The sequence below is a fragment of the Rhodococcus sp. B50 genome (assembly GCF_013602415.1).
In the GTDB taxonomy this organism is placed as follows: Bacteria; Actinomycetota; Actinomycetes; order Mycobacteriales; family Mycobacteriaceae; genus Rhodococcus.
On sequence record NZ_WPAG02000002.1, the window covers coordinates 5223735 to 5278615 of the forward strand.

At 69.1% G+C, this 54881-nt stretch carries 8 protein-coding genes (1 of these 8 only partly in view); all 8 read left to right on the forward strand.

Features of this window, described 5'->3' with window-relative positions; translation table 11 throughout:
* On the forward strand, window positions 1–124 hold the final stretch of the coding sequence (locus tag GON09_RS24410; RefSeq protein WP_213934183.1) for an AMP-binding protein. Its footprint begins 1544 nt before the window's first position; the window shows 124 of its 1668 coding nt (coding positions 1545–1668); its start codon lies beyond the left edge, outside the window; the stop codon is at window positions 122–124.
* A gap of 146 nt (window positions 125–270) precedes the next feature.
* Entirely contained in the window at window positions 271–540 is a 270-nt protein-coding gene (locus GON09_RS24415) for a GlsB/YeaQ/YmgE family stress response membrane protein (RefSeq protein ID WP_213934184.1), read from the forward strand.
* A gap of 148 nt (window positions 541–688) precedes the next feature.
* On the forward strand, window positions 689–2635 hold the full coding sequence (locus tag GON09_RS24420) for an acetoacetate--CoA ligase (RefSeq protein ID WP_213934186.1): 1947 nt from the start codon (window positions 689–691) through the stop codon (window positions 2633–2635).
* Between the two features lie 65 nt (window positions 2636–2700).
* The gene (locus GON09_RS24425) at window positions 2701–3054 is read left to right on the forward strand and encodes a hypothetical protein (protein ID WP_213934187.1); all 354 of its coding nucleotides are present in this window, start codon (window positions 2701–2703) and stop codon (window positions 3052–3054) included.
* A gap of 282 nt (window positions 3055–3336) precedes the next feature.
* The gene (locus GON09_RS24430) at window positions 3337–24264 is read left to right on the forward strand and encodes a non-ribosomal peptide synthase/polyketide synthase (protein WP_213934188.1); all 20928 of its coding nucleotides are present in this window, start codon (window positions 3337–3339) and stop codon (window positions 24262–24264) included.
* A gap of 141 nt (window positions 24265–24405) precedes the next feature.
* Window positions 24406–46170, forward strand: coding sequence for a non-ribosomal peptide synthase/polyketide synthase (locus GON09_RS24435; RefSeq protein ID WP_213934189.1), 21765 nt, complete (start codon window positions 24406–24408; stop codon window positions 46168–46170).
* A 206-nt stretch (window positions 46171–46376) separates the two neighbouring features.
* Window positions 46377–53852 (forward strand): non-ribosomal peptide synthetase, encoded by a 7476-nt coding sequence (locus GON09_RS24440; RefSeq protein ID WP_213934190.1) that lies wholly within the window; start codon window positions 46377–46379, stop codon window positions 53850–53852.
* A 215-nt stretch (window positions 53853–54067) separates the two neighbouring features.
* On the forward strand, window positions 54068–54881 hold an 814-nt coding region (locus GON09_RS24445; RefSeq protein ID WP_307854491.1), incomplete at its 3' end, for an AMP-binding protein.

The window sequence follows — 54881 nt, forward strand, 5'->3', positions numbered from 1 at the left end:
CCCGCGCTACGTGCACGTGGTCGACGAGTTCCCGATGACGGTGACCGGAAAGGTCCGCAAGGTGGAGATGCGTGAACAGGCGATCGCACTGCTCGAAGCGACACGAGCGGACGGGGACCGGTGAGATCCCGGCTCTGCCGGAGAAGGAAATTCACGCGAAAGGCACGTCGAATCCGCCTCGTGTGAGCCGTTCATGATCGACACTGATGGGGTACATGGTCGTCGAGGTTGCGCCGCCCCCGGGTGCGGCGCCGAACAGAGAGGCTCACCATGGGACAAATCATCGGCACGATCATCTTCGGCGCAGTCATCGGCATCCTCGCCCGGTTGGTGATCCCGGGCAAGCAGGCGATGGGAATGATCATCACCATCGTCATCGGCATCATCGGTGCGCTGATCGGCTACTGGATCTGGGGTCTGATCTCGTCCGAAGGTAACGAGAACACCTCCGGCATCGACTGGATCCGCTGGATCATCTCCATCGCCGTCGCCGTGGTGCTCACTCTCATCTACACGTCTGCGACGCGCGAGAGGCGATAGCCGGGAGCGTGTCGCGCGGGGCTCCGCTCGGACACCGCGGACGTCGTGCACGGGCAGTCGTCCGTGCACGACGGTCCCCGGCCGGTCCGCGCGGGGCCTCCGACCGTGCGCAGAGCAGAGGTGGTCCCGGACGGGGAGGTGAACTGTGGTGGAACCGCAATGGATCCCGACCGCCGTCGATGTCGAGGAGGCGAATGTCACCGGATTCACCCGCTTCGTCGAGGACAGACACGAGCTCGATCTGCCCGACTACCGGGCGTTGTGGCAGTGGTCCGTCGACGAACCCGGCGACTTCTGGCAGGCCGTGTGGGACGCCTTCGACGTCGTCTCCCACACCGACCCCGGCCCGGCCCTCGCGGACGCCTCGATGCCCGGCGCCGCGTGGTTCCCGGGAGCGCGACTGAACTTCGCCGAGTATGTCTTTCGCGAGCGTCCGACCGGCCGGGCCGCCGTCGTCCACCTCGACGAGGAGGGACACCGCCGCGAGATCGACTGGGCCGAACTCGAACGTCGGACGGCCGCGCTCGCCGCGACGCTCCGCGCGCACGGCGTGGGGGAGGGCGACCGTGTCGTCGGTTACCTCCCGAACATCCCCGAAGCGATCGTCGCCCTGCTCGCCACGGTGAGCATCGGTGCCGTCTGGGCGGGCTGCGGACAGGACTACGCCGCGCCCGCGGCGATCGACCGCCTGGGCCGCCTCGAGCCGCGAGCACTCGTCACTGCGACCGGTTACCGGTACGCGGGTCGCCGGCACGACCGCGTCGACGAGGTGAACAGGCTCCGCGCCGCGATGCCGGATCTCGCCCTGACGGTCGTCGTGTCGAGCGACGCGGCACCCTACGACACGGGCGGGAACCCTGGGACCGTCCTGGATTGGCAGGACGCCGTCTCCGGCGACGCCGCACTCGAACCCCTGCCCGTTCCCTTCGACCATCCGCTGTGGGTGGTCTTCTCCTCGGGCACCACGGGCCCGCCGAAGGGCCTCGTCCACGGCCACGGTGGGGTGCTGCTCGAGCACCTCAAGGCGTTGTCGCTGCACCTCGATCTCCGTCCCGGCGACCGCTTCTTCTGGTACACCAGCCCGAGCTGGATGATGTGGAACTTCCTGGTGTCGGGGCTGCTCGTGGGGTGCACCGTCGTCACCTACGACGGCGCCCCGTCCCGTCCCGAGGTCGACCGCCTGTGGCGGATCACCGCCGACGAGCACGTCACGGTGCTCGGGACGAGCCCCGGTTATGTACTGGCCTGCATCAAGGCCGGTGTCGTCCCGCAGGCCGACCACGACCTGTCGCCCCTCCGCGGTGTCGGGGTCACCGGGTCGACGCTGCCCGCCTCGTCGTCGGTGTGGTTGTCCGACAACGCAGGGGAGCACGTACAGGTGATGTCGATCTCGGGCGGGACGGACGTCGTCACCGCCTTCGTCGGTGCCGTCCCCACGGTGCCGGTGTGGCCCGGGGAGATCTCGGTGCCCTGCCTCGGCGTGGCCGTCGACGCCTTCGACGAAGCGGGCCGGCCGGTGCGCGGAGAGGTCGGAGAGCTCGTCGTGACCGCACCCATGCCGTCCATGCCCGTGCGGTTCTGGAACGACCCGGACGGCAGTCGCTACCGCGACGCGTACTTCTCCGTCTATCCGGGCGTGTGGCGGCACGGCGACTGGATCACGATCACCGAGCGTGGGACCTTCGAGATGCACGGCCGGTCCGACTCCACACTCAACCGCCACGGTGTGCGCATGGGCAGCGCCGACATCTACCAGGCCGTGGAGAACCTGCCCGAGATCGTCGAGTCGCTCGTCCTCGGTATCGAACAACCCGACGGCACATACCGGATGCCGCTGTTCGTCGTCCTCGCCGACGGCGTCGCACTCACCGAGGATCTGAAGGAACGGATCCGCACGGCCGTGCGTGAGCACGCCTCGCCCCGGCACGTTCCGGACGAGATCGTCGCCGCACCCGGCGTGCCGCACACCCGCACCGGTAAGAAGCTCGAGGTTCCCCTCAAACGGATCCTGCAGGGAGCCGATCCCGCCAGGGCGGTGGACCGCACCGCCATCGACGACCCGGACCTGTTGGACTGGTACCGCGGGCAGGCGTGATCCAGGGCACTCCATGAGTGTCGCCTTACTGGACAGCCCCCGTCCGGAATGGTCGGATTGCGCTCATGGACATCGCCATCAAGATCTTCCTGATCCTGCACTTCATCGGTCTCGCCGGAATCATCGGATCGTGGCTCGCGGTCATCAAGGACCCGCGTGTCGTCGCAGGCATGCTGCACGGCGCGATCCTGCAGGTCGTCTCGGGTCTGGCTCTGGTCGGTCTCCGGGAGGCGCAGGACGTCGTCGAGGTGAACCACATGAAGATCGGTATCAAGCTGGTGATCGCCCTCGCCGTCCTCGCCGTCGCAATCATCGGGATGAAGAAGGAGAAGCAGAACCCCGGCTCGACCGCAACCCTCGCCCACGTCGCCGGTGGTCTGGGCATTCTCAATGTGATCATCGCCGTGGCGTGGACGTGATCGCCCACACTCGGTGACAGCCGGTCGGCGTCCGGGTGGGCACCCTGTAGATTGGGCCCGGTGCGTATGTCATGGGCTCCGGTGATGACCGGCGGGTAACCTGCTTCGGGCGCCTCGGCCGACAGGCTGAGGATTCGTTGCTGCGTCCGGTCCTGCGGAGAGTCGTACCGCCCGGCCACGCCGTAACGATCCTCACCTGGTCAGCAGATAAACCGAGAGGGTTGTGCGCTGCGCAAACTGCCACCGATGGGGGTTGCGCGACGGTGAGAGAGAGGTTGGGGATTGGACTCGCTGGGTAGCGGCGGATCGGAAGCGGGAAACGCGCAGGGCATCGTACCGCCCGGGGCCTTTCCGCTCTCGCCGGCACAGCTGGGCATGTGGTTCGCTCAGCACGTCGATCCGACGGTGCCCGCCAACATCGCTCAGTACGTCGAACTCGAGGGCGACCTCGACCTCGGTCTGCTGCATGCCGCGAGTGTCCGCGCCGCCCACGAGATGGGATCGGGTTTCCTCCGATTCATCGAGGTCGACGCCCAGCCCTACCAGCTCGTCGACCCCACTCTCGACGATTCCGTCGGATACGAGGATCTGCGGGGTGAGCCCGATCCCCGCCAGGCCGCCCTCGACTGGATGCGCAACGATCGCAGCCGTCCTGTCGACGTCCTCCGCGAGCGGCTGATCTCCGCGACGGTTCTGCGCATCGGTGATCGTCGTTACTTCTGGTACAACCGCGTCCATCATCTCGCGCTCGACGGTTTCGCCGCCGCGACGTTCATGACCCGAATCGCCGAGCTCTACACGGCCGCGGTCGACGGTGTCGAGCCCTCCCCGAGTCTCGCGTCCGATCTGCGCAAGGTCTACGACGTCGAGATGGAGTACCGCGGGTCGAAACGGTTCGCCGACGACCGCGAGTACTGGGCACGACAGATCGAGGGCATCGAGGAGGCCACGAGTCTCGCCGGCCGCACTGCGGCGCCCGCCCCGGTCAGCCGCATCGACAGCGCCGCGCTGTCCGACGACACCGAACGGCGCGTCGACGAACTGGCGGAGCGGGAGAACACGAGCCTGGCCACCGCGGTCATCGCGGCGTTCGCGGCCTACGTCGCCCAGATGACCGGACAGACCGACGTCGTCCTGAGCCTGCCCGTCGCGGCCCGCACCACCGCTCTGCTACGCCGCTCCGGCAGCATGGTCTCGAACGTCGTCCCGCTCCGGCTGAGCGTGACCGACGAGACCACCGTGCACGATCTGATCGCGGCGTCGGGCGCCGCGGTCTCGGGTGCGCTGCGGCACCAGCGCTACCGGCACGAGGACATCGTCCGCGACCGCGACGCGACCTCCGCGGGTGGAGCGCAATCCACCTTCTTCGGTCCGTGGGTCAACATCATGTTGTTCGACAACGAGGTCCGCCTCGGCGACATGGTCGGACGGATCAACATCCTGTCGACCGGTCTGATCGAGGACCTCGGCGTCAACGTCTACACCAGCGGCGACAGCACCCACATCGACTTCGAGTCGAACCCGAACCTCTACGGACCCGACCGGGCCGCCGCCGACCACGGACGGTTCGTCGAGTTCTTCGACCGGTTCGTCGGCTCGGCCTCCGACCGGCCCGTCTGGGACATCCCGCTCGCCGGCCGCACCGAACTCGAACACGTCGTCCGTGACTGGAACCGCACCGACCACCCCGTGCAGCGCCGCGACCTGCTCGCGGAGTTCCACGACAGGGTCGCCGTCGCTCCCGGTGCGACCGCACTGGTCTTCGAGGGCGAGTCGCTCACCTACGCCGAGTTCGCGGCCCGGGTGAACAGCCTCGCCCGCGCTCTGGTCGACCTCGGTGTCGGACCCGAATCGCTGGTCGGACTGTGTGTCCGTCGCTCGTTCGACCTCGTCGTCGGCATGTACGCGATCGTCGAGGCGGGTGGTGCCTGGGTGCCGATCGACCCCGACCACCCGGCAGATCGCACCGCCTACATCCTCGAGACCGCCCACCCCGCGGCGGTGCTCACCACGGCACGCGACGACGTGACGCTGCCCGAGGGCATCCCCACGATCGAGGTCGACACCTTCGACCACTCGCGGTTCGACGCGACGCCGCTCACCGACGCCGAACGACGCGGCCCGATCCTGCCGGACACGACCGCCTACGTCATCTTCACCTCGGGCTCGACGGGACGGCCGAAGGGCGTGGCGGTGAGCCACGTCGCGATCGACAACCAGATCCAGTGGATGAACGACCAGTACGGTCTGACGTCCTCCGACGTGTACCTGCAGAAGACCGCGACGACCTTCGACGTGTCGCTGTGGGGTTTCTTCATGCCCCTGCGGGTCGGCGCGACCCTTGTGATCGCGACACCCGACGGGCACCGCGACCCGGTCTACGTGGCGAACAGAATCGCCGAGCACGGGGTCACGATCACCGACTTCGTGCCCTCGATGCTCACCGTCTTCGTCGCCAATGCGCCTGCCGGAACGTGTGATTCGCTGCGACACGTCTTCGTCATCGGTGAAGCGCTGCCGTCCGAGACCGCCGCGGACTTCGCGCGGATGTGCCCGGCCGGGCTCCACAACCTGTACGGCCCCACCGAAGCCGCGGTGTCCATCACCTACCACCGGGCCGCCCCCGGCGACGTGCACAGCGTCCCGATCGGCGTCCCGCAGTGGAACAGCCGCGCGTATGTCCTCGACCGGCGGTTGCGTCCGGTGCCGGTGGGGCGTCCCGGTGAGCTGTACCTCGCCGGTATCCAGCTTGCGCGTGGTTATCTCGACCGTCCCGACCTGACCTCGGATCGTTTTCTCGCCGACCCGTTCGGCGGGCCGGGCGAGCGCATGTACCGCACCGGTGACCTGGTGCGGTGGGAAACCACGGACGACGGTGCGGGTCTGCTCGAGTACATCGGCCGCACCGACTTCCAGGTCAAGTTCCGCGGGCAGCGCATCGAACTCGGCGAGATCGAAGCGGTGCTCCTCGCGCATCCCGCCGTCTCGCAGGCCGTCGTGCTCGTGGTGGCGACTCCTACCGGCGATCAGCTCGTCGGGTACGTCGTGGCCGCTCCCGGACGCACGATCGACACCTCCGATCTCGCCGACCACGCCGGCCGTTCCCTGCCGTCGTACATGGTCCCGGCGTCGCTCATGGTGCTCGACGCACTGCCGCTCAACACGAGCGGCAAGCTCGACCGGAAGGCACTGCCCGAGCCGGTCTTCAGCAGTACCCGCATCTTCCGCGAACCGCGCACGCCCGCCGAGCGTGCCGTCGCCCGAGCGTTCGGGGAGGTCCTCGGCGTCGAACGTGTGGGTCTCGACGACGACTTCTTCGAACTCGGCGGCAACTCCCTCGTCGCCACCCAGGTGGTCTCCCGTATCGGGGCCGCGCTCGACACCCAGGTGCCTGTGCGCGTGCTGTTCGAGGCGTCCACCGTCGTGGGTCTCGCGACGCGGCTCGCCAAGCAGATCGGTACCGGTGCGCGATCGCCGCTCGTCGCCCGCCCCCGACCCGATGTGCTCCCGTTGTCGACTGCGCAGCAAAGGATCTGGTTCCTCAACCGCTTCGACGTCAGCACCGCCGCCTACAACCTTCCGTTCACGGTGCAGCTCACCGGTGCCGTCGATCCCGGCGCGGTGTCCGACGCATTCGCCGACGTGGTGGCGCGGCACGAGTCGTTGCGGACCGTCTACCCCGAGGTGGACGGCGAACCGCAGCAGGTGATCCTTCCGGTCGAGCAGGTCGTCGTCCCGCTCGAGCCGATCGACGTCGACGAGCAGGATCTGCGCGACGCCGTCGTCGATCTCGCGAGTCGCGGTTTCGACGTGGTCCGCGACGTCCCCTTCCGGGTCGCGCTGTACCGGCTCGCCCCCGACCGCTACGTCCTGGCGATGGTGCTGCACCACATTGCCGCCGACGGCTCCTCGTTCGGCCCGTTCGCCCGCGATGTCGTCACGGCCTACAGTGCCCGCGTCGAGGGGAACAAGCCGAACTGGACGCCGCTTCCGGTCCAGTACGCCGACTACGCCGTCTGGCAGCGCGAGGCCCTCGGCGACGAAGTCGACCCGAATTCCGTTGCCGCGCAACAGCTCGACTACTGGGTGAACGAGCTCGACGGTCTGCCCGATCAGCTCGATCTGCCCACCGATCGGAGCCGGCCCGCCGTCTCCTCCTACAGTGGCGACAAGCACCGCTTCGAGATCGACGCCGAGACCCATCGCGGTCTCGTCGAACTCGCCCGCAAGCAGCAGGCATCGCTGTTCATGGTCGTCCACGCGGCCTACGCGGCGTTGTTGTCCCGGCTCAGCGGGTCCGACGACATCGCCATCGGTACCGCAGTGGCGGGTCGCGGAGAGAAGGACCTCGACGACCTGATCGGCATGTTCGTCAACACCCTCGTCCTGCGCACCCGGATCGATCCCGGCGTGTCGTTCGAGGAGTATCTCGGCAGCGTCCGGGAAACCGACCTGACCGCCTTCTCGAACGCCGACGTCCCCTTCGAGCGACTCGTCGAGGTACTCAATCCGCCTCGGTCCACTGCGCGTCACCCGCTGTTCCAGGCCGCACTGTCCCTCGAGCCCGGAACCGCACGCGACATCTCGTTCGCGGGTGTGCACGCCGTCGGTGCCGAGCTCGACGTGCCGATCTCGAAGTTCGACATCCAGCTCTGGGTGACCGAGAAGACCGGCGACGACGGCGAACCCGCCGGTCTCGACGCCTTGTTCGAATACGCCACCGACCTGTTCGATGCCGCGACGGTCGCCGTCTTCGCCGAGCGCTTCGCCCGGATCCTCGCCGGGATCGTCGCCGACCCCTCGACCTGCGTGGGCGACCTCGCGATCCTCTCGCCCGGAGAGGCCGAGCGCCTGCTCACCGCGACGGGCCCCGAGCCGGCCGAGGCCCGCACCCTCGTGGAGTTGCTGACCACCGGTGCCGTCGACCATCCCGATCGTGTCGCCGTCCGCGACCGGGACACCGTCCTGACCTACCGCGAACTCGACACCTGGTCGAACCGCATCGCCCGGCACCTCGTCGCGCGCGGCGCTCGTCCCGACGGCATCGTCGTCCTCGCCTTCCCTCGGTCGTGGGAGATGGTCCTCGCCGTGTGGTCGGTCGCCAAGACCGGCGCCGCCTACACGCCCGTCGACCCGGAATACCCGGCCGAACGCGTCACCCACATGCTCGACGACTCGTCGGCCGTCTTCGGCCTGACGAACGGGGAATATGCCACCGGTCTGCCTTCGGGCGCCGAGTGGATCCGGCTCGACGACCCCGAATTCGTCGACGCCTGCGCGTCCTACCCGGACGGCCCACTCACCGACGCCGATCGCGCGGCGCCGCTGCGGCTCGACCACACCGCCTACGTCATCTACACCTCCGGCTCCACGGGCAAGCCCAAGGGTGTCGCGGTCACCCACCGCGGCCTCGCCGGCCTCGTCCGTGAGAGCGTCGAACTGTACGGCGTGACAGAAGAATCGAAGCTCCTGCACGTCTGCTCTCCGAGCTTCGACCCGTCGGTCCTCGACTGGACGCTGGCCGGGTCCACCGGTGCCGAACTCGTCGTGACACCGCCGATGATCTACGGCGGTGCCGAACTGCGCGCGCTCATCGAACGCACCGGGGTCACCCACACGGTCATCACCCCGGCAGTACTCGGTTCCGTCGACCCGAGCGGGCTCGACACCCTGCGCCTCGTGAACGTCGGTGGTGACGTGTCCACCGCCGACCTCGTGTCCCGCTGGGCGCCCGGTCGCCGGTTCTACAACGCCTACGGTCCGACCGAGACCACGATCGTCTCGACGCGAGGACTCCTCGAACCGTCCGGACCGATCACCATCGGCCGGCCCGTGGCCGGGGTGCACGCCCTGGTCCTCGACAGCCGCCTCCGTCCCGTCCCCGCCGGTGTCGCGGGAGAGCTGTATCTCGCCGGCGACGTGCTCGCCCGGGGTTATCACCGCCGTCCGGCGCTCACCGCCGACCGGTTCGTGGCGAACCCGTTCGGCGCGACCGGAACCCGTATGTACCGGACCGGCGACGTCGTGCGCTGGGACGAGCAGGGGCGCATCGAGTTCGCCGGCCGCTCCGACTTCCAGGTCAAGGTCCGCGGTTACCGCATCGAGCTCGGTGAGATCGACGCCGCGCTGCTGACCCACCCGCTCGTCGCCTTTGCGACCACCGTCGGACACGAGATGCCGTCGGGCCAGACCGCGCTCGTCGCGTACGTGCACGGAGACCCGCAGATCGATCCGGTCGTGCTGGCCGATCACGTCGGCCGGTCGCTGCCCTCGTACATGGTGCCCTCGCAGATCGTCGTGCTCGACGAGGTGCCGCTCAACCCCGTCGGCAAGCTCGATCGCCGCGCCCTGCCCGAACCCGAGCTCGGCATCAGCTACCGCGAGTTCCGCGCCCCGACCACCCCCATCGAGGAGACGGTCGCGAACGTCTTCGCCGAGGTGCTCGGCGTGCAGGGAGTGGGGCTCGACGACGACTTCTTCGAACTCGGCGGCAACTCGCTGCTCGCGACCCAGGTCGTCTCCCGGCTCGGTGTCGCGCTCGATGCGCAGGTGCCGGTGCGGGCGCTGTTCGAATCCAGCTCGGTGGCGGCACTGGCAGTGCGCGTCGAGCAGGAGGCAGGTCGTGGAGCGCGCGTCGCGCTGACGAAACTGCCGCGGCCCGCACGGGTTCCGCTGTCGCTCGCGCAGCAGCGGATGTGGTTCCTCAACCGCTTCGATCCGCGTTCGGCCACCTACAACCTCCCGATGGCGCTGCGTCTGACCGGCGAACTGGACGTCGCCGCTCTGCAGGTGTCGATCATGGACGTCATCGACCGGCACGAGTCGCTGCGCACCGTCTTCCCCGATTCGCCGGACGGACCGCACCAGGTCGTCCGTGCCGCAGCGGAGGTCGTGCCCGACCTGACGCCCACCCGGATCACCCCCGGCGAGCTGCCCGCGGCGGTGCGTCGCCTGGTCTTCACCGGCCTGGATGTGACGTCGGACGTGCCCATCCGCGCCGAGCTGTTCGAACTCGGCGACGAGGAACACGTGCTCGCGCTCGTCGTGCACCACATCTCGGCGGACGGCTGGTCCACCGGCCCGATGGCGCGCGACATCATGGTCGCCTACACGGCGCGCACCGAATGGGAGGAGCCCTCGTGGGCCCCCCTGCCGGTGCAGTACGCCGACTACACGCTGTGGCAGCGGCAGGTCCTCGGCTCCGAGGACGATCCGCAGTCGCTGATCTCCCGTCAGCTCGATTACTGGCGTCGCACCCTCGCCGGGGTGCCCGATCAGCTCGATCTGCCCGCCGACCGTCCGCGGCCGGCCGTGCAGTCGTACTCCGGTGCGACCGTGGACTTCTCGATCGATCCGGAACTGCACCGCGAGCTCGTGGCGCTGGCACGCACCCGAAATGCGTCGCTGTTCATGGTGGTGCACGCGGCCTTGAGCGTGTTGCTCGCGCGGATGTCCGGTCAGGACGACATCGCGATCGGCACCCCGGTCGCGGGGCGCGGCGAGCAGGCGCTCGACGACCTGATCGGCATGTTCGTCAACACCCTCGTGCTGCGCACGGATGTCGATTCGGGTACGCCGTTCACCGCGCATCTCGCACGAGCTCGCGACGCGGCGCTCGGCGCCTTCGGCCACGCCGACGTGCCGTTCGAGCGGCTCGTCGAGGTGCTCAACCCGGCCCGCTCCACAGCCCGGCACCCGCTGTTCCAGGTGATGCTCTCGTTCGAGAACCTGCGCGCCGCGCACGTCGAACTGCGTGGCCTGACCCTCGACGTGCTCGACATCGACACGGCGGTCGCCAGATTCGACCTGCAGCTCACCCTCACCGAGGACTTCGCGGAGGACGGCACGCCGAACGGTCTCGGAGCGGCGTTCACCTATGCGACCGACCTGTTCGATCACGCGACGGTGCGCGGATTCGCCGATCGCTTCGTCCGCATCCTCGAGGCCGTGGTGCGCGAGCCGGAGGTCGTCGTCGGCGACATCGACCTGCTCGACGCCGACGAGCGTCTCGCGGTCCTCGAATCGTGGAACGGCGCTGCGCACGAGCTGGAGCCGGCCACTCTCGTCGACCTGTTCGACGCCCGGGTGGCGACGGATCCGGACGCCGTGGCGCTGACCTTCGAGGGCGCGCAGCTCACCTACGCGGAGTTCGACAGCCGCGTGAACAGGCTTGCCCGCCACTTGATCTCGCAGAGCGTGGGGCCGGAGTCGACGGTCGGGCTCGCCGTGCGCCGATCCCTCGACCTCCTCGTCGGCATGTACGCGATCGTCAAGGCCGGTGGCGCCTACGTGCCGCTCGACCCCGATCAGCCCGCCGAGCGGAACACGTACATCCTCGAGACGGCGGCGCCGGTGGCGGTGCTGACCACCACCCGCGACGCCTTCGAGAACACCGCTGCGGCGCCCACGATCGCGATCGACACGCTCGACCTGTCGGACCTGCCGTCCGGCCCCGTCTCCGACACCGAGCGCACCGCCGCGCTCATCCCCGCGAACACCGCGTACGTCATCTTCACGTCCGGCTCGACGGGACGGCCCAAGGGCGTGGCGGTCCCGCACGGTGCGATCGCCAACCGCCTGCTGTGGATGCAGGACGAGTACACACTCACCCACGACGACGTGGTGCTGCAGAAGACGCCGTTCACCTTCGACGTCTCGGTGTGGGAGTTCTTCTGGCCTCTGCAGATCGGTGCACGGCTCGAGATCGCGCTGCCCGACGGCCATCGGGATCCGGCCTATCTCGCGCGGATCATGGCGGAGCGCGGCGTCACGGTCGCGCACTTCGTGCCGTCCATGCTCGCGGTCTTCGTCGCCGAGAACGCCGCCGCGTCGGCGTCGTCGCTGCGGATGGTCTTCGCGTCTGGCGAGGCGCTGCCCGCATCGGTCGCCGCACGCCTGCGGACGATCCTGCCGGGCGCTCGCCTGCACAACCTGTACGGCCCCACCGAGGCTGCCGTCGACGTGACCTACCACGAGGTCACCGCGGCCGACACCGTGTCGGTGCCCATCGGTGTCCCGGTCTGGAACACCGGTGTCCACGTCCTCGACGGACGGTTGCATCCGGTGCCGGTCGGTGTCGCGGGTGAGCTCTACCTGTCGGGCGTCCAGCTGGCACGGGGCTACGTGGCACGACCGGACCTGACCGCGGAACGATTCGTCGCCTCGCCGTTCGGGGCGGGGGACAGGCTCTACCGCACGGGCGATCTCGTGCGGTGGGTCGCGCGCGAGACCTCGGACGGGCGCACCGCGCGCGGCGAACTCGAGTACATCGGCCGGACCGACTTCCAGGTCAAGCTGCGTGGTCTGCGCATCGAACTCGGCGAGATCGAGACGGCACTGCTCGGTCTCGACGACGTCGACCAGGCCGTCGTGCTGGTGCGGTCGGATGGGCACTCCGGTGAGCATCTCGTGGCCTATCTCGTCCCGGCCGGAGGTGGGTCGCTCGACACCACGTCCGTCTCGCGGCGCCTCGCCGGCTCACTGCCGGCCTACATGGTGCCGTCGGCCTACGTCGTGCTCGACGAGTTCCCGCTCGGATCCTCGGGCAAGCTCGACCGGAAGGCGCTGCCTGCGCCGCTCTTCGAGGTCAAGGAGTTCCGCGCCCCGACGACCCCGATCGAACAGATCGTGGCGTCGGTCTTCGCCGACGTCCTCGGGCTCGACCGGGTCGGTCTCGACGACGACTTCTTCGCACTCGGCGGTAACTCGCTCATCGCGACGCAGGCCGTCTCCCGGATCGGCGAATCCCTCGGTGGCCGCGTGACATTGCGCGCGATTTTCGAGGCATCCACCGTCGAGGGGCTCGCCGCCGCCGTCGAGGCCGATTCCTCCGGCGCGGCCCGCACACCGCTCGTCGCCGGACCGCGACCCGAGCGGGTGCCGCTGTCGCTCGCCCAGCAGCGGATGTGGTTCCTCAACCGCTTCGACCCGGAGTCCGCGGTCAACAACATCCCGGTGGCCGTGCACCTGTCCGGTGTCCTCGACGTCGCCGCGCTCGAGACCGCGCTGCGCGACGTGGTCGCACGGCACGAATCGCTGCGCACCGTCTATCCGGACGTCGACGGTTACGGCTACCAGAAGGTGCTCCCGGTGTCGGAGGTGCCGGTCGAACTGACCGTCGCCCGGATCGACGCCGACCGTCTGCCCGCCGAACTGCGGGCACTCGCGGCCACCACCTTCGACGTCGTGCGCGACGTACCGATGGTGGTGCGGCTGTTCCAGACCGGTCCCGATGCGTATGTGCTCGTCGCGGTCCTGCACCACATCGCCGCCGATGGGTTCTCGATGGTGCCGCTGACCCGCGACATCATGATCGCCTACGCGGCCCGGTCGCAGGGTGAGGCCCCGGCCTGGACCCCGCTCGAGATCCAGTACGCCGACTTCACGCTCTGGCAGCGTGAAGTGCTCGGTACGGAGGACGATCCGGACTCGGTGCTGGCCCGCCAGATCGATTACTGGACCGAGACCCTCGCCGACCTCCCCGAGAGCCTCGGTCTGCCCACGGATCGGCCGCGTCCGGCCGTCGCGTCGTACCGCGGTGCCGTCACCCGGCTGACGATCGATCCCGAACTGCGCGCTGCCGTGGAACGTCTCGCGCAGCAGCGGCGCACGACCGAGTTCATGGTCGTGCACGCGGTCCTCGCGACGCTGCTGGCGCGAATGAGCGCTTCCGACGACGTGGCGATCGGTACCCCGATCGCCGGTCGTGGCGAACGCACCCTCGACGACCTGATCGGCATGTTCGTCAACACCCTCGTCCTGCGGACCCGGGTGGATGTCACCGCCACCTTCGACGAGTTGCTCGCCCACGTCCGCGAGGTCGATCTCGGCGCGTTCGCGCACGCCGAGACCCCGTTCGAGCGGCTCGTGGACGCGCTCGCCCCGGTCCGCACCCAGGCACACAACCCCCTGTTCCAGGTGATGCTCGCCTTCCAGAATCTCGGACAGGTGTCGCTGCAGCTGCCGGAACTGTCGGTGTCGAACGTGCCGCTGGACAACGGATTGTCCAAGTTCGATCTCGTCGTGACCGTTCTCGACACCGAGACCGACGGCGCATCGGCGTCCGACGGCTGGGTCGTCGAACTGTCCTACGCGACCGATCTGTTCGACGCGGAGACGATCGACGTCCTCGGCGAGCGCTTCGTCCGACTGCTCGCCGCCGCGACCGGGACTCCCGGTGCCGGGCTCGACGAACTGCCGCTGCTCACTACCGGTGAACTCGACGCCGTGGACTCCGCGGCCCACGGCGCCCGCACCGAACTCGGCACGGCTGCCACCCTGCCGGCGCTGCTCGACGCGCAGGTCGAGCGCACCCCCGGCGCGCTCGCCGTCCAACCGGGCACCGATGCGGTCGGAACGCCGCTGACCTACCGCGAGTTCGGGGAACGGGTCAACGCGATCGCGCGTCACCTGATCGCCATGGGGGTCGGACCCGAGACCCGGGTCGGCGTCGCGATCGGCCGGTCCGTCGACATGCTCGTCGCCGTCCATGCGGTGATCGCCGCCGGCGGTGCCTACGTGCCGCTCGATCTCGAACAGCCCGCCGACCGGATCTCGTACGTCCTCGAATCCTCCACTCCCGCACTGGTGCTGGTCGCCTCGTGGGACGAGCTCCATCGGCAGGTCGCGTTCGGGGACATCCCGACCGTCGAGATCGACACCCTCGACCTCGCCGGCCGCGCCGGGTCGCCCGTCGGCGACGACGAGCGGATCCGTCCGCTGCGCGCCGAGCACCTCGCCTACGTCCTGTACACCTCCGGCTCCACCGGCCGCCCCAAGGGCGTGGCCGTGCCGCACGCCGCGGTGGTCAACCAGTTGTCGTGGATGCAGGACGAATTCGCCCTGTCGACCGACGACCGGGTGCTGCTCAAGACGCCCGTCACCTTCGACGCGTCGGTCTGGGAGGTCTTCCTTCCGCTGCACGCCGGCGCACGCACCGTCGTGGCGTCGCCGGGTCTGCACCGCGAGCCGGCCGGGATGGCCGCCGAGATCGCCCGGGTCGGGATCACCGTCGTCCAGTTCGTCCCCACCGTCTTCGACGCGGTGCTCGAACACCTCGGTGAGGAAGCCGCGGCCTCGCTCACGCACGTCTTCTGCGGCGGCGAGAGCCTTTCCAGCGAGAGCGCCGCGCGCTTCCGCAAGCTCGGTGCGGCGCCGGTGCACAACCTCTACGGTCCCACCGAGACCACCATCCAGACACTCCATCGCACCGCCGAACCCGACGATCACCCCGCGGTGCCGATCGGCACGCCGGTGTGGAACACCGCCGCCCGTGTCCTCGACGCGCGTCTGCGGCCCGTCCCGGTGGGAGTCGCCGGAGAGCTGTACCTGTCCGGTGCCCAGCTCGCCCGCGCGTACCACGGGCGCGCGGATCTGACCGCGGAACGGTTCGTCGCCGATCCGTTCTCCACCACCGGTGGCCGCCTGTACCGCACCGGCGACCTCGTGCGGTGGGTGCGCACCACCGGCGGCGACCGGCTCGAACTCGACTACCTCGGCCGCACCGACCAGCAGGTCAAGCTGCGCGGTCTGCGGATCGAACTCGGCGAGATCGACACCGCGCTCGCCGCACAGCCCGCGATCGGACGGGCCGTGACGGTGGTTCGCGACGATCCCCGTTCCGGACCGCAGCTCGTTTCGTACGTCGTGCCGATCGCCGGCGCCGACATCGACCCGGCGGAGGTGAAGACCGCTCTGTTCTCGCGGCTCCCGTCGTACATGGTGCCCGCGTCGGTCGTCGTGCTCGACTCGCTGCCGCTCAACACCAGCGGCAAGGTCGACCGTCGCGCGCTGCCCGCACCGACCTTCGAGGTGCAGGAGTTCATGCCGCCGCGGACGCCGGTCGAGGAGATCGTCGCAGGTGTCTTCGCGCAGGTGCTCGGGGTCACGCGCGTCGGCCGCACCGACGACTTCTTCGCGCTCGGCGGCAACTCGCTCGTCGCGACGCAGGTGGTCGCCCGTCTCGGCGACGCCCTCGACACGACCGTCCCCGTACGGACGCTGTTCGACGCTCCCACCGTCGAGGCCCTCGCGGTCCGGGTCGAGCAGTTCGAGGGAGCCGGGTCGCGGCCCGCGCTCGAACGGCGTGAGCGTCCGGAGCGCATCCCGCTGTCGCCCGCCCAGCAGCGCATGTGGTTCCTCAACCGCTTCGATCCGGCTTCCGCGGCGAACAACATCCCCATCGGTGTCCGCCTGACCGGGGTGCTCGACGTCGAGGCGCTGCGCACCGCGCTCGCCGACGTCGTCGAGCGGCACGAGTCGTTGCGGACCGTCTACCCGGACATCGACGGAGTCGGCTACCAGTCGGTGCAGCCGCCCTACGAGGTGGACCTGCCCGTCGAGCGGGTCGACGAGAGCGCCCTGTTCGAGCGGGCGGAACAGCTCACCTCGGCCGGCTTCGACGTCACGAACGAGGTACCGCTGCGGGTCGTGCTGTTCTCGCTCGGCGCACGCGACCACGTGCTGTTCCTCGTGGTCCACCACATCGCATCCGACGGCTTCTCCCTGCGGCCGCTCGCCCGCGACATCATGGTCGCCTACGGCGGCCGTGCGCACGGTGATGCCCCGAACTGGGCACCCCTCGAGGTGCAGTACGCCGACTACGCGCTGTGGCAGCGGCAGGTCCTCGGCTCGGAGGACGATCCACGTTCGGTGCTCGCCCGTCAGGTGGAGTACTGGACCGAGCGGTTGGCGGATCTTCCCGACCAGCTCGACCTGCCGTCGGATCGCGCTCGTCCCGAGGTCGCGTCCAACACCGGGCGCACCAGCCGGTTCCGGATCGAACCCGAGCTGCACGCCGCGCTGGAAAGCCTTGCCCGGGAACGGAACACGTCCCTGTTCATGGTCGTGCACGCCGCCCTGTCCGTGTTGCTCGCGCGGTTGTCCGACAGCGAGGACATCGCGATCGGCACTCCGATCGCGGGTCGCGGCGCGGCCGCCCTCGACGACCTCGTCGGCATGTTCGTCAACACCCTCGTGCTCCGGGTCGACGTACGGAACGACATCCGGTTCCAGGATCTCCTCGCCGAGGTGCGCGAGACCGACCTCGACGCCTTCGCGAACGCCGACGTGCCGTTCGAGCGGCTCGTGGAGATCCTCGACCCGCAGCGCTCGCAGGCGCGCCACCCGCTGTTCCAGGTCGCTCTGACCTTCCAGAACACCGGACACGTCGAGTTCGCCCTCGACGGCGTCACCGCCGCCGCGGTCGACTACGAGGCCCCCACCGCCAAGTTCGACCTGCAGTTCACCTTCGCCGAGACCGTCGGAAAGGACGGCTCGGCGGCCGGTATGGACTTCGCCGTCACCTACGCGACCGACCTGTTCGACGACCTGCGGGTCGCGGCGTTCGCGGAACAGTTGCTGCGCATCCTGCGCGGGGTGGCCGAGGACCCGGCCGTCGTTGTCGGTGACATCGAGATCGTCGACGACTTCGAGCGCGAACTGGTCGTCTCGCGGTGGAACTCGCTGGGCGACGACGTCGCGCCGGCCGGAACGACGCTCGTCGACATGTTCGAGGCGCGCGTCGCCGAGCGCGGAGACGCGGTCGCGGTGCGGTTCGGCGACGAGCAGTTGTCCTACCGCGAACTCGGTGCGCGGGTGCACCGCCTGGCACGTCACCTCATCGATGTCGGGGCCGGTCCGGAGGATCTGGTCGCGGTCGCGATGCCACGCTCTCTCGATCTGATCGTCGCGCTGCTCGCGGTGCTCGAGGCCGGTGCCGGATATCTGCCGATCGACCCGAACTCGCCGGCCGACCGGATCGAGTTCCTGGTCTCCGACGCGACGCCGGTGGCGGTCGTGACCACCTCGGATGTCGAGGTGACGTTCCCCGTCTCGGTGCCGGTCGTCGAGCTCGATCGTCTCGATCTGTCGGAGGTCGACGACGCGCCGATACTCGACGCGGAGCGTCGTGCCCCGCTGACGTCGACGAATCTGGCGTACGTGATCTACACGTCGGGGTCGACCGGACGCCCCAAGGGCGTGCTGATCCCGCACCGCAACGTGGTGCGGCTGATGGTCAACACCGAATCGGTGTACGGCTTCGACTCGTCGGACGTGTGGACGATGTTCCACAGCTACGCCTTCGACTTCTCGGTGTGGGAGTTGTGGGGTCCGCTGCTCTACGGCGGAACCCTCGTGCTGGTCGACTACTTCACGTCGCGTTCGCCGGAAGCGTTCCGCGAGTTGCTGATCCGCGAACGGGTCACCGTGCTGAACCAGACCCCGTCGGCTTTCTACCAGCTGATCGAGGCCGATCGTGTCGCGGTCGACGCGGCACCGTTGTCGCTGCGCTACGTGATCTTCGGTGGTGAGGCACTCGAACCGCGCCGGCTCGCGGGGTGGTTCGAGCGTCACGGTGACGCGGGGCGAGCGCAGCGACGGGGGCTCGGCGCAGCGCCACGGTTGGTGAACATGTACGGCATCACCGAGACGACCGTGCACGTGTCGTACCGGGAGATCGGTGCCGATCTGGCGCAGGGTGCGTCCGCGAGCGTGGTCGGCGTCCCGATCGCGGGTCTACGGGTGTACGTACTCGACCGGCGGCTCAAACCGGTGCCGGTGGGTGTGGCCGGTGAGATGTACGTCGGCGGTGGCCAGTTGGCGCGCGGTTACCTGCGTCGTCCGGAGCTGTCGGCGGCACGTTTCGTCGCCGATCCGTTCTCGTCCGACGGTGCGCTGCTGTACCGGACGGGCGATGTCGCACGCTGGGTCGTCTCGGGTGATCTCGAATATCTCGGTCGCGCCGACGACCAGGTGAAGATCCGCGGTTTCCGCATCGAACTCGGTGAGGTCGAGGCTGCGGTGCTCGCGCAGGGCGAGGTCGCGCACGCCGCGGTGATCGTGCGCGAAGACACCCCGGGTTCGCACCGGATCGTGGCGTATGTGGTTGCGCACGAAGGGATGTCGATCGACGCCGAAGCGTTGCGCAGCGGTGTCGCGGTGGTCCTTCCGGAGTACATGGTGCCTTCGGCGTTCGTGGTGATCGACGCGATCCCGCTGACCGTCAACGGCAAGCTCGACCGCCGGGCGTTGCCCGAGCCGGTGTTCGAGACACGTGGTTTCCGCGCGCCGAGCACCCCGATCGAAGAGATCGTGGCGGGCGTGTTCGCCGATGTGCTCGGTGTCGACCGCATCGGCGCCGACGACGACTTCTTCGCGCTCGGCGGTAACTCGCTGATCGCGACGCAGGTCGTTTCCCGGCTCGGTGCGGCGCTCGACGCGCAGGTGCCGGTGCGGGCCTTGTTCGAGGCGTCCACCGTCGCGGAACTCGCGACGCGGGTCGAACACGAATCCGGTCGCGGTGGGCGGATGCCGCTGGCGGCCCGGACCCGGCCGGAGTCGATCCCGCTGTCTCCCGCGCAGCAGCGGATGTGGTTCCTCAACCGGTTCGATCCCGACTCGACGGCCTACAACATCCCGTTCGCGTTGCGGATGAGGGGTGCACTGGACGTCGACGCGTTGCGTGCCGCCGTCGCCGACCTCGTCGCACGGCACGAGTCGCTGCGCACCGTCTACCCCGAGACGGAATCCGGTCCGATCCAGCGCATCCTGCCGGCCTCGCAGGTCCGGCCCGAACTCGAACCGGTCGACGTCGCCGTCGCCGATCTCGAGGCGCGCATGCGGGAGATCGCCGCGGCCGGCTTCGACGTCACCGTCGACGTGCCGGTGCGGATGCATCTGCTCCGCGTGGCCGACGACGATCACGTCCTCGTCACCGTGGTCCACCACATCAGCGCCGACGGCTCGTCGATGGTGCCGCTCGTCCGCGACGTCATGACGGCCTACGCCGCCCGCTCCGCCGACACCGAACCGGCGTGGGCGCCGCTCGAGGTGCAGTATGCCGACTTCGCGCTGTGGCAGCGCGACGTTCTCGGCTCCGAGGACGATCCGGAGTCCACCGCCGCCGAACAGCTCGGCTACTGGCGCACCGCGCTCGCCGACCTGCCCGACCAGCTCGACCTGCCGCTCGACCGCCCGCGACCCGCGCAGCAGAGTTTCCGCGGCGACCGGGTGGAGTTCACCATCGGGGCGGATCTGCATCGCGAGCTGCGAGATCTGGCGCGTAACCGGAACGCGACCGTCTTCATGGCCGTGCACGCCGCTTTCGCGGCGTTGCTCGCGCGCCTGTCCGGTTCGACGGACATCGCGGTGGGCACCCCCATCGCGGGCCGCACCGAGCAGGCCACCGAGGACATCATCGGCATGTTCGTCAACACCCTGGTGCTCCGACTGCAGGTGGACGGCGATGCGTCCTTCGACGAACTGCTCTCCGCGGCACGGGAAACCGATCTGCAGGCCTTCGCGCACGCGGACGTGCCGTTCGAACGGCTCGTCGAGGTGCTCAACCCGGCTCGGTCGACGGCCCGGCATCCGCTGTTCCAGGTCGGCTTCTCGTTCCAGAACCAGAGCCGATCCGAACTCGCCCTGCCCGGTCTCGACATCGAACCGGTCGATCTCGAAGGTGGCACCGCACAGTTCGACATGCACCTGATCGTCGCCGACAGCTACGGCGACGACGGCGCGCCGCAGGGCATCGACGCGATCCTCACCTACGCGACGGATCTGTTCGACCGCGAGACCGCGGAGACCGTCGCGGCACGTTTCGAGCAGCTGCTCGAAGCGTTCGTCGAGGCTCCGGCGCTGCCCCTGGGAGACCACGCAGTGCTGCTGCCGGAGGAACGCGGCACGGTGCTGGGGGAGTGGAACGACACCGCGCACGGGACCGACACCGGATCGACCCTCGTCGACCTGTTCGACGGGCAGGTCGACGCGCACCGCGACGACGTCGCCCTCGTGTACGAGGGCCGGCGGTGGACCTACGGAGAGTTCGACTCGTCGGTCAACCGTCTCGCCCGGTATCTGCTGGGTCTGGGTGTGGGACCCGAGGATCGGGTCGCGCTGGCGATCCGCCGATCGCCCGAGTTGCTGGTGGGCATGTACGCGATCGCGAAGACCGGTGCGGCCTACGTGCCGGTCGACCCGGACCAGCCCGCCGAGCGCAACACCTACGTCCTCGACACGGCCGCGCCCGTCGCGATCGTCACGACGAGCGGCGACCGGGTCGAGCACGGCACCGTGCCGGTCGTCGACCTCGACCGTCTCGACCTCACCGGGCTCGTGGACGACCCGATCACCGACGACGATCGATCCGCTCCGCTGCGGCCGGGCAACACGGCGTACGTGATCTTCACGTCGGGTTCGACCGGGCGCCCCAAGGGTGTCGCGGTCTCCCATGCTGCGATCGTCAACCAGTTGCTGTGGAAGCGTGAGTATTTCGGCATCGGATCCGACGACGCGGTGCTGCTCAAGACCGTCGCGACGTTCGACCTGTCGGTCTGGGAGTTCTGGTCGGCGCTCACCTCCGGTGCCCGCCTGGTGATCGCCATCGCCGACGGACACCGCGATCCCGACTACCTGCTCGCGTTGCTGCGCGACGAGCAGGTGACCACGCTGCACACCGTTCCGTCCATGCTGTCGATGTTGATGACGGTCGCGGCCGGTCCGGTGGCGTCGTCGCTGCGCCGGATCCTTGCGATCGGTGAGGCGCTGCCCGCGGCGGTGGCCCAGCAGTTCCGTGCCGACAACACCGCGACGTTGCACAACCTCTACGGACCGACCGAAGCTGCGGTCTCGGTCACCGTCCACGAGGTCGACGGCGCCGACCGGACCGTCGTCCCGATCGGTGTGCCCGAGTGGAACACCGCCGTCTACGTCCTCGACGACCGGCTGCGGCCGGTGCCGCCGGGCGTCGCGGGTGAGCTCTACCTCGCGGGTGCTCAGCTCGCGCGGGGCTACCACGCCCGTCCCGACCTCACCGCCGACCGGTTCGTCGCCGACCCGTACGGGCGCGGACGCATGTACCGCACGGGCGACATCGTCCGGTGGAACCGTGCCGGTCGCCTCGAATACCTCGACCGGGCCGACTTCCAGGTCAAGGTGCGCGGTTACCGCATCGAACTCGGTGAGGTCGAAACCGTCCTGCGCGAGCTGCCGGACGTGAAGGACGTCGCCGTCCTGGTGCGCAACACCGCCCATCTCGGCGACCGTCTCGTCGCGTACGTCGTGCCGGACACCGACGCGTTCGACGCCGGTGCGACGCGGACGGCGCTCGCGGAGCGACTGCCGTCGTACATGGTGCCGTCGGCCTTCGTCGAACTCGACGCGCTGCCGCTGAACACCAACGGCAAGCTCGACCGCCGGGCCCTGCCCGACCCCGAACTCGACGCGGGGCAGTTCCGTGCCCCAACCGATCCCGTCGAGGAGATCGTGGCCGCGACCGTCGCCGAACTGCTCGGTGTCGAACGGGCCGGCCTCGACGACGACTTCTTCGAACTCGGTGGCAACTCGCTGCTCGCGACGCAGCTCGCCGCCCGGCTCGGTGCCGCACTCGACACCCGCGTCCCGGTCCGGACCGTCTTCGAGTCGTCCACGGTGGTCGCGCTCGCCGCCCGTATCCGGCCGTCGGTGGGCGAGGGTGCCCGTCCGGCGCTCACGACCGTCCCGCGCCCCGAGCAGGTGCCGCTGTCGCTCGCGCAGCAGCGCATGTGGACCCTGAACCGGGTCGATCCCGAATCGGGTGTCTACAACATCCCCGTCGCCGTGCGCCTGACCGGTGCACTCGACGTGGACGCCCTGCGCGCAGCGGTCGCCGACCTGTTCGCACGGCACGAGGTGCTGCGCACCGTCTACCCGGACAGCGGTGACGGTCCGGTGCAGGTCGTGCTGCCGGTCGCACAGGCCGTGCCCGAGCTCGCCCCGGTGGACGTGACCACCGACGAGCTCGTCGACCGTCTCACCGAGATCCTCGGCAGCGGATTCGACGTGACGGCATCGGTCCCGCCGGTGCGCGTCGCGCTGCTGCGTCTCTCCGCGGACGAACACGTCCTCGCGGTCGTCGCGCACCACATCAGCGCCGACGGGTACTCGATGCGTCCGCTCGTGCGCGACGTGATGACCGCCTATCTCGCGCACGCGGCGGGGGAGACCCCCGGCTGGGAACCGCTCGAGGTCCAGTACGCCGACTACACGCTGTGGCAGCAGAGCGTTCTCGGCTCCGAGGCCGATCCCGAGAGCGAGCTGTCGCGTCAGCTCGACTACTGGGCCGGCGAACTCTCCGGTGTCCCGGAGGTACTCGCACTTCCGACGGACCGTCCGCGGCCCGCCCGCCAGTCCACTCTCGGTGCGTCGTTCACCTTCACGATCGGTGAGGAACTCGCGCAGCGGATCGAGAAGACCGCCCGCGAGCGCAACGCGACCGTCTTCATGACGATGCACGCCGCCTTCGCGGTGCTGCTCGCGCGTCTGTCGGGCAGCGAGGACATCGCGGTGGGCACCCCGACCGCCGGTCGAGGCGAGGAGGCGCTCGACGACCTCGTCGGCATGTTCGTCAACACCCTCGTGCTCCGCACCCGGGTGGCCGGCTCCGCGACCTTCGGCGAGCTGCTCGCGCAGGCCAAGGAGAAGGATCTCGCGGCGTTCGGCAACGCCGACGTGCCGTTCGAGCGGGTCGTCGAACGTCTCGGTGTGCGGCGAAGCAGCGCACACACCCCGCTGTTCCAGGCGATGCTCACCTTCCAGAACATCGACACCGGAACCTTCGCGCTGCCGGGCCTCGAGGTGACCGCCCTCGAGACGGGTGCCGACCAGGCGAAGTTCGACCTGCAGTGCACGGTGGTCGAACGGTTCTCCGAGTCGGGCGCGCTGATCGCACTCGATGTGACGTTCACCTATGCCACGGCGCTGTTCGACGCATCGACGGTCGAGACCTTCGGCGATCGCTTCGTCCGGATCCTCGAGGCCGTGAGCGCCGACCCACAGGTCGTCCTCCGTGCGATCGACCTCCGCACGGATGCCGAGCGGGAGCGGGCCGTCCGACCGAAGAAGGCGCGCACCGTCGCCGATCTGCCCGCTCTCGTGGCCGCATCGGCCGCGGTCGCCCCGGGCACCGTCGCCTTCAGGTACGGCGAGCGCGAGGTCACACTCGGTGAGTTCGCCCAGCGTCTCGACATCATGGCCACCACGACCGGCGGTGCGCTCACCGCGGAAGCACTCGTCTCGGTGGTTTTGAACGGCCTCGTACCGGGGATGCTGCCCGAACTCGGCGCCGACGGTCTCGCACGGCTCGTGCGCGATGTGATCGCCGTCGCCGAAGGCGTGGGCGCCGACCCGGTGGAACGCACCGACGGCGAGTCGGCGGGAGACGCGGATTAGTCCGGTGTCGGGCGCTTCGGGATAATGGAGGATCGGCTGTCGTTCGACTGCCCGGCCAGTACGGTGCCGGGCGGCAGCGGGGGGCGGTTCTGCGTGCACAACGTGGTGCCGGGTGCAGGTGATTTCAGGAGGCTGACGTAGATGACGGGTGACATGGCGGGCAAGCCGGCGCTGGCGATCGAGGACCTTCCCCGGTTGCTCGCCGCCGTCGCGGAGATCGAACCCGACCGTGTCGCCCTCACCGACGGTGATACCCACATCGGCTACGCGCACCTGCGCGACGAGATCGCCACGCTGGACACCGCCATGGGTGGCGCTCTCGGCTTCGACGCCCTGTTCCCCGTCGTCCTGTCGAACATCGCACCCGCGCTGCTCGGGGCTCCGGGTCTCGCGGCGGTGGTCGACGCCCTCCTCGCCGACGCCACCGACGTGCTCGGCGACGATGCCGCAGCACCGGCCGCGGTCGATCCCGACACGCTCGTGGCGCGTTTCGATGCCCAGGTGGGCCGGACACCCGACGCCGTCGCTCTCGAGTTCGACGGACAGACCCTGACCTACCGGGAGTTCGACGCCCGGGCGAACCGTCTCGCCCGTCACCTCATCGGCCTCGGTGTGGGCCCCGACGCACGTGTCGGTCTCGCGGTCCGTCGATCGTTCGACCTGCTGGTGGGCATGTACGCGATCGTCAAGGCCGGCGGTGCCTACGTGCCGGTCGATCCCGACCATCCGGCCGACCGCCTCGCATACGTCCTCGAGATCGCCGAGCCGATCGCGGTCGTCACCACCGAACGGGACGCCGTCGATCTTCCCGGTTCCGTCCCGGCTCTCACGATCGACACCCTCGACCTGTCCGAGGTCTCCGGCGATCCGATCGCCCCGGAGGAGCGCCGCGGCGCGCTCACGGCCGATCACCTCGCCTACGTCATCTTCACGTCGGGTTCGACGGGACGGCCGAAGGGCGTCGCCGTCGAGCACCGGGCGATCGTCGCGAACATCGACTGGCGCCAGTCGGAGTACGGGATGCGCGCCGACGACGTGGTGCTGCAGAAGACTCCGTTCACCTTCGACGTGTCGGTCTGGGAGTTCTTCTGGCCGCTGCAGGTGGGGGCCCGCCTCACGATCGCCGTGCCCGACGGGCACCGGGACCCGGCCTACCTCGCGGGGACGATGATCGAGCGCGGCGTGACGATCGCGCACTTCGTGCCGTCGATGCTCGCCGTCTACCTCGCCGAGCCCACCGCCGCGTCGGTGAGCACCCTGCGCTACGTCTTCGCGTCCGGTGAAGCGCTGCCCCCACAGACTGTCGGCCGCTTCTACGAGATCTCCTCGGCCCGCCTGCACAACCTGTACGGGCCCACCGAGGCCGCGGTCGACGTCACCTACTTCGCGACCTCCGCCGACGACACCGTGGTGCCGATCGGTGCCGCCGTGGCCGACACCGGTCTCTACGTCCTCGACGAGGGCCTGCGCCCCGTTCCGGACGGTGTCGAGGGCGAGCTGTATCTCGCGGGCATGCAGCTCGCGCGCGGCTACCTCCGCCGCCCCGATCTGACCTCCGATCGTTTCGTCGCCGATCCGTTCGGCGAACCGGGCGACCGCATGTACCGCACCGGCGACCTCGTGAAGACGAATGAGGACGGGCAGATCGAGTACATCGGCCGCACCGACTTCCAGGTCAAGCTCCGCGGTCTGCGCATCGAACTGGGCGAGATCGAATCGGCGTTGCTCGACCATCCGGGCGTGCGGCAGTCGGTCGTCGTCGTGCATTCCGACCACACACTCGGCGACCATCTGGTCGCCTATCTCGTCACCGACGGCCGCGACATCGAGCGGTCCGAACTCGCCGACGCCGTGCGCCGGCGCCTGCCCGACTACATGGTGCCGTCGCTGTTCGTCGAACTCGACGAGTTCCCGCTCGGCGGCAGCGGCAAGCTCGACCGGAAGGCGTTGCCCGCACCGGACTTCAGCTCCCTGCAGCGCGAGTACCGCGCACCGTCGACGGCCACCGAGCACGCCGTCGTCGCGGCCTTCGAGCAGGTCCTCGGCGTCGAGCGGCTCGGCGTCGACGACGACTTCTTCGATCTCGGTGGCAACTCGCTGAGCGCGACGCGGGTCGTCGCGCGCCTCAGCGCCGACCACAAGGTCCGCATCGACGTCCGCGAGTTCTTCGACGCCCCGACCGCGGCCGAACTGGCCTCGCTCGTCGACGCCGCCATGGCCTCGGGCGGCGACGGACGCGCACCGCTCGTCCCGCAGGTGCGTCCGGAACGGGTGCCGTTGTCGCTCGCGCAGCAGCGGATGTGGTTCCTCAACCGGTTCGAGCCGGACTCCGCTGTCAACAACATCCCGGTGGCAATCCGTCTGTCGGATGCGCTCGACGCGGCGGCCCTGCAGGCAGCGGTGGCCGACGTGCTCGGCCGGCACGAGTCGCTGCGGACGATCTACCCGGACATCGACGGTGTGGGCTACCAGCAGGTGCTGCCGGTGGACGCGGTGGTGCCCGACCTGGCGCCGGTCCCGGTGACCGAGGCCGATCTGATCGCCCGGGCCACCGAGATCGTCGGTACCGGCTTCGACGTGACGACGCAGGTCCCGTTCCGGGCCCGGCTGTTCGCCGTCACCGAGGCCGAGACCGCCACCGAGACCGCGGTCGAGCACGTGCTGGTGCTGGTCGTGCACCACATCGCGTCCGACGGCTTCTCGATGGGTCCGCTGACCCGTGACGTCGTGACGGCCTATGCCGCGCGTGTCTCGGGCGACGCCCCGCAGTGGGAACCGCTCGCGGTGCAGTACGCCGACTTCGCGATCTGGCAGCGGGAGGTGCTCGGTTCGGAGGACGATCCGGACTCGGTGATCTCGTCGCAGGTCGCGTTCTGGCGGCAGACGCTGACGGGTCTGCCCGAGCAGCTCGATCTGCCGGCCGACCGTCCGCGACCGGCGGTCGCGAGCTACCGCGGTGCCTCGCACCGGTTCGTCCTGGACGCCGAACTCCGTTCCGCAGTCCGCGATCTCGCTCGTCGCACCTCCACCACCGAATTCATGGTCGTGCACGCGGCGCTTGCCGTGCTGCTGGCGCGTCTGTCGGGCACCGACGACATCGCGATCGGCACCCCGGTGGCCGGTCGTGGCGATGCGGCCCTCGACGACCTGGTGGGCATGTTCGTCAACACCCTGGTGCTGCGCACCCGGGTCGAGGGCGGCGAGTCGTTCGAGCAGGTGCTCGGGCAGGTGCGCGGCGCCGACCTCGAAGCGTTCGGGCAGGCCGACCTGCCGTTCGAACGGCTCGTCGAGATCATCGACCCCGAACGGTCGACGGCACGTCACCCCCTGTTCCAGGTGCTCCTCGCGTTCCAGAACCTCGACGCCGACTCGCTCGAACTGCCCGGCCTGACCGTCTCGGCGCTCGACGTCGACGCGGCACTCGCGAAGTTCGACCTGCAGGTCACCGTCTCGGACGACGCCACCGCCGAGGGTTATCTCGTCGACCTCACCTATGCCACCGATCTGTTCGACGCCCGGACGATGGAGTCCTTCGCCGAGCGCCTGACCCGGATCCTCACCGCGGTTGTGACCGAACCCGCACTTCCGGTCGGTGATGTCGCGCTGCTCGAGGACGACGAGCGCACCGATGTGCTCGCCACGTGGAACGCAACCGAGCACGAGCTCGGCGACGCCCGGACCCTGGCGGATCTGTTCGCCGAGCAGGTCCGGCGGTCGCCGGATGCGGTCGCGGTGGAGTTCGAGGGCGAGTCGCTGACCTACGGTGAGTTCTCCGAGCGCGTGAACCGTCTTGCGCGGCACCTGATCTCGCTCGGCGTCGGACCGGAGGCGTCGGTGGGTCTGGCGATGCGCCGCTCGCTGGATCTGCTGATCGGCATGTACGCGGTCGTCACGGCCGGTGGTGCCTACGTGCCGATCGATCCGGATCAGCCGGACGATCGCAACGGTTACATCCTCGACACCGCCGCCCCCGTGGTGGTGCTGACCACCGAGCGCGACGGATTCCGCGTACCGGCCACCGCATCGGTGTCCTCGCTCGCGATCGACGACCTCGACCTGTCCGCGACACCGGCCGAGCCGGTCACCGACGCCGACCGCATCGCGTCGTTGCGGCCGTCGAACACCGCGTACACGATCTTCACCTCCGGTTCGACGGGACGCCCGAAGGGTGTGGCCGTCGCCCACGCCTCGGTCGTCAACCAGATCCGGTGGATCACCACCGAATACGGGATCGGCCCCGACGACGTGGTGCTGCAGAAGACGCCGTTCACCTTCGACGTGTCGGTCTGGGAACTGTTCGGCACCCTCGCCGTCGGCGCGCGCATGGTGATCGCGGTCCCGGACGGTCACCGCGACACCGCCTATCTCGGCACGGTCATCCGCGAGCGCGCGGTGACGGCCACCTCGTTCGTCCCGTCGATGCTCGCGGTCTTCGCGGCATCGGTGTCGCCGGACGACTGCGCGTCGCTGCGCACCGTGCTCGTCGCGGGCGAAGCCTTCCCGCTGTCCGTGGCCGAGCAGTTCTCCCGGATCAGCGCCGCCGAACTCCACAACCTCTACGGCCCCACCGAGGCCACGGTGCACGCCACGGCCCGCCCGGTCGCAGGAACGACGGGTGGTTCCGTCGCGATGGGCGCTCCGGTGTGGAACACCCGCGCCTACGTGCTCGACTCGCGACTGTCTCCGGTTCCAGCCGGGGTCGTGGGCGAGCTGTACCTCGCGGGTACGCAGGTGGCGCGCGGCTACGTCGGCCGCCCCGATCTCACCGCCGAACGTTTCGTCGCCTCGCCCTTCGGCGACGGCGAGCGTCTGTATCGCACCGGCGATCTCGTGCGTTGGAAGAACGACCGCAGCGGCGACCTCGAGTACCTCGGCCGCACCGACTTCCAGGTCAAGCTCCGTGGTCTGCGCATCGAACTCGGCGAGATCGAGACCGCGCTGCTCGACCACACCGGCGTGTCGCAGGCCGCCGCCCAGGTACGGCACGAACAGCTCGTCGCGTACGTGGTCCCGGCCCCGAACGCGACCTTCGACCGCGACGCCGCGCAGGCCGCGCTGAGCGCGGTGCTCCCGGCCTACATGGTGCCGTCCCGATTCGTGGTCCTCGACGAGATGCCGCTCGGAAGCTCGGGCAAGGTCGACAGGAAGGCTCTGCCCGATCCGGTCTTCGAGGCCCGTGGCTTCCGCGCAGCCACGACCCCGGTCGAAGAGGTCGTCGCCGGTGTCTTCGCCGACGTCCTCGGGGTCGACCGCGTCGGACTCGACGACGACTTCTTCGCACTCGGCGGCAACTCGCTCATCGCCACGCAGGTAGTCGCGCGTCTCGGTGCAGAACTGGGAACCGTGGTGCCCGTTCGTGTGCTGTTCGAGGCGCCCGGCGTTGCCGCACTCGCCGCCCGCGTCGAACGGAGCGAGGCCCAGGGCCGCACGCCGCTCGTGGCGCAGGAGCGCCCGGAGCGGGTGCCGCTGTCGCTGGCGCAGCAGCGGATGTGGTTCCTCAACCGCTTCGAACCGGAGTCCGCGGTCAACAACATCCCCGGCGCCATCCGGTTGACCGGCGCCCTGGACGTCGACGCGCTGCGCTCCGCCGTGGTCGACGTGCTGGGCCGCCACGAGTCGCTGCGGACGGTCTACCCGGACGTCGACGGTGTGGGCTACCAGCAGGTGCTGCCGGTGTCCGAAGTCGAACCCGACCTGACACCGCTCGACGTCACCGAGACGCAGCTGGTGCAGAGCATCACGGATCTCGTCTCGTCCGGCTTCGACGTCTCCACCCAGGCCCCCTTCCGGGCGCGGCTCTTCGCGGTGTCGGCGACCGAACACGTGCTGGCGCTGGTCGTGCACCATATCGCCGCCGACGGCTTCTCCATGGGCCCGCTCACCCGCGACATCGTCTCCGCCTACGCGGCCCGGGCCGCCGGGGGAGAGCCGGGCTGGGAACCGCTTCCGGTGCAGTACGCCGACTTCGCCATCTGGCAGCGGGAGGTGCTCGGCTCGGAGGACGATCCGGAATCGGTGATCTCGTCGCAGGTCGGCTTCTGGCGGCAGACGCTCGCGGGCCTGCCCGAACAGCTCGACCTGCCGGCCGACCACCCGCGTCCCGCGGTCGCCACCAACCGCGGTGCCCTGCACGAGTTCACCCTCGACGAGACGCTGCACGACCGCATCGTCACGCTCGCCCGCGAACGCAACGCGACCCCCTTCATGGTCGTGCACGCCGCGCTGGCGGTGCTGCTGGCGCGGCTGTCCGGCACCGAGGACATCGCAATCGGTACCCCGGTGGCCGGGCGTGGCGACGCGGCGCTCGACGATCTGGTGGGCATGTTCGTCAACACCCTGGTGCTGCGCACCCGCGTGGACGGCGGCGAGTCGTTCGAGCAGGTACTCGGGCAGGTGCGCGGCGCCGACCTCGACGCGTTCGGCCACGCCGATCTGCCGTTCGAGCGACTCGTGGAGGTGCTCAACCCCGAGCGCTCCACGGCACGTCATCCGCTGTTCCAGGTGATGCTGTCGTTCCAGAACCTCGAGACCGGCACGCTCGAGCTGCCCCGCCTGACCGTCGGGGCCGTCGACCTCGACATCGCGACCGCCAAGTTCGACCTCCAGTTCGTCGTCACCGAGACGCCCTCTGCCAGCGGCGCGACCGAGTATTCGGTGGGCCTGACCTACGCCACCGATCTGTTCGAGCCCCGCACCGTCGAGCGCATCGCCGACCGCTTCGTCCGTCTCCTCGAGGCCGTCACCGGCGACCTCTCCATCGCGGTGGGCGATGTCGATCTGCTCGACGACGCCGAACGCGCGCAGCTGCTCGAGCGGTGGAACGACACCGACCGCGCGCTCGACGGCACCTCGACCCTCGTGGATCTGTTCGCCGAGCAGGTACGGCGGTCGCCTGATGCGGTCGCGGTGGAGTTCGACGGCGAGTCGCTGACCTACAGCGAGTTCTCCGAGCGCGTGAACCGCCTTGCGCGGCACCTGATCTCACTCGGCGTCAGGCCGGACGCGCGGGTCGGTCTGGCCATGCGTCGCTCGCTGGACCTGCTGGTCGGCATGTACGCCGTCGTCGTGGCCGGTGGTGCCTACGTGCCGGTCGATCCGGATCAGCCGGACGATCGCAACGGTTACATCCTCGACACCGCAGCACCGGTGGTGGTGCTGACCACCGCACGCGACGGATTCCGGGTCCCGGGGGAGAGGTCTGTCCCGAGCCTGCTCGTCGACGCCGTCGATCTGTCCGCGACGTCGGCCGAACCGGTCGCCGACGCGGAGCGGACGTCCCCGTTGCGGGCGCCGAACACGGCGTACGTCATCTTCACGTCGGGTTCGACGGGCCGGCCCAAGGGTGTGGCGGTGCCGCACGGCGCGATCGTCAACCGCCTGCGCTGGATGCAGCACGAATACCCCTTGACCGGGGCCGACACGGTGCTGCAGAAGACCCCGTTCACATTCGACGTGTCGGTGTGGGAATTCTTCTGGCCCTTGCAGATCGGTGCCCGGTTGCTGGTCGCCGTGCCCGACGGTCATCGCGATCCGCGGTACCTGGCGTCGGTGATCGCCCGGCGTGGCGTGACGGTCGTGCACTTCGTGCCGTCCATGCTGGCGGTGTTCGTCGCCGAGGCGTCGGCCGACGAACTCACCTCGCTCCGTCACGTCTTCGCCTCCGGCGAGGCACTGCCGCCCGCACTGGCCGCCCGCACACGCGCACTGCTGTCCGACGCCGGTCTGCACAATCTCTACGGCCCCACCGAGGCGGCCGTGGACGTGACCTACCACGAGGCCACCGACGCCGACACGGTGTCCGTGCCGATCGGTGCGCCCGTGTGGAACACCCGTGTCTACGTCCTCGACGAGCGTCTCGCGCCCGTCCCCGTGGGGGTCGCAGGCGAGCTCTATCTCGCGGGAGCCCAGCTCGCGCGGGGCTACGTGCAGCGCCCCGACCTCACCGCCGAACGCTTCGTCGCATCGCCCTTCGGTGACGGCGAGCGTCTGTACCGCACCGGCGATCTCGTGCGCCGGCCGGACGAGACCGGCGAACTGGATTACATCGGCCGCACCGATTTCCAGGTCAAGCTCCGCGGTCTCCGCATCGAACTCGGCGAGATCGAGACCGCGCTGCTCGCCCTCGACGAGGTCGACCAGGCCGTCGTGCTGGTCCGTCAGGACCAGCTCGTCGCCTACGTCGTCCCGCAGGCCGGCGCGGCCTTCGACCAGGTGGCGGCCGGGGAGGCACTGTCCGCGCAGTTGCCGGCCTACATGGTGCCCGCCAACTACGTGCTCCTCGACGTCATGCCGCTGGGTGCGGCCGGCAAGCTCGACCGCAAGGCGCTGCCCGATCCGGTCTTCGAGGTCAAGGAGTTCCGCGCCCCCACCACCTCGACCGAGCAGGTCGTGGCGTCGATCTACTCCGAGGTTCTCGGCGTCGAACGTGTCGGACTCGACGACGACTTCTTCGCGCTGGGTGGCAACTCGCTCATCGCCACCCAGGTGGTCTCCCGCATCGGTGCCGCACTGAACGCCACCGTTCCGCTGCGCTTGCTGTTCGAGGCGTCGACCGTCGAAGAGCTCGCGGCGCGCCTCGAACGCGGGGTATCCGGCGGTCCGCGCCGGCCCCTCGTCGCCACCGAACGACCCGACCGGGTTCCGCTGTCGCTCGCGCAGCAGCGCTACTGGTTCCTCAACCAGTTCGACACGGCATCCTCGGCGGTCGACAACATCCCGATCGCTGTGCGACTCGTCGGCGACCTCGACGTCGAGGCGCTCTGCGCGGCAGCTCGCGACGTCATCGCCCGGCACGAATCGCTCCGCACCATCTACCCGGACTCGCCGGAGGGGCCGCACCAGGTGGTGCTCCCGCTCGACGGTGCGCTGCCCGAACTCGTCGTGCGCGACGTCGCGGAGGACGAACTCGAACCCGAGATCGTGGCGTTCATGTCGACCACCTTCGACGTGACCTCCGAGGTGCCCGTCGCAGTGCGCATCTTCCGCGTCAGCGACGACGAGCACATCCTTGCGCTCGTCGTGCACCACGTGTCGGCCGATGGCGCGTCGGTCGGCCCGCTGACCCGCGACCTGATGACGGCCTATGCGGCGCGCTCGCACGGCGATGCCCCGGCGTGGGAGCCGCTGCCCGTGCAGTACGCCGACTACGCGTTGTGGCAGCGCGAGGTGCTCGGCAGCGAGGACGATCCCGAATCGCTGGCCTCGAAGCAGGTCGAGTACTGGAAGCAGGCCCTCGCCGGTCTGCCCGACCAGCTCGATCTCCCGTCCGACCGCCCGCGTCCGCCGAGCCAGAGCTTCCGCGGCGAATCGGTGCAGTTCACGATCTCGCCCCAACTGCACCGCGGTCTGCAGGAACTCGCGCGGTCGAAGAACGCGACGCTGTTCATGGTCGTCAACGCGGCGTTCGCGACTCTGCTGGCCCGTCTCTCGGGTACCCGCGACATCGCCATCGGCACCCCGATCGCCGGTCGCGGTGAACGCGAGCTCGACGATCTGATCGGCATGTTCGTCAACACGCTGGTCTTCCGCAGCGACGTCGACCCGGCCCAGTCCTTCGAGCGACTCCTCGAGCGCACCCGCGAGACCGACCTGGGTGCCTTCGCGAACGCCGATGTGCCGTTCGAACGACTGGTGGAAGTGCTGAACCCGGTGCGCTCCACCGCCCGCAATCCGCTCTTCCAAGTGGGTCTGTCGTTCCAGAACCTGGCTCGCACCCAGCTCGCACTGCCCGGCCTGACAGTGAGCTCCACCGATTTCGAGCTGCAGCTCGCCAAGACCGATCTGCAGCTCACGGTGTTCGACCACTACGACGACGACGGTGCGCCTGACGTCATCGACGCCACCTTCACGTACGCGACCGATCTGTTCGACGAGTCGACCGTGGACGGCTTCGCGCAGCGCTTCGTGCGTGTCCTCGAGGCGATCGTCACCGACCCGGCCACGGCTGTCGGCGACATCGACATGCTCGACGGATCCGAGCGGGTCGAGATCCTCGAGTCGTGGAACGCCACCGACCGTGCGGTCGAGCACGCGACGACGTTGGCGGATCTGTTCGACGAGCAGGTGGCGCGGGTGCCGGATGCGACGGCGTTGGTGTTCGAGGGTGAGTCGCTGACCTATGCCGAGTTCGATGCTCGCGTGAATCGTCTTGCGCGCAGGTTGATTTCGGAGGGTGTGGGTCCGGAGTCGACGGTGGCGCTGGCGATGCGCCGGTCGGTCGAGTTGCTGGTCGGTATGTTTGCGGTGGTCAAGGCCGGTGGCGTCTACGTGCCGGTCGATCCGGATCAGCCGGACGAGCGCAATGCCTACATTCTCGACACGGCTGCGCCCGTGGTGATCCTGTCCACCGAACGCGACGGGTTCACGGCACCGGGGAAGAAGTCTGTCCCGAGCCTGGCGATCGACACGCTCGATCTCTCGAGCGTCTCGGCCACCTCCATCGCCGACGGTGAGCGGATCGCGCCGTTGCGGTCGTCGAACACGGCGTATGTGATCTTCACGTCGGGGTCGACGGGCCGGCCGAAGGGTGTGGCGGTGCCGCATGCGGCGATCGTCAACCAGTTGCTGTGGAAGCGTGAGCATTTCGGTCTCGGTGTCGATGATGCGGTGTTGCTGAAGACGGTGGCGACGTTCGACCTGTCGGTGTGGGAGTTCTGGTCGGCGTTGGTCTCCGGTGGGCGTGTGGTGATCGCGTCGGCCGACGGGCATCGGGATCCGGCCTATCTGAACCGGTTGTTGGCGGAGCAGGCGGTGACGACGCTGCATGTGGTGCCGTCGATGCTCGAGGCTCTGATGGTCGACGCGGGCGGGGTGCTGGCCCCCTCGCTGCGCCGGATCCTCGCCATCGGTGAGGCGTTGCCGCCGGCGACGGCGAAGCGGTTCGTCGAGCACAACGCTGCCCGGTTGGTGAATCTCTACGGTCCGACCGAGGCCGCGGTGTCGGTCACCGCCGGTGATGTCACCGATGTCTCGGGTGTGTCGGTGCCGATCGGTGTGCCGGAGTGGAACACCCGGGTGTTCGTGCTCGACGAGCGGTTGCATCCGGTTCCGGCCGGTGTCGCCGGTGAGTTGTATCTGGCGGGCGCGCAGTTGGCGCGTGGGTATTTCGGGCGTGCGGATCTGAGTGCGGAGCGGTTCGTGGCGTCGCCGTTCGGTGACGGTGAACGTCTGTACCGCACAGGTGACCTGGTGCGGTGGACCCGTGACGGTGAGTTGGATTACCTGTCGCGCACGGACTTCCAGGTGAAGGTGCGTGGTTTCCGTATCGAGCTCGGGGAGATCGAATCTGCGTTGCGGGCGATGGATGTGGTCCGGGATGTTGCGGTGATCGCCCGTGAGGACGAGCGGGTCGGCACCCAGCTCGTCGCGTACGTCGTGCCCGCCGAGGCCGACACCCTCGACGTGGCGGCGGTCAGGACTGATCTGGCGACACAGGTCCCGTCATACATGGTGCCGTCGGCGTTCGTGCTGCTCGATGCGTTGCCGCTGAACGTCAACGGCAAGTTGGATCGGAAGGCGCTGCCCGAACCTGTCTTCGAGACCCGTGAGTTCCGGACCCCGGTCAGCCCGGCCGAACAGGCTGTCGCCGCGGTCTTCGCCGAGGTACTCGGCGTCGAACGGGTCGGTCTCGACGACGACTTCTTCGAACTCGGCGGTAACTCGCTGCTCGCCACCCAGGTGGCCTCCAGGCTCGGAGCCGCACTCGGTGCGAAGGTTCCGGTACGCGCACTGTTCGAGAACACCACCGTCGAATCGCTCGCGGATGCGGTCGAATCGCAGCGTGGCGACGACCGCCGTCCTCTCGAAGCCGTCGAGCGGCCCGAGCGCATTCCGCTGTCGCTCGCGCAGCAGCGCATGTGGTTCCTCAACCGCTTCGACACCGAGTCGTCCGCCTACAACGTGCCGATCGCGATCCGGCTCAGCGGCAACCTCGACGTCGACGCGCTGCAGTCCGCAGTCGGCGACGTCGTCGCCCGCCACGAATCGTTGCGCACCTACTACCCGGAGACCGACGACGGACCCGTCCAGGTCATCGTTCCGGCCGCGCAGGCGGTTCCCGACCTCACCCCGGTCGACGTCACGGAGACGGACGTCCTCGCCGCGGTGCAGGAACTCGCGGCGACCGTCTTCGACGTCACCACGTCCGTGCCGCTGAGCGCACGACTGTTCCGGGTCCGCGAATCCGATTACGTCCTCGCGTTCGTGGTCCACCACATCTCCGCCGACGGCTCGTCGATGGGTCCGCTCACGCGCGACCTCATGACGGCCTACGTAGCACGGTCGCAGGGCGACGCGCCGGCGTGGGAGCCGCTACCCGTGCAGTACGCCGACTTCGCGATCTGGCAGCGCGAGGTGCTCGGCTCCGAGGACGATCCCGAATCGCTGGCCTCGAAGCAGGTCGAGTACTGGAAGCGGGCCCTCGCCGGCCTGCCCGACCAGCTCGATCTGCCGAGCGACCGGCCGCGCCCCGCGGTCCAGTCGTTCCGGGGTGGTCGCGTCGACTTCACGGTCGAGGCAGACCTCCACCGGCACCTCGCCGACCTCGGCCGGCGCACCAACACCACGATGTTCATGGTGCTGCACACCGCGCTTGCGGTGTTCCTCGCACGCATGTCCTCGAGCGACGACATCGCCATCGGTACGCCGATGGCGGGTCGCGGTGAACGCGAGCTCGACGATCTGATCGGCATGTTCGTCAACACACTGGTGTTCCGTACCCATGTCGATTCGGACGCGACGTTCACCGAGCTCCTGGGAGGGACCCGTGAGGCCGATCTCGGGGCCTTCGCGAATGCCGATGTGCCGTTCGAACGACTCGTCGAGGTGCTCAATCCCGCGCGCTCCACGGCACGCCACCCGCTGTTCCAGGTGGGTCTGTCGTTCCAGAACCTCGCGCAGGCCACGCTCGAACTGCCCGGTCTCACGATTGCCGGTCTCGACACCGACATGGAGATCTCGCAGTTCGACCTGCACCTGATCGTCACCGACCGCTACAGCGACGACGGCACGCCCACGGGCATCACCGGCTACTTCACGTACGCGACCGATCTGTTCGACGAATCGACGGTCGCGGAGTTCGCCGCACGGTTCATCCGCGTGCTCGATGCCGTGGCCGACGATCCGGCCCTGCCCGTCGGCGACCTGCCGCTCCTCGACACCGCGGAGACCACGCGGGTGCTCGAAGCGTGGAACGACACCGCGCACCCCACCGAGGTGACGACGCTCGTGGATCTGTTCGACGAGCAGGTGGCGCGGGTGCCGGATGCGACGGCGTTGGTGTTCGAGGGTGAGTCGCTGACCTATGCCGAGTTCGATGCTCGCGTGAATCGTCTTGCGCGCAGGTTGATTTCGGAGGGTGTGGGTCCGGAGTCGACGGTGGCGCTGGCGATGCGCCGGTCGGTCGAGTTGCTGGTCGGTATGTTTGCGGTGGTCAAGGCCGGTGGCGTCTACGTGCCGGTCGATCCGGATCAGCCGGACGAGCGCAATGCCTACATTCTCGACACGGCTGCGCCCGTGGTGATCCTGTCCACCGAACGCGACGGGTTCACGGCACCGGGGAAGAAGTCTGTCCCGAGCCTGGCGATCGACACGCTCGATCTCTCGAGCGTCTCGGCCACCTCCATCGCCGACGGTGAGCGGATCGCGCCGTTGCGGTCGTCGAACACGGCGTATGTGATCTTCACGTCGGGGTCGACGGGCCGGCCGAAGGGTGTGGCGGTGCCGCATGCGGCGATCGTCAACCAGTTGCTGTGGAAGCGTGAGCATTTCGGTCTCGGTGTCGATGATGCGGTGTTGCTGAAGACGGTGGCGACGTTCGACCTGTCGGTGTGGGAGTTCTGGTCGGCGTTGGTCTCCGGTGGGCGTGTGGTGATCGCGTCGGCCGACGGGCATCGGGATCCGGCCTATCTGAACCGGTTGTTGGCGGAGCAGGCGGTGACGACGCTGCATGTGGTGCCGTCGATGCTCGAGGCTCTGATGGTCGACGCGGGCGGGGTGCTGGCCCCCTCGCTGCGCCGGATCCTCGCCATCGGTGAGGCGTTGCCGCCGGCGACGGCGAAGCGGTTCGTCGAGCACAACGCTGCCCGGTTGGTGAATCTCTACGGTCCGACCGAGGCCGCGGTGTCGGTCACCGCCGGTGATGTCACCGATGTCTCGGGTGTGTCGGTGCCGATCGGTGTGCCGGAGTGGAACACCCGGGTGTTCGTGCTCGACGAGCGGTTGCATCCGGTTCCGGCCGGTGTCGCCGGTGAGTTGTATCTGGCGGGCGCGCAGTTGGCGCGTGGGTATTTCGGGCGTGCGGATCTGAGTGCGGAGCGGTTCGTGGCGTCGCCGTTCGGTGACGGTGAACGTCTGTACCGCACAGGTGACCTGGTGCGGTGGACCCGTGACGGTGAGTTGGATTACCTGTCGCGCACGGACTTCCAGGTGAAGGTGCGTGGTTTCCGTATCGAGCTCGGGGAGATCGAATCTGCGTTGCGGGCGATGGATGTGGTCCGGGATGTTGCGGTGATCGCCCGTGAGGACGAGCGGGTCGGCACCCAGCTCGTCGCGTACGTGGTTCCTGCAGACGGTGCGCAGACGGACATCGAGTCGATCAGGTCCGCTCTCGGCGCCCAGGTGCCGTCGTACATGGTGCCGTCGGCGTTCGTGCTGCTCGAGGCGTTGCCGCTGAATATCAACGGCAAGCTCGACCGCAAGGCTCTGCCCGAACCTGTCTTCGAGACCCGAGAATTCCGTGCCCCGAGCACGCCGGTCGAGGAGATCGTGGCCGGCGTGTTCGCCGAGGTGCTCGGCCTCATCCGCGTGGGCGTCGACGACGACTTCTTCGAACTCGGCGGCAACTCGCTGCTCGCCACGCAGGTCGTCTCGCGGATCGGCGCGGCACTCGACACCCGCGTCCCCGTGCGTGTGCTGTTCGAGGCCCCCAGCGTCGCGGCACTCGCCGTTGCGGCCGAACAGCACACGGGTGCGGCAGCGCGTCCGCCGCTGGTGCCGCAGTCGAGACCCGACCGTGTGCCGCTGTCGCTCGCGCAGCAGCGCATGTGGTTCCTCAACCGCTTCGACACCGCGTCGTCGGTCAACAACATCCCGGTCGCGGTCCGCCTGGCCGGTGCACTCGACCTCGGTGCGCTGCAGGCGGCGGTCCAGGACCTGCTGGCCCGGCACGAGGTGCTGCGCACCGTCTACCCCGAGATCGACGGACAGCCCTACCAGCTGATCCTCCCTGTCTCGGAGGCCGCGCCCGACATCGACGTCGAGTCGACCACTGAGGACGATCTGCTGCAGAAGGTGACAGCAGTCGTCTCCCGCGGGTTCGACGTCACCACCGAGATCCCGCTGCGCGCACGACTGTTCGAGCTCTCCGAGCGTGATCATGTGCTCGTCTTCGTCGTCCACCACATCAGTGCCGACGGCTGGTCCATCTCGCCGCTGACCCGCGACGTGATGACGGCGTACATGTCCCGCGCGGAGGGCGAGGTGCCCGCCTGGGTGCCGCTGCCCGTGCAGTACGCCGACTTCGCGATCTGGCAGCGCGACGTACTCGGAGACGAGGACGATCCCGCGAGCCTGCTCGCGGCGCAGGCCGACTTCTGGAAACGCACCCTCGCGGGCCTTCCGGACGAGCTGAACCTGCCGATGGACCGGCCGCGCCCCGCGGTGCAGTCCTTCGCCGGCGGCAAGGTCGACTTCCTCCTCGACGCCGATACGCACCGCGGTCTCGCGGCGCTGGCACGACGGACCGGTACGACGATGTTCATGGTCGTGCACACCGCACTCGCGGTCTTCCTCGCTCGGATGGCCGACACCGATGATGTCGCAATCGGCACGCCGATCGCAGGTCGTGGCGAGGCCGAGGTCGACGACCTGATCGGCATGTTCGTCAACACGCTTGTGCTGCGCAGCCGGGTGGACACGGGCGAGGGCTTCTCGGAACTGCTCGCGCGGGTGCGCGAGGCCGACCTCGAGGCGTTCGCCCACGCCGACATCCCGTTCGAGCGGCTCGTGGAGATCCTCAATCCCGAGCGGTCGACGGCACGGCACCCGCTGTTCCAGGTGGTCCTGTCGTTCGAGAACCTGCCCGAGACCGCTCTGGAACTGCCCGAGCTCACCGTCTCCGGCGTTCCGTTCGACGTCGACACCGCGAAGTTCGATCTGGGCCTGACACTGCGCGAACATATCGACGGATCCGGCGCACCCGCCGGACTGTCGGCCGAGTTCTCCTACGCCAGTGCACTCTTCGACGAGCGCACGATCCAGCGTTTCGCCGAGCGGTTCACGCGACTGGTCGGCGGCATCCTCACGGACGACCGCGCACCGGTCGGCGACCTGCCGCTGCTCGCCGACGACGAGTTCGCACAGCTCACGGCGATGCGCGGACACGACGTCGTCACGGAACCGAGCACCCTCGCCGAGTTCCTCACGCGCGGCGTCGCGATGGATCCCGACGCCGTCGCGGTGCGGTACGAGGGACGGTCGATCACCTACCGCGAACTCGACGAGACCTCGTCGAAGCTCGCCCGGGTGCTGATCGATCGCGGCATCGGCCCGGAGAACTTCGTGGCCGTGTCGTTCCCGCGCTCGTACGACATGACGGTCACCGTCATGGCCGTGGCCAAGTCCGGTGCGGCGCACGTCCCCGTCGACCCGACCTATCCGGCCGACCGCGTGCGCTACATGCTCGACGACTCCGGGGCCACCCTGGGCATCACGTCGTCCGAGTTCGCCGGCGGTCTGCCCGACGACGCGGAATGGCTCCTGCTCGACGACCCGGCCTTCGTCGCGGACGTCGAATCCCGTTCCGCTGCACCGATCACCGACACCGATCGGGTACGCCCGATCCGGGTCCACCACCCCGCCTATCTGATCTACACCTCGGGTTCGACCGGCAAGCCCAAAGGCGTCGTCGTCACCCACACGGGTCTCGCGGGCCTGAAGGACATGGTCACCGATCTGTACGGGGTGACCTCGGAATCGCGGTTCCTGCAGATATGCTCGCCGAGCTTCGACCCGTCGGTGCTCGAGTGGATGGCGGCCTTCGCGTTCGGCGCGACGCTCGTGATCGTGCCCGCCGGGATCATCGGCGGACCGGATCTCGCCGAACTGCTGAAGACCGAACGCGTGACGCACACGATCATCACGCCGGCCGTGCTGGGCACGATGGACTCCACGGGCATCGACAGCTTCGAGGTGCTCTCCGTCGGTGGCGACGTGACGACACCGGAACTGCTGGCCGAATGGTCGCAGCGCACCACCTACGTCAACGCGTACGGCCCGACGGAGGCGACCATCGTGTCGACCTTCGGGCAGATGGAGCCGGGACGTCCGATCACCATCGGCGAACCCATCGTGGGCATGACCGCCCTCGTGCTCGACTCGCGGCTGCGTCCCGTCGCTGCCGGTATGGCGGGTGAGCTCTACGTGGCCGGCCGGGCACTCGCCCGTGGCTACCACCGCCGCACCGCGCTGACCGCCGAGCGGTTCGTCCCCAATCCCTACGGCGAACCCGGCGACCGCATGTACCGCACCGGCGACGTCGTCCGGTGGCGGCCCGTCGAGGACCGGTTGGAGATCGAGTTCGTCGGCCGCAGCGACTTCCAGGTCAAGGTGCGCGGTTTCCGCATCGAACTCGGTGAGATCGACGCGGTCCTCAGCGCACACGAGTCCGTGAACTGGGCGACGACGGTGGGTCGTTCCACCCCGTCCGGCGCGACCGTCCTCGTGTCCTACGTGCTGCCCGTCCGTGGCCGGACGGTCGACACGGTGGAGCTGACGGAATTCGTGGCGCGCTCGTTGCCGCCGCACATGGTGCCGTCGGCGATCGTGGTGCTCGACGAGGTGCCGTTGACCCCGGTGGGCAAGCTCGACCGCGACGCTCTGCCGGAGCCGGTGATCGAGGAGCGCGAGTACCGCGCCGCCGAGAACGAGGTCGAGCAGATCATCGCGGAGGTGTTCGCGGAGGTCCTGCATCTGGACAAGGTGAGTGTCGACGAGTCGTTCTTCGCGCTCGGCGGCGACAGCATCGTGTCGATCCAGCTGGTGTCGCGGGCGAAGGCGCGGGGCGTGGTGTTCACGCCGCGCGACGTCTTCGAACGCCGCTCGGTGGCGGGGCTCGCCGAGGTCGCCGTCCGAGCCGAGACCGGTGGTCAGGACCGACTGGCGGAACTGCCCGGCGGTGGCGTCGGCGAGGTTCCGCTGACGCCGATCATGCGTGAGGTTCTCGCATGGCCCGGCGGTTTCGACCGCTTCTCCCAGACCGTCGCCGTGAATCTTCCGCGGGGTATCGACCGGGACATCCTGGTCGGCACGATCGCCGCGGTGCTCGACCATCACGACGCGCTGCGCTCGATCCTCGAATCGGGCCCCGACGGCGAACCGCTGCTGTGCGTCCGTGGCCGCGGCACCGTCGACGCCGCGGCACTGCTGACCCGCGTCGAGCTGCCCGCGGACGTCACGGATGCCGAGCTCACCGAGATCGGTTCCCGCGAACTCGATTCCGCGTTGTCCCTCCTCGACCCGAGGAGCGGATCGGTCCTGCGGTTCGTGTGGTTCGACTTCGGAACCGACGGCCGCGCCGGTGTCCTGCTCATCGTCGCCCACCACCTCGTGATGGACGGCGTGTCGTGGCGAATCCTGCTGCCCGACCTCGGTGCCGCATGGGGTGCCCTCGTCAGCGGTCAGGACGTCGCGCTTCCCGCCGTCGGCACGTCGCTGCGCCGGTGGGCGCACGGTCTCGTCGAGGCCGCTCCCGCGCACCGGTCCGAACTCGACCTGTGGGAGCGGGTGCTGGAGACCCCCGATCCGCAGTTCGGCGAGCGTCCGTTCGATCCCGCCGTCGATGTCACCTCCACCGTCGAACGCATCGAGGTCACCCTCGATGCCGCGCAGACCGACGTGCTGCTCACGGCGGTGCCGGCGATGTTCCGCGGCGGCGTCGCCGACGGTCTCGTCGCGGCGCTCGGCCTGGCGGTCGTGCGCTGGCGTCGCGATCGCGGCATCGAGACCTCTTCCGCCCTGGTCAAGTTCGAGGGTCACGGGCGTGAGGAATCCGTGGTGCCCGGATCGGACCTCTCGCGCACCGTCGGATGGTTCACGAGCGCATATCCGGTGCGTGTGGACCTCGACGGCATCGACGTCGACGACGCCTTCGCCGGTGGCGCCGCCGTGGGCAACGCCGTGAAATCGGTGAAGGAACAGTTGCTGGCGATCCCGGACAAGGGCATGGGCTTCGGTCTGCTGCGGTACCTGGATCCGGAGTCGTCGGCGCGATTGGCGTCGCTGCAGAAGTCGCCGCAGGTCAGCTTCAACTATCTGGGACGGGTCTCCTCGGCGGACGTACCGGAGGAACTCGCGGCGATCGGTTGGACCCCGACCGACGCTCTCGGGCGGGTCGATGCCGCCCTCGATGCCGACATGCCCGCGAACGCGGCTGTCGACATCAACGCGATCGTCACGGACGGACCCGAGGGTCCGCAGCTGGGCGCGGGTGTCGCCTTCCCCACGGGTCTGCTCGACCGCGAGGACATCGACGAACTCGCGCAGCACTGGCTCGCCGCGCTGGACGCGCTGGTGCAGCACGCCTCGCGTCCCGACGCCGGGGGGCTCACGCCGTCCGACGTGCCGCTCGTGCGGGTCACGCAGCCGGAGCTGGAACGGTGGGAGTCGGAGTACCCGACGCTGAGCGATGTGTGGCCGCTGTCGCCGCTGCAGTCCGGCCTGTTGTTCCATGCCCTGATGACCGGCGACGACCAGGTCGACGTCTACACGATGCAGGCCGTTCTCGACCTCGAAGGCGAGGTCGACGCCGACCGCCTGCACGCGGCGGCGCAGGCGCTGCTCGACCGGCACGCGAGCCTGCGCACGGTCTTCGTCCCCACCGACGGTGGCGACTCCGTGCAGCTCGTGCTCGACGACATCGAGGTGCCGTGGCAGGTGGTGGACATGTCCGCGGAGGTCGAGGCGGACGGAGTCACCGCCACGATCCCGTTCTGGCGGGCCGAGGAGGCACGACGGTTCGTCATGGACCGGGGTCCGCTGGTGCGCTTCGTCCTCGTCTCGCTCGGCCGAGGCCGCTACCAGCTCGGCGTCACGACGCACCACGTCCTGATCGACGGTTGGTCGATGCCGCTGCTCATGCAGGATCTGATGGCGCTGTACGTGTTGCGCGGTGACGCGTCGATGCTGCCGAGGGTGCGGTCCTACCGCAACTTCCTGTCGTGGCTGTCGGAGCAGGATCGTGCGGCCTCGCTCGACGCGTGGGCGGAGGTGCTCGACGGGATCGAGGAACCGACGGTGCTCGCGCCCGTCGCGCGTGATCCCGGCAACGAGACGATCTCGAAGGTCACCGTGCTGCTCGACACCGATCACACCGCACGGGTGTCGGCGCTCGCGTCGCATCTCGGCGTCACGGTGAACACCCTGGTGCAGGCGGCGTGGGCCGTGCTCGTCGGGCGGATGGCCGGGCGCTCCGACGTCGTCTTCGGTGCGACGGTGTCCGGCCGCCCGGCGGACCTGGCCGGCGTGGAATCGATGGTCGGCCTGTTCATCAGCACCCTCCCCGTGCGCGTGCGGACGGAGCCTCACGAATCGGTGGCGACGATGCTGCAGCGGCTCCAGGCGGAACAGGCAGGACTGCTCGATCATCACTTCGTCGGACTCTCCGACATCGAGCAGCGCACCGGCCGGCCGATCGGGTTCGATTCGCTGCTGGTCTTCGAGTCGTATCCGCTCGACCGCGAAGCGCTGTCCGATGCGGCGGGTTCGATCGACGGCATGACCATCACAGGGGTGGGGGTCAAGGACGCGACGCACTACCCGATCACCTTGCTCACGACCGCCGACGCCGAGATCGACCTGACGTTCAAGTACCTCGAGAAGTTCTTCGACGAAGCGGAGGTCACGAAGATCTCGGAACGCTTCGTCCGTGTCCTCGACGCGTTCGTCTCGGATCCGGATCGTGCGGTGGGAGACATCGACCTGGTCGATGCCGACGAGCTCGCGCGGATCGTCGCCGAGTCCGGTCCGGCCGAGACCGTGGTGCATTCGGGGGCCCGCTCGCTGGCCACCGTGTTCGCCGAGGTCGTCGAGGAGGCTCCGACCGCGCCGGCACTGGCCGTCCCCGCGGACCCGGAGGTCGGGGGCCAGGGCACCGAGATCGCCTACCAGGAACTCGACGCCCGGTCTTCGCGACTCGCCCGGCTGCTCATCGGACGAGGTATCGGTACCGGCGACGTGGTCGCGATCGCGCTCGCACGGTCGGTGGATTCGGTCGTGGCCCAGTGGGCCGTCGCGAAGACCGGCGCCGCGATCTCGATGGTCGATCCCGCGCACGGGACGAGTGCTCTGCCCGGCGGCGCCGTGCTCGGCCTCACCAACCGGGCGGTGGCCGGCGCGGACGGCTCCGACGGCTGGCTCGTGCTCGATGCCCCGTCGGTGTCCTCCGAACTCTCGACGATGCCGGCGCATCCCGTCGCCTACACCGACCGGATCCGCCCGATCGGGACGTCCGACCCGGCGCTGGTCCTCGGGGCGCGCACGCTCGACAACGCCGAACTCATCGCACGCATCGACGTCGTTCGGGACAGGACCGCGCTGACCTACGAGTCGCGCAGTGCTTCCGTCGGCAGTGCCGAGCTCGACGCCGTGGCACTCGAACCTCTCGTCGTCACTGCGACCGGAGGTGTCGTGGTCGTCGTTCCGCCGGATGCGACCGAGGGTGACGCGCTCGACAGCGTCCTCTACAACGAATGGGTCACGCACGCCCACCTGCCGGTGGCGTCGCTGGCCACGCTCGAGGCCGGCAGCCTCGAGGACCTGGCCGTCGTGGTGGTCGTCGACGACGGGCCGGTCGACGGACTCGGCGAGTGGCAGAGCGAACATCGTGTGCTGAGGGCCGCGGACCTGGGGTGATGTGGTGAGGCCACCGTGAAGATGGCCTCACCGTGCCCGGTGTCTGCAGGGGGTGCCGGACTCCGGCGGTAACGTCGGGGGCAGCAGGGCAGATGAACAATTCGGGGTTACTACCGAGTAGGGTCGCGTGGCTCACCGAGGTGACTATGCTTGCTCGGTTCATACACGCGACCAGATGTACCGAAGCGAAGGGTGTGGGCTTTTTCATGCGTTCTCGACACGGCGGCAGCTCGGACGAGGCATCTGCGGTGAACCCTTCGCAGCCGGCCGGGACGCACCCGAACGGATCGGATGCGCCTGCGCGCTCGGGTGAGCGTACGCGTGTTCGCGCTCCGCGTGGGCCCCGTGCTCCGCGTGTGGGTCGGGGTGAGCGTGGTCGGGGTGTGTTGTTGTCGCAGTTGTTGGTGGCTGCGGTGGAGTCGCGTGGTGATGCGGTGGCGGTGGTCGAGGGGTCTCGGTCGTTGTCGTATCGGGAGCTCGATGAGGTGTCGTCGCGGTGGGCGCGGTGGTTGATCGGGCGGGGGATCGGCGCGGGGGATGCGGTGGTGGTGGCGGTGCCGCGGTCGCTCGAGTCGGTGGTGGTGTTGTGGGCGGTGGCGAAGTCGGGGGCGACTTTTGTGCCGGTGGATCCGGGTTATCCGGGCGAGCGGGTGCAGTTCATGGTGGCCGATTCGGGTGCGGTGTTGGCGTTGACGGTGTCGTCGGTGGCGCCGGTGGTGGTGGCGGCGGCGGGGTCGGTGCCGGTGGTGGCGGTCGATGATGTGTCGGTGGCGGGGCAGGTGGCGGGGTTGTCGTCGCGGCCGGTGTCGTATGCGGATCGGGTGCGGTCGGTGGAGTCGGTGGATGCGGCGTGGATGATCTATACGTCGGGGTCGACGGGGCGGCCGAAGGGTGTGGTGGTCTCGCATGCCGGTGTCGGTGGGGTGATTGCGGCCGAGCGTGAGCATTTCGGGGTCGATGCCTCGTCGCGGGTGTTGCATGTGTGTTCGCCGAGTTTCGATGTGTCGTTGCTCGAGTTGGGGGTGGGGTTTTCGGCGGGGGCGACGGTGGTGGTGGCGCCGGCGGGGGTCGGTGGTGGTCCGGATCTGGCGGATGTGATTGCGTCGCAGTCGGTGTCGCATGTGTTCATGACGCCGGGTGCGTTGGGGTCGATGGATCCTGCCGGGTTGGACGAGTTGCGTGTGGTGGTGGTGGCGGGGGAGTCGTTCACGCCGGATCTGGTGCGGCGGTGGTCGGTGCCGGGTCGGCGGCGGTTCTTCAATGCTTATGGTCCGACGGAGACGACGATTCTGGCGACGTCGTCGGCGGAGTTGGTGCCGGAGGCGCCGGTGGTGATCGGGTCGGCGATCGCGGGGGTGGGTGCGTTCGTGCTCGACGAGCGTCTGCGTCCGGTGCCCGAGGGTGTGGTGGGGGAGTTGTATGTGGCCGGGGCGCAGGTGGCGCGGGGTTATCACGGTCGGTTCGGGTTGACGGCGGCGCGGTTCGTGGCCGATCCGTTCACTGCGGGTGGTCGGATGTATCGGACGGGGGATCTGGTGCGTCGGGGTGGCGATGGGGTGTTCGAGTATGTGGGGCGTAGCGATTTCCAGGTGAAGATCCGGGGGTTCCGGGTCGAGTTGGGGGAGATCGATGCGGCGTTGTCGGCGGTGCCGGGGGTCGGTTTCGCGGTGACGGTGGGGGCGGTGTTGGCGTCGGGGGAGTCGGCGTTGGTGTCGTATGTGGTGCCCGAGGCGGGGGCGGTGTTGGATCCGGTGCGGGTGCGGGAGTCGGTGGCCGAGGTGGTGCCGGGGTTCATGGTGCCGTCGTTGGTGATGGTGCTCGATCGGGTGCCGTTGACGCCGGTGGGGAAGGTGGATCGGGCGGCGTTGCCGGAGCCGGTGTTCGAGGTGGCCGAGTATCGGGCGCCGCGGACGCCGATGGAGGTGGCCGTGGCCTCGGAGGTTGCGCAGGTTCTGGGTCTCGAGCGGGTCGGGTTGGATGATTCGTTCGTCGATCTCGGGGGTAATTCGTTGGCGGCGACGCGGTTGGTGGCGCGGTTGTCGGCGCGGTTGGGGTATCGGGTGGCGGTGCCGGTGGTGTTCGAGGCGTCGTCGGTGCTGGAGTTGGCGGCGCGGCTCGACGACACCGCCGGTGCCGGTGTCGGTGCCGGTGTCGATGCTGCTGCGGCCGGTGCCGGGGTGGTGTTGGCGGCGCGGCGGCGTCCGGAGCGGGTGCCGTTGTCGTTGGCGCAGCAACGCATGTGGTTCCTCAACCGTCTGGAACCCGGTTCCGCCGTCGACAACATCACGGTGGCCATCAGGCTCTCCGGCCGACTCGATGTTCCCGCGCTCTCCGCGGCGATCTCCGACGTCCTCACCCGCCACGAATCGTTGCGGACCGTCTACCCCGACGAAGCCGGCGTCGGATTCCAGAAGGTGCTGCCCCCGTCCGAGGCGAGCTTCGACGTCGTTCCCGAACAGGTGTCCACCGAGGACGTCGTCGCCCGGGTCACCGAGCTGGTGTCGGAGGGATTCGATGTCACGCAACAGATCCCGTTGCGCGTTCGACTGCTCCGTATCGCCGACGACGAGCACGTGCTCGTCGTGGTCGTCCACCACATCTCCGCCGACGGATTCTCGATGGGTCCGTTGACCCGCGACGTGATCGTGGCCTACGAATCGCGTGTCGCCGGTCGCGCGCCCGAGTGGACGCCGCTCGAGGTGCAGTACGCCGATTACACACTGTGGCAACGCGAAGCCCTCGGCGACGAATCCGATCCCACCTCTCCGATGTCCCGCCAGCTGGACTACTGGCGGACGAATCTGGCCGACCTTCCCGAAGAGCTCGCTCTGCCGTCGGATCGTCCTCGACCCGTCCACGCGAGCTATCGCGGTGCCACCCATCGGATCACGGTCGACGGCCGAACCCGGAACGGGATCGCCGACCTTGCACGCCGCAGCGGCGCAACGGAATTCATGGTGGTCCACGCCACTCTCGCCGCGCTGCTCGCCCGGCTCTCCGGAACCGGCGACATCGCGATCGGCACACCGGTCGCCGGCCGGGGACAGGCCGCGCTCGACGACGTGATCGGCATGTTCGTCAACACGCTCGTGCTGCGCACCGACGTCGAGGACTCCCGCTCCTTCGCCGACCTGCTCGCCGACGTTCGCGGCGTCGACCTCGAGGCGTTCACCCACGCCGACCTGCCGTTCGAGCGGTTGGTCGAGGTGCTCGATCCGCCCCGCTCGCAGGCGCGGCATCCGCTCTTCCAGGTGATGCTCACCTTCCAGAACATGCCGGTGTCGACCCTCGAACTGCCCGAACTGTCCATCGGTGGAGTCGAATTCGATGCGGCTATCGCCAAGTTCGATCTCCAGGTGACCGTTGCCGGACTCGACGCGATCGACGGTTCCGACGGTCTGGCGGTCGAATTCACGTACGCCACAGACCTGTTCGACGAACGGACCGTCGCCGGTTTCGCCCGGCGATTCGCCCGGCTCCTGGACGCAGTCGTCGTCGACGAACGCGTCGCGGTCGGCGATCTGCCCTTCCTGTCCGACGGCGAGCGCACAAGCATTCTCTCCGAGTGGAATTCGCTCGGAGCGGGTGCGGTGGTGTCGGAACCGGCGACCCTCGCCGCGCGTCTCGACGCGTCGGTGCTCGCCCACGCCGCAGCACCCGCGGTGACGTGCGAGGGGATCACCCTCGACTACGCGGAGCTCGGTGCACGTGCCAACCGCCTCGCGCGCAGGCTGATCGCATCAGGCGTCGGACCGGGAAGCCTCGTGGCGGTGGCTCTTCCGCGATCTACCGATCTCGTGGTCGCGTTGCTGGCCGTCATCCAGTCCGGGGGCGGTTACCTGCCGGTCGACACCACCTATCCCGCCGAGCGGGTCCGCTACATGCTCGACGACGCGAAGCCCCGCGTGATCCTGACGTCCGAGCGGATCGGCGACGAGGACGGCGCGGGTGCACTCCGCGACAGCGGAACGGAGATCGTCACCGTCGAGAGCGTCGCCGACGTCGCAGCCGCCGAGTCGCGGCCGCTCACCGACGCCGACCGGCTCGCGCCGCTGCGCCCCGAGCACCCGGCTTACGTCATCTACACCTCCGGATCGACAGGCCGGCCGAAGGGCGTCGCGGTCACCCACCGGAACGTGCTCACTCTCTTCGCCAATGCCGAGCCGCTGTTCGGTTTCGGTGCCGGCGACGTGTGGACGCTGTTCCACTCCTACGCGTTCGACTTCTCGGTATGGGAGCTGTGGGGTCCGCTCCTGCACGGTGGGCGGCTCGTCGTCGTGGACTACATGACCTCCCGCTCTCCCGAACTCTTCGCCCGCCTCGTGCGGGAGGAGGGCGTGACCGTCCTGAACCAGACGCCGTCCGCCTTCTACCAGTTCGACGAGGCCGATCGCATGCTCGCGGCCGGCTCGGTCGACTCGACGCCGCTCGCCCTGCGTTACGTCGTCTTCGGCGGTGAGGCGCTCGACCCGGGCCGGCTCGTCGGCTGGTTCGACCGCCACCCTGCGGGTCCGCAGCTGGTGAACATGTACGGCATCACCGAGACCACGGTGCACGTGTCGTACCAGCGCATCGACCGGGCCCTCGCGAAGGTGGGTGCCGCCAGCGCCATCGGTCGATCGCTGCCGGGACTCGACGCGTACGTCCTCGACCGACGGCTGCATCCCGTGCCTCCGGGTGTGCCGGGCGAGCTGTACATCTCCGGCGATCAGCTCTCGCGCGGCTACCTCGCTCGCCCCGACCTGACGACGGCGCGTTTCGTCGCGAACCCGTTCGGGCGCGGCCGCCTCTACCGGACCGGCGACATCGCGCGCTGGAACAACGAGGGAATCCTCGAATACGCGGGTCGCGGCGACTCGCAGGTCCAGCTCCGCGGCTTCCGCATCGAGCTCGGCGAGATCGAGTCGGAGCTGTTGCGGGCGCCTGGTGTCGCGCAGGCCGTCGCGCTCGTCCGCGACGACGGGCTCGGCGAACGCCTCGTCGGTTATGTCGTGCCGCGCACAGGGGAGGCCGTCGACCCCGCCGCAGTACGCGCACACGCCTCCGAATTCCTCACGGGCTACATGGTTCCCGATGTGGTGACAGTGCTCGACGAACTCCCGCTCACGGTGAACGGCAAGCTCGACCGCCGCGCGCTTCCCGTCCCCCGCGTCGACATCGACGCGGATCGTTTCCGCGAACCTGCCACCGAATCCGAACGGATCGTGGCACAGGTCTGGACCGAGGTGCTGGGGATCGACCGCGTCGGCGCCGACGACTCGTTCTTCGATCTGGGCGGCAACTCCCTCATCGCGACGCGGGTCGTCGCCCGCATCAACGAGGCGACGGGAGCGAACCTGGCGATCCGGGAACTGTTCGAGGATCCCACCGTCGGGGGCCTGGCCGCGCGCGTCGATGCCGGCGGTGCCGAGGGCGCCGTGCCGGGCCTGGTCGCACGGCCGCGTCGCGGCCGCATCCCGCTCTCGCTCGCGCAGCAGCGGATGTGGGTGCTCAATCAGCTCGATCCGGGCTCCGCGACGTACAACATCCCGCTCGCCATCCGGTTGCGCGGTGCGCTCGACATCGAGGCGCTGACCGCAGCCGTACGCGATGTCGTCGAGCGGCACGAGACGCTGCGCACCGTCTACCCGCAGGACGAGCAGGGCCCCTTCCAACAGATCCTGGACGTGGAGTCGATGCAGCCGCTCGAGGTGGTCCGGGCGACCTCCGAGCGGGAGGCCTTCGACGCCGTGGTCGAGGTCGCCGGTCAGGGATTCGACGTGTCCTCCGAGGCGCCCGTGCGCGGACGCCTCGTCTCGGTCGACTCCGGCGACAGCGTCGCCTCGGTCGACTCCGAAGATCATGTCCTCGCGCTGGTGGTCCATCACATCTCGGCCGACGGCGCCTCGCTCGTGCCGTTGGCGCGCGACCTCATGGAGGCCTACGTCGCCCGGTTGTCCGGTTCGCGACCCGACCGCCCGCCGCTCGAGGTGCAGTACGCGGATTTCGCGTCGTGGCAACAGGAGACCTTCGGCGACGCCGAGAACCCCGATTCACCGGCCGGTAGGCAGCTCGCCTACTGGACGGAGCAGCTGGCCGGGGTGCCGGACCTGCTCGACCTGCCCACCGACCGGCCGCGTCCCGCGGTCCCCAGTCTGCGTGGTTCCACCGTGTTCACCGAGGTCGACGCTTCGACGCGGCAGCGGCTCGAGGCACTCGCGACCGAGAACCGGGCGTCGCTGTTCATGGTCGTCCACGCCGCGCTCGCCGTGCTGCTCGCGCGGATGAGCGGCACCCGCGACATCGTCGTGGGCACCGCCGTCGCAGGACGCGGTTCGCGGGTGCTCGACGACATCGTCGGCATGTTCGTGAACACGCTCGCGCTGCGCACCGACGTCGATCCGGGATCGCACTTCGCGGATGTTCTCGGACAGGCACGCACCGCCGATCTCGAGGCGTTCGCGCACGCCGACATCCCGTTCGAGCGGATCGTCGACGAAGTCGTCGCCACCCGTTCGCCGGCGCGCCATCCCGTCTTTCAGACGATGTTGTCGTTCCAGAACATCGAACCGGCGCGTCTCGAACTGCCCGAGCTCACGGTGGAAGCACTCGATTCGGGAGTGCTCGCCGCCAAGTTCGATCTGCAGGTGACGGTGGAACCGCTCGCTGCCGACGCCGGCATGCGCATCGCGCTCACCTATGCCGTCGACCTGTTCGACGAAGCGACGGCGACGGCGCTCGCGCAGCGCTTCGTGGCCGTCCTCGACGCCGTCGCCGCCGATCCTCGTTCCGTGGTCGGCGACATCGAGATCCGGACCGAGGCCGAACGCACGGCCGTCACGACACCGGTCGCCACCGATCCGGCGCCGGAGGTCGGCTTCGAGACCGTCGACCGCACCGTCGTCCAGGAACTGCAGATCGCGGTCGAGTCCGATCCCGACGCGCCCGCCGTCGTGGTGGGCGACACCGAGCTCGGCTTCGTCGATGTCGAGCGCCGGTCGTCGCAGTGGGCCCGTTATCTGATCTCCCACGGAGTTGGTCCCGGTCGTACCGTTGCCGTCGACCTCCCGGTGGGCCCCGATCTGGTCGTTGCGATGTGGGCGGTCGTCAAGACCGGAGCTGCGATCACCGTCGACCCCGCGGTTCCCGCCGACCGCGTTCTGACGGCGCTCGAGCGCAGCGACCACCTGCCGTCCTCGGTCGTCCGGATGTTCGTCGACGAGCCGGAGACGCTCGCCCTGGTCGCTGAGCAACCGGCCCGTTCGGTCGCGTACACCGACCGCTCCGGCGTCCTCGGACCCGAGGACACGGCGATCCGGACGAGTGAGCTCGATCTCACCCACGGTGCGGTCGTGGCAGCGTTGCGACGCGGCCGGAAGGATCTCGAGCTGACCTACGAGTCGCGGATCCTTCTCGCCGGCCCCCGGGTCGACGAGTGGACGGTCTTTGCCGTCCTGGCCGCGGCGATCACCGGCGCCGTCGTCGTTCCTGCCGGTCCCGAGCATGATCTGGGCATTCTCGTCGATGAGGAGTGGGTGACCCACGGCTTCGTCCCGGCCGGGGAACTGCCCGCTCTGCCCGATTCCGAGGATCTCGTGACGGTCGTGGTCACGGACGGATCACCGAACGACGGGGTGGATGCGTCCGCCGGGCTGTCCGGCAAGCTCTCCGACCTGCGCTCTCCGTGGATTCTGCAGGAATGATTCAGTAACGGTAACTTTACTTACCGGCCGAGTTCGTTCGGGGCGACCACGGCCGGAAGGAGAGTTTGTTCCGTGTTGCACAGGTTTCTTGTCGGGGGCCGAGCACGCTCGGGGACGCGCACACGGACGGGGGAACCCACCGTATGAGGGCACGGAGCCAGGACCGTGCTCGTGTTCGTGCTCCGCGTGTGGGTCGGGGTGAGCGTGGTCGGGGTGTGTTGTTGTCGCAGTTGTTGGTGGCTGCGGTGGAGTCGCGTGGTGATGCGGTGGCGGTGGTCGAGGGGTCTCGGTCGTTGTCGTATCGGGAGCTCGATGAGGTGTCGTCGCGGTGGGCGCGGTGGTTGATCGGGCGGGGGATCGGCGCGGGGGATGCGGTGGTGGTGGCGGTGCCGCGGTCGCTCGAGTCGGTGGTGGTGTTGTGGGCGGTGGCGAAGTCGGGGGCGACTTTTGTGCCGGTGGATCCGGGTTATCCGGGCGAGCGGGTGCAGTTCATGGTGGCCGATTCGGGTGCGGTGTTGGCGTTGACGGTGTCGTCGGTGGCGCCGGTGGTGGTGGCGGCGGCGGGGTCGGTGCCGGTGGTGGCGGTCGATGATGTGTCGGTGGCGGGGCAGGTGGCGGGGTTGTCGTCGCGGCCGGTGTCGTATGCGGATCGGGTGCGGTCGGTGGAGTCGGTGGATGCGGCGTGGATGATCTATACGTCGGGGTCGACGGGGCGGCCGAAGGGTGTGGTGGTCTCGCATGCCGGTGTCGGTGGGGTGATTGCGGCCGAGCGTGAGCATTTCGGGGTCGATGCCTCGTCGCGGGTGTTGCATGTGTGTTCGCCGAGTTTCGATGTGTCGTTGCTCGAGTTGGGGGTGGGGTTTTCGGCGGGGGCGACGGTGGTGGTGGCGCCGGCGGGGGTCGGTGGTGGTCCGGATCTGGCGGATGTGATTGCGTCGCAGTCGGTGTCGCATGTGTTCATGACGCCGGGTGCGTTGGGGTCGATGGATCCTGCCGGGTTGGACGAGTTGCGTGTGGTGGTGTGGCGGG

What these genes read in the sequence shown, in the direction of transcription:
- GON09_RS24435 (WP_213934189.1), top strand. Translation starts at nt 24,406, where the DNA reads ATGACGGGTGACATGGCGGGCAAGCCGGCGCTGGCGATCGAGGACCTT.
- GON09_RS24415 (WP_213934184.1), top strand. Translation starts at nt 271, where the DNA reads ATGGGACAAATCATCGGCACGATCATCTTCGGCGCAGTCATCGGCATC.
- GON09_RS24425 (WP_213934187.1), top strand. Translation starts at nt 2,701, where the DNA reads ATGGACATCGCCATCAAGATCTTCCTGATCCTGCACTTCATCGGTCTC.
- GON09_RS24440 (WP_213934190.1), top strand. Translation starts at nt 46,377, where the DNA reads ATGCGTTCTCGACACGGCGGCAGCTCGGACGAGGCATCTGCGGTGAAC.